General features: G+C 63.6%; 54 protein-coding genes (1 of these 54 only partly in view). 20 read left to right on the top strand and 34 right to left on the bottom strand.

All coding sequences use genetic code 11. From position 1 onward, the window contains the following. Positions 1-23: 23 nt before the first annotated feature. Together QCE73_RS31470 and QCE73_RS31465 are read left to right on the top strand one after the other, a co-directional pair. Complete coding sequence (locus QCE73_RS31470; RefSeq protein WP_035507271.1) at positions 24-644, top strand: TetR/AcrR family transcriptional regulator; 621 nt, start codon at positions 24-26, stop codon at positions 642-644. Between the two features lie 153 nt (positions 645-797). Continuing rightward, entirely contained in the window at positions 798-3,149 is a 2,352-nt protein-coding gene (locus QCE73_RS31465; RefSeq protein WP_309884976.1) for a mechanosensitive ion channel family protein, read from the top strand. Here the strand turns inward: QCE73_RS31465 and QCE73_RS31460 are convergent, their stop codons facing one another. Next, a complete protein-coding gene (locus QCE73_RS31460; protein WP_309884975.1) occupies positions 3,150-5,546 on the bottom strand; it encodes a phosphoketolase family protein in 2,397 nt (798 codons plus the stop codon). A gap of 411 nt (positions 5,547-5,957) precedes the next feature. Between QCE73_RS31460 and QCE73_RS31455 the strand changes: the two genes are divergently transcribed. Beyond that, positions 5,958-6,317 carry a hypothetical protein gene (locus QCE73_RS31455; RefSeq protein WP_309884974.1) on the top strand — a complete coding sequence of 120 codons (360 nt, stop codon included), beginning with the start codon at positions 5,958-5,960 and terminating at the stop codon, positions 6,315-6,317. A 118-nt stretch (positions 6,318-6,435) separates the two neighbouring features. Continuing rightward, on the top strand, positions 6,436-7,614 hold the full coding sequence (locus tag QCE73_RS31450; protein ID WP_309884973.1) for a porin: 1,179 nt from the start codon (positions 6,436-6,438) through the stop codon (positions 7,612-7,614). Between the two features lie 36 nt (positions 7,615-7,650). Here the strand turns inward: QCE73_RS31450 and QCE73_RS31445 are convergent, their stop codons facing one another. The 3 genes from QCE73_RS31445 to QCE73_RS31435 form a co-directional block, all read right to left on the bottom strand. Next, positions 7,651-8,394, bottom strand: a complete 744-nt coding sequence (locus QCE73_RS31445) for a hypothetical protein (RefSeq protein WP_309884972.1) — start codon at positions 8,392-8,394, stop codon at positions 7,651-7,653. Between the two features lie 89 nt (positions 8,395-8,483). Continuing rightward, complete coding sequence (locus QCE73_RS31440; RefSeq protein ID WP_309884971.1) at positions 8,484-9,110, bottom strand: superoxide dismutase; 627 nt, start codon at positions 9,108-9,110, stop codon at positions 8,484-8,486. A 31-nt stretch (positions 9,111-9,141) separates the two neighbouring features. Beyond that, a complete protein-coding gene (locus QCE73_RS31435) occupies positions 9,142-9,633 on the bottom strand; it encodes a hypothetical protein (protein ID WP_309884970.1) in 492 nt (163 codons plus the stop codon). Between the two features lie 168 nt (positions 9,634-9,801). Here QCE73_RS31435 and QCE73_RS31430 point away from each other — a divergent pair, with 168 nt between their 5' ends. After that, positions 9,802-11,379, top strand: coding sequence for an MFS transporter (locus QCE73_RS31430; protein ID WP_309884969.1), 1,578 nt, complete (start codon positions 9,802-9,804; stop codon positions 11,377-11,379). Between the two features lie 64 nt (positions 11,380-11,443). On the opposite strand, the gene QCE73_RS31425 is transcribed toward QCE73_RS31430, so the two are convergent. The 3 genes from QCE73_RS31425 to QCE73_RS31415 form a co-directional block, all read right to left on the bottom strand. Then, positions 11,444-12,370 carry a sterol desaturase family protein gene (locus tag QCE73_RS31425; protein ID WP_309884968.1) on the bottom strand — a complete coding sequence of 309 codons (927 nt, stop codon included), beginning with the start codon at positions 12,368-12,370 and terminating at the stop codon, positions 11,444-11,446. A gap of 202 nt (positions 12,371-12,572) precedes the next feature. Beyond that, complete coding sequence (locus QCE73_RS31420) at positions 12,573-13,352, bottom strand: DUF2145 domain-containing protein (RefSeq protein WP_309884967.1); 780 nt, start codon at positions 13,350-13,352, stop codon at positions 12,573-12,575. A gap of 26 nt (positions 13,353-13,378) precedes the next feature. Continuing rightward, positions 13,379-13,927, bottom strand: coding sequence for a hypothetical protein (locus QCE73_RS31415; protein ID WP_309884966.1), 549 nt, complete (start codon positions 13,925-13,927; stop codon positions 13,379-13,381). 180 nt (positions 13,928-14,107) lie between these two features. Here QCE73_RS31415 and QCE73_RS31410 point away from each other — a divergent pair, with 180 nt between their 5' ends. Then, positions 14,108-15,331: a PepSY-associated TM helix domain-containing protein gene (locus QCE73_RS31410; RefSeq protein ID WP_309884965.1), complete on the top strand. Its 1,224-nt coding sequence runs from the start codon at positions 14,108-14,110 to the stop codon at positions 15,329-15,331. A 253-nt stretch (positions 15,332-15,584) separates the two neighbouring features. Next, complete coding sequence (locus QCE73_RS31405) at positions 15,585-17,795, top strand: TonB-dependent receptor (RefSeq protein ID WP_404989831.1); 2,211 nt, start codon at positions 15,585-15,587, stop codon at positions 17,793-17,795. Positions 17,796-17,872: 77 nt separating this feature from the next. Here QCE73_RS31405 and QCE73_RS31400 read toward each other — a convergent pair whose 3' ends face one another. The 3 genes from QCE73_RS31400 to QCE73_RS31390 form a co-directional block, all read right to left on the bottom strand. Beyond that, the gene (locus tag QCE73_RS31400) at positions 17,873-19,174 is read right to left on the bottom strand and encodes an SUMF1/EgtB/PvdO family nonheme iron enzyme (RefSeq protein ID WP_309884964.1); all 1,302 of its coding nucleotides are present in this window, start codon (positions 19,172-19,174) and stop codon (positions 17,873-17,875) included. Positions 19,175-19,343: 169 nt separating this feature from the next. Continuing rightward, positions 19,344-20,063, bottom strand: a complete 720-nt coding sequence (locus tag QCE73_RS31395; protein ID WP_035507286.1) for a helix-turn-helix domain-containing protein — start codon at positions 20,061-20,063, stop codon at positions 19,344-19,346. 106 nt (positions 20,064-20,169) lie between these two features. Next, entirely contained in the window at positions 20,170-20,643 is a 474-nt protein-coding gene (locus QCE73_RS31390; RefSeq protein ID WP_309884963.1) for a universal stress protein, read from the bottom strand. A 270-nt stretch (positions 20,644-20,913) separates the two neighbouring features. Between QCE73_RS31390 and QCE73_RS31385 the strand changes: the two genes are divergently transcribed. From QCE73_RS31385 to QCE73_RS31375, 3 genes are all read left to right on the top strand, one after another. After that, positions 20,914-22,443: an MFS transporter gene (locus QCE73_RS31385; protein ID WP_035507288.1), complete on the top strand. Its 1,530-nt coding sequence runs from the start codon at positions 20,914-20,916 to the stop codon at positions 22,441-22,443. Positions 22,444-22,612: 169 nt separating this feature from the next. After that, complete coding sequence (locus QCE73_RS31380; RefSeq protein ID WP_309884962.1) at positions 22,613-24,187, top strand: aldehyde dehydrogenase (NADP(+)); 1,575 nt, start codon at positions 22,613-22,615, stop codon at positions 24,185-24,187. 84 nt (positions 24,188-24,271) lie between these two features. Continuing rightward, a complete protein-coding gene (locus tag QCE73_RS31375) occupies positions 24,272-25,210 on the top strand; it encodes an SMP-30/gluconolactonase/LRE family protein (protein ID WP_309884961.1) in 939 nt (312 codons plus the stop codon). On the opposite strand, the gene QCE73_RS31370 is transcribed toward QCE73_RS31375, so the two are convergent. The 3 genes from QCE73_RS31370 to QCE73_RS31360 all read right to left on the bottom strand — a co-directional run bounded on the left by QCE73_RS31370 (position 25,207) and on the right by QCE73_RS31360 (position 26,883). Continuing rightward, positions 25,207-25,632 (bottom strand): GNAT family N-acetyltransferase, encoded by a 426-nt coding sequence (locus tag QCE73_RS31370; protein ID WP_309884960.1) that lies wholly within the window; start codon positions 25,630-25,632, stop codon positions 25,207-25,209. The genes QCE73_RS31375 and QCE73_RS31370 overlap by 4 nt on opposite strands. 83 nt (positions 25,633-25,715) lie before the next feature. Next, on the bottom strand, positions 25,716-26,318 hold the full coding sequence (locus tag QCE73_RS31365; RefSeq protein ID WP_187608066.1) for a short chain dehydrogenase: 603 nt from the start codon (positions 26,316-26,318) through the stop codon (positions 25,716-25,718). 100 nt (positions 26,319-26,418) lie between these two features. Next, positions 26,419-26,883 (bottom strand): hypothetical protein, encoded by a 465-nt coding sequence (locus QCE73_RS31360; protein ID WP_309884959.1) that lies wholly within the window; start codon positions 26,881-26,883, stop codon positions 26,419-26,421. Between the two features lie 169 nt (positions 26,884-27,052). Between QCE73_RS31360 and QCE73_RS31355 the strand changes: the two genes are divergently transcribed. Further along, a complete protein-coding gene (locus tag QCE73_RS31355) occupies positions 27,053-27,214 on the top strand; it encodes a hypothetical protein (protein WP_187607986.1) in 162 nt (53 codons plus the stop codon). A gap of 66 nt (positions 27,215-27,280) precedes the next feature. Here the strand turns inward: QCE73_RS31355 and QCE73_RS31350 are convergent, their stop codons facing one another. Next, positions 27,281-27,904 (bottom strand): DUF3005 domain-containing protein, encoded by a 624-nt coding sequence (locus QCE73_RS31350; RefSeq protein ID WP_309884958.1) that lies wholly within the window; start codon positions 27,902-27,904, stop codon positions 27,281-27,283. Positions 27,905-28,187: 283 nt separating this feature from the next. On the opposite strand from QCE73_RS31350, the gene QCE73_RS31345 reads away from it, so the two are divergent. Together QCE73_RS31345 and epsC are read left to right on the top strand one after the other, a co-directional pair. Then, positions 28,188-28,421, top strand: a complete 234-nt coding sequence (locus tag QCE73_RS31345) for a hypothetical protein (protein ID WP_035507299.1) — start codon at positions 28,188-28,190, stop codon at positions 28,419-28,421. Between the two features lie 126 nt (positions 28,422-28,547). Continuing rightward, positions 28,548-29,549, top strand: coding sequence for a serine O-acetyltransferase EpsC (gene epsC / locus QCE73_RS31340; RefSeq protein ID WP_404989830.1), 1,002 nt, complete (start codon positions 28,548-28,550; stop codon positions 29,547-29,549). A gap of 55 nt (positions 29,550-29,604) precedes the next feature. Here the strand turns inward: epsC and folE are convergent, their stop codons facing one another. The 4 genes from folE to QCE73_RS31320 all read right to left on the bottom strand — a co-directional run bounded on the left by folE (position 29,605) and on the right by QCE73_RS31320 (position 31,509). Further along, positions 29,605-30,255, bottom strand: coding sequence for a GTP cyclohydrolase I FolE (gene folE / locus QCE73_RS31335; protein WP_035507302.1), 651 nt, complete (start codon positions 30,253-30,255; stop codon positions 29,605-29,607). Between the two features lie 82 nt (positions 30,256-30,337). After that, entirely contained in the window at positions 30,338-30,541 is a 204-nt protein-coding gene (locus QCE73_RS31330; RefSeq protein ID WP_035507304.1) for a hypothetical protein, read from the bottom strand. Between the two features lie 77 nt (positions 30,542-30,618). Beyond that, positions 30,619-31,062 (bottom strand): VOC family protein, encoded by a 444-nt coding sequence (locus tag QCE73_RS31325; RefSeq protein ID WP_309884957.1) that lies wholly within the window; start codon positions 31,060-31,062, stop codon positions 30,619-30,621. Positions 31,063-31,077: 15 nt separating this feature from the next. Then, entirely contained in the window at positions 31,078-31,509 is a 432-nt protein-coding gene (locus QCE73_RS31320) for a nuclear transport factor 2 family protein (protein WP_309884956.1), read from the bottom strand. Positions 31,510-31,676: 167 nt separating this feature from the next. On the opposite strand from QCE73_RS31320, the gene QCE73_RS31315 reads away from it, so the two are divergent. Beyond that, complete coding sequence (locus QCE73_RS31315; RefSeq protein WP_309884955.1) at positions 31,677-32,312, top strand: TetR/AcrR family transcriptional regulator; 636 nt, start codon at positions 31,677-31,679, stop codon at positions 32,310-32,312. A 25-nt stretch (positions 32,313-32,337) separates the two neighbouring features. Here QCE73_RS31315 and QCE73_RS31310 read toward each other — a convergent pair whose 3' ends face one another. After that, positions 32,338-32,760: a nuclear transport factor 2 family protein gene (locus tag QCE73_RS31310; RefSeq protein ID WP_309884954.1), complete on the bottom strand. Its 423-nt coding sequence runs from the start codon at positions 32,758-32,760 to the stop codon at positions 32,338-32,340. 133 nt (positions 32,761-32,893) lie between these two features. Continuing rightward, positions 32,894-34,282: an MFS transporter gene (locus QCE73_RS31305; RefSeq protein ID WP_309884953.1), complete on the bottom strand. Its 1,389-nt coding sequence runs from the start codon at positions 34,280-34,282 to the stop codon at positions 32,894-32,896. 307 nt (positions 34,283-34,589) lie between these two features. On the opposite strand from QCE73_RS31305, the gene QCE73_RS31300 reads away from it, so the two are divergent. After that, positions 34,590-35,543: a 2-hydroxyacid dehydrogenase gene (locus QCE73_RS31300; RefSeq protein ID WP_309884952.1), complete on the top strand. Its 954-nt coding sequence runs from the start codon at positions 34,590-34,592 to the stop codon at positions 35,541-35,543. 67 nt (positions 35,544-35,610) lie between these two features. After that, the gene (locus QCE73_RS31295) at positions 35,611-36,507 is read left to right on the top strand and encodes a LysR family transcriptional regulator (RefSeq protein WP_035507319.1); all 897 of its coding nucleotides are present in this window, start codon (positions 35,611-35,613) and stop codon (positions 36,505-36,507) included. On the opposite strand, the gene QCE73_RS31290 is transcribed toward QCE73_RS31295, so the two are convergent. Both QCE73_RS31290 and QCE73_RS31285 read right to left on the bottom strand, forming a co-directional pair. Next, positions 36,491-37,867, bottom strand: coding sequence for an aspartate aminotransferase family protein (locus QCE73_RS31290; RefSeq protein ID WP_309884951.1), 1,377 nt, complete (start codon positions 37,865-37,867; stop codon positions 36,491-36,493). The genes QCE73_RS31295 and QCE73_RS31290 overlap by 17 nt on opposite strands. 14 nt (positions 37,868-37,881) lie before the next feature. Continuing rightward, positions 37,882-39,216 (bottom strand): glutamine synthetase family protein, encoded by a 1,335-nt coding sequence (locus tag QCE73_RS31285; RefSeq protein WP_035507325.1) that lies wholly within the window; start codon positions 39,214-39,216, stop codon positions 37,882-37,884. A 540-nt stretch (positions 39,217-39,756) separates the two neighbouring features. Between QCE73_RS31285 and QCE73_RS31280 the strand changes: the two genes are divergently transcribed. The 4 genes from QCE73_RS31280 to QCE73_RS31265 are packed head-to-tail and all read left to right on the top strand — an operon-like array spanning position 39,757 to position 44,336. Beyond that, positions 39,757-41,637 carry an ABC transporter permease gene (locus QCE73_RS31280; protein ID WP_309885291.1) on the top strand — a complete coding sequence of 627 codons (1,881 nt, stop codon included), beginning with the start codon at positions 39,757-39,759 and terminating at the stop codon, positions 41,635-41,637. Then, on the top strand, positions 41,634-42,407 hold the full coding sequence (locus QCE73_RS31275) for an ABC transporter ATP-binding protein (RefSeq protein WP_309884950.1): 774 nt from the start codon (positions 41,634-41,636) through the stop codon (positions 42,405-42,407). The genes QCE73_RS31280 and QCE73_RS31275 overlap by 4 nt, the downstream gene beginning before the upstream one ends. Continuing rightward, positions 42,398-43,111: an ABC transporter ATP-binding protein gene (locus tag QCE73_RS31270; protein WP_309885289.1), complete on the top strand. Its 714-nt coding sequence runs from the start codon at positions 42,398-42,400 to the stop codon at positions 43,109-43,111. The genes QCE73_RS31275 and QCE73_RS31270 overlap by 10 nt, the downstream gene beginning before the upstream one ends. A 34-nt stretch (positions 43,112-43,145) precedes the next feature. Beyond that, positions 43,146-44,336 (top strand): ABC transporter substrate-binding protein, encoded by a 1,191-nt coding sequence (locus tag QCE73_RS31265; protein ID WP_309884949.1) that lies wholly within the window; start codon positions 43,146-43,148, stop codon positions 44,334-44,336. Positions 44,337-44,340: 4 nt separating this feature from the next. On the opposite strand, the gene QCE73_RS31260 is transcribed toward QCE73_RS31265, so the two are convergent. The 12 genes from QCE73_RS31260 to cpaB all read right to left on the bottom strand — a co-directional run. Further along, positions 44,341-44,913 (bottom strand): DNA-3-methyladenine glycosylase, encoded by a 573-nt coding sequence (locus tag QCE73_RS31260; RefSeq protein WP_250484940.1) that lies wholly within the window; start codon positions 44,911-44,913, stop codon positions 44,341-44,343. Between the two features lie 676 nt (positions 44,914-45,589). Beyond that, positions 45,590-47,398, bottom strand: coding sequence for a VWA domain-containing protein (locus tag QCE73_RS31255; protein ID WP_309884948.1), 1,809 nt, complete (start codon positions 47,396-47,398; stop codon positions 45,590-45,592). A 55-nt stretch (positions 47,399-47,453) separates the two neighbouring features. Continuing rightward, positions 47,454-48,113, bottom strand: coding sequence for a TadE/TadG family type IV pilus assembly protein (locus tag QCE73_RS31250; RefSeq protein ID WP_309884947.1), 660 nt, complete (start codon positions 48,111-48,113; stop codon positions 47,454-47,456). Next, positions 48,110-48,616 carry a TadE/TadG family type IV pilus assembly protein gene (locus QCE73_RS31245; RefSeq protein ID WP_309884946.1) on the bottom strand — a complete coding sequence of 169 codons (507 nt, stop codon included), beginning with the start codon at positions 48,614-48,616 and terminating at the stop codon, positions 48,110-48,112. The genes QCE73_RS31250 and QCE73_RS31245 overlap by 4 nt, the downstream gene beginning before the upstream one ends. Continuing rightward, entirely contained in the window at positions 48,613-49,512 is a 900-nt protein-coding gene (locus QCE73_RS31240) for a tetratricopeptide repeat protein (protein WP_309884945.1), read from the bottom strand. Before QCE73_RS31240 ends, QCE73_RS31245 begins: the two co-directional genes overlap by 4 nt. Continuing rightward, positions 49,509-50,468, bottom strand: a complete 960-nt coding sequence (locus QCE73_RS31235; RefSeq protein ID WP_309884944.1) for a type II secretion system F family protein — start codon at positions 50,466-50,468, stop codon at positions 49,509-49,511. Before QCE73_RS31235 ends, QCE73_RS31240 begins: the two co-directional genes overlap by 4 nt. Beyond that, the gene (locus QCE73_RS31230; RefSeq protein ID WP_309884942.1) at positions 50,465-51,439 is read right to left on the bottom strand and encodes a type II secretion system F family protein; all 975 of its coding nucleotides are present in this window, start codon (positions 51,437-51,439) and stop codon (positions 50,465-50,467) included. Before QCE73_RS31230 ends, QCE73_RS31235 begins: the two co-directional genes overlap by 4 nt. After that, positions 51,436-52,833: a CpaF family protein gene (locus tag QCE73_RS31225; protein ID WP_035510698.1), complete on the bottom strand. Its 1,398-nt coding sequence runs from the start codon at positions 52,831-52,833 to the stop codon at positions 51,436-51,438. Before QCE73_RS31225 ends, QCE73_RS31230 begins: the two co-directional genes overlap by 4 nt. Beyond that, on the bottom strand, positions 52,833-54,050 hold the full coding sequence (locus tag QCE73_RS31220) for an AAA family ATPase (RefSeq protein ID WP_035510696.1): 1,218 nt from the start codon (positions 54,048-54,050) through the stop codon (positions 52,833-52,835). Before QCE73_RS31220 ends, QCE73_RS31225 begins: the two co-directional genes overlap by 1 nt. 37 nt (positions 54,051-54,087) lie before the next feature. After that, positions 54,088-54,462, bottom strand: a complete 375-nt coding sequence (locus QCE73_RS31215) for a CpaD family pilus assembly lipoprotein (protein ID WP_081818351.1) — start codon at positions 54,460-54,462, stop codon at positions 54,088-54,090. Between the two features lie 7 nt (positions 54,463-54,469). Continuing rightward, entirely contained in the window at positions 54,470-55,810 is a 1,341-nt protein-coding gene (locus tag QCE73_RS31210) for a type II and III secretion system protein family protein (RefSeq protein WP_309885288.1), read from the bottom strand. A 229-nt stretch (positions 55,811-56,039) separates the two neighbouring features. Further along, positions 56,040-56,478 carry the 3' end of a Flp pilus assembly protein CpaB gene (gene cpaB, locus QCE73_RS31205; RefSeq protein ID WP_035510692.1) on the bottom strand. 512 nt of this gene lie beyond the right edge of the window, so only the last 439 of its 951 coding nucleotides appear in the window; the start codon falls outside the window, past its right edge; it ends in the stop codon at positions 56,040-56,042.

Genomic DNA, 56,478 nt, shown 5'->3' with positions numbered 1-56,478 from the left:
CCGCGCGATGCTACACTTTGCGCATGAAACCTGTACGTCTCACCCGCGAGCAGAGTCGTGATCAGACGCGTCAGCGCCTGCTCGACGCTGCCCAGGCGGTTTTCACCCAGAAGGGATTCGGCGCATCGAGCGTCGAGGATGTGGCCGCCGACGCGGGCTACACGCGCGGCGCGTTCTATTCGAATTTTTCGAGCAAGGCCGAGTTGCTGCTCGAAGTGCTCAAGCGCGATCACGACACCATCATGCAGCGCCTCTCCACGCTGTTCGAAGATGGCCAGGCTTCGCGCGCCGACATGGAAGCGCGCGTGCTGCAGTATTACAGCGAGTGCTACCAGAACAACGCGTGCTTTCTGCTGTGGGTCGAAGCGAAGCTGCACGCGAGCCGCGACGCGAAATTCCGCGCGAGCTTCAATGCGTTGATGCGCGAGCTGCGGCAGACCACGACCGACTACATCAGGGCATTCTCCGAGCGCGTCGGCACGCCGCTCACGATGCCGCCGGAACAGATGGCGCTCGGCCTCATCGCGCTATGCGACGGCGTGCAGTTCTTCTATTCGTCCGACCCGCAATCTGTGCCCGCGCAATTCGCCGAGGACGTGCTCGCGCAGTTCTTCAGGCGTGTCGTGCTGAGCGCCGCCGACTAAGCGGCGTTTGATCGCCGGCGATCCGCATTGCCGGTGGCACGCATCTGGCCGATAAGCTACTCTTTGCGCGAGAGCCGGCGAGGCCGCGCTCGTGGTGTTTCGAGTTCGTTTGCAATCTCGCGAAACGGGGATGTCACGCCGGAGGGAATCTCCATGGGCGCATTCAGGCGGCGCATCGAAGTGGGGCACGTCCTGACTGACGCTCGCGCGTGGATGATCGCGCTCGGCATCTTCATCGGATGTGCGGCATGGGTGTCGTCCGTGATGGCCGCGCCTCTGCCCGCCGCGATGCAAAAGTTCATCGCGCCTCCGGCCTCCGAAGCGCCGGCCGCTTCCGCGCCTTCGCCCGCGAGTCAGGCGGAAATGGTGCGGTCGCTGAACAGTCTCATCGGCACGCTCGACAACGATGCGCAACGCAGCGCGTTCGTCGCGCAACTGAAGGTGCTGCGCGACGCGACGCAGAAAGCCGTTCCGGCTACGCCCACGCCCAAGCCCGCCAATGCCGATCTGCTCGGCGCGATCGCATCGGGGATAGCATCGGTCGAAACGAATCTCGGCGATAGCCTCACGCCGGTGCGTGTCTGGAGCGCGCGCTCAGCCGCTGCCGCCAGCGAGTTGCAGGCCGTCGTCACGGGCGAACGAGGCGAGTCGTCCGGGCGCATCGTCGCCGGCATGGGCGCGACGCTTGCGGTCTGGGGGCTGTGCGCGTTCGTGCTGATACGCGTTCAGCGGCATGTTTTCGCGCGCTATGGCAAGGCGGTCACGCTCGCGCCGAATCCGTCGTCGGTCCAACTGCTCGCCTTCGCCGTGCGGCAGACCGGGCCCTGGCTTGTCGCATTCATCGCGGTGCTGGTCTTCGTGCGCACGATGCCCGATATGCTCGGCCGCACGCTCGGGCTCGTCATCGCTTATGCGATCGTCGCGGGTTCGATCTTCTCGGCAATCTGCCTGATCGTGTTCTCGGTGTTCAGCACCGCGCATCGCCGGGTCGCCGTGCAGCAACTGCTTGCGCGCACGCCCTGGCCGCTCTTCGCGATCGGTGCATGCGGCGCGCTCGGCGATGCCGCCGCCAACGCCGATGTCACGCGCCAGCTCGGTCCGAATCTCGCGGGCATCGTGTCGATCTTCGCCAGTCTCGCCGCGGCGTTGCTCTCAGGCTATTTCGCGCTCGCTTACCGGCGGCCCATCACGCATCTGATTCGCAATCGTCCGTATTCGCGCAGGCGCGATCATCAGTTCGCGACGGAAGCGCTCGATATCCTCGCGTCGCTATGGCATATCCCGATACTGCTGATCGCGGTGGCGTCGGTCGTCGCGATCATCGACGGGCGCGGCGCGGAAGGCGACGTGCTGCGGCCCTCGCTGCTGAGCGCGGCGCTGCTCGTGCTCACGCTGTTCGCTTCCGCGCTGCTGCTGCATCTGACACGCCGCCGCGACACGCGGGCGCGCCGCCGCGCGCCGCATCTGACGCGGCTCCTGCACTTCGGCTGCACGCTCGTCGTGCTGCTGATCTGGCTCGCCTATCTGCGTTTCGAGCTGGAACTCTGGAGCGGACCGATCGCGCGGCTCATCAAGCACAGCGCGATGACGCCCGGCTTCAGGCACGCGCTGATCGCGGTCGTCGCGACGGTGTTCGGCGCGTGGTTCATCTGGATCGTCATCGACACCATCATTCTCGAAGCGCTCGGCCCGAACAGCTCGCGCAACAAGGCGCTCAGTCCCGGCGTGCGCGCGCGCACGATGCTGCCGCTCGTGCGCAACGCGATCTTCGTGACGGTCGCGAGCCTCGCGGCCATCGTCGCGGCGGCGAGTCTCGGCATCAATCTGACGCCGCTGCTCGCCGGCGCGGGCGTGATCGGTCTCGCGGTCGGTTTCGGCGCGAAGTCGCTCGTCACGGATCTGATCACGGGACTCTTCATCATCGTCGAGGAGACGATCTCGGTCGGCGACTGGATCGATATCGACGGACATGCCGGCACCGTGATGGATCTCACGATCCGCACCGTTCGTCTGCGCGATGGACAAGGCGCGGTTCACACCATTCCGTTCTCGCAGATCAAGATCGTGAAGAACCTGTCGCGCGATTTCGCCAATGCGGTGTTCGAAGTCCGCGTGCCGTTCTCCGCGAAACTGGACGACATCACGCGCATGATCGTGGAAGTCAGCGCCGATCTGAGCAGTGACTTTCGCTTTCGCAACGAGATACTCGCGCCGGTCGAAGTGTTCGGCCTCGATCGCTTCGAAGCGAACTGCATCGTGGTGAAAGGGCAGATCAAGACCCGCCCGTTGCAGCAATGGAGCGTGGCGCGCGCGTTCAACGCGAGGCTCAAGCTCAAGATGGACGAAGCCGGCATCGAGATGATGTTGCCGCAGATGCAGCTTCATGCGTCGCCGCTGGATCGCGACGCACGCGCACGCCCCGACGAGCGCGCGCAGACGGAGGCCCGGCATGCGGCGGACGGCGCCGCGCAGCCGGAACTCCGTGTGCTCAAGGAATCGCCCTGATCAGAACGGCCATACCCATTCCGCGATTTCCGGTTTGTCGGTGCCGTGCGTATGCGCGTATTCGAGGTGACGGATGATCGCGTTCTTCATGTCTTCCCTTAAATGCGCGGTCCTTGCCTGCAATCGGGGCACGCGGTCGAGCACGTCGATCACGAGATTGAAGCGATCGACCTGATTGAGAATCGCGAGTTCGAGCGGCGTGTTGATGTTGCCTTTTTCCTTATAGCCGCGCACGTGCAGATTCTCGTGATTGTGGAAGCGATACGCGAGCTTGTGAATCAGCCACGGATAACCGTGAAAGTTGAAGATCACGGGCTTGTCGAGCGTGAAGAGGCTATCGAATTCACGTGGGCTCGATCCGTGCGGATGCTCGGTGTCGGGCTGCATCTTGAAGAGATCGACCACGTTCACGAAGCGCAGCTTCAGTTCGGGCAGACGCTCGCGCAGAATCGCGGCCGCGGCCAGTGCTTCCTGCGTCGCGACATCGCCGCAGGAAGCGAGGACGACGTCGGGCTCTTCGCCTTCATCGGTGCTCGCGCGCCGCCACACGCCGATGCCTTTGGCGCAATGCACGATCGCTTCGTCGATGGTCGCGAACTGCAGATGCTTCTGCTTGTCCGCGACAATGATGTTGATGCAATCGGTCGAGCGCAGGCATTGATCGGCCACCACGAGCAGCGTGTTGGCATCGGGCGGGAGATACACGCGCGTGACGGAAGGGCTCTTGTTCGTGACGAGATCGATGAAGCCGGGGTCCTGATGCGAAAAGCCGTTGTGGTCCTGCCGCCATACGGTGGATGACAGCAAGATGGTTTCCGAGGAAACCGATGCGCGCCACGGCACATGGTTCTTGCAGATATCGAGCCATTTCGCATGCTGGTTGAACATCGAATCGATGACATGCGCGAAGGCTTCGTAAGTGTGGAAGAAGCCGTGCCGCCCTGACAGCAGATAACCTTCGAGCCAGCCGAGCAGCGTGTGCTCCGAAAGCATTTCCATCACGCGGCCGTCGCGCGACAGCTCGCCGCCGTCCTCGTCTTCGGGAAGAAGATCGGCCATCCAGACTTTCTTGCTGACTTCATAGATGGCCTGAAGGCGGTTCGATGCCGTTTCGTCGGGGCCGAATACGCGGAACGTGTTCATGTTGCAACGCATGACGTCGCGCAGGAAAGCGCCGAGCGGGCGCGTGTTCTCATAGAGAATCTTCCCGGCCTGTCCGACATCGACGGCATAGTCGCGGAAATCGGGCAGCTTCAGTTCCTTGCGCAACACGCCGCCGTTCGCATGCGGATTCGCGCTCATGCGCCGCGTGCCCTTGGGGGCGATCGCCCTGATTTCTTCGCGCAGCCGGCCGGTTTCGTCGAAGAGTTCTTCGGGCTTGTAGCTCTGCATCCAGCGTTCGAGCACGGCGAGATTCGCGGGGTTGCTATGCACGTCCGAGAACGGCACCTGATGCGCGCGCCACGAGCCTTCGACCTTGTGGCCGTTGATCTCCTTGGGACCGGTCCAGCCCTTCGGCGTGCGCAGGACGATCATTGGCCAGCGCGGCCGCTCGACGTGCTTATCCTTGCGCGCTTTCTCTCTTATCGCGTGGATATCGGCGATGGCGGCATCGAGCGTTTCCGCCATCTTCTTGTGCATCTCCTCATGGTCCGATCCTTCCACGAAATACGGCCGATACCCGTAGCCGACGAACAGCGCCTCCAGTTCCTGATGACTGATGCGCGCGAGGATCGTCGGATTGGCGATCTTGTAGCCGTTCAGGTTCAGGATCGGCAGCACGGCGCCATCGCGTGCTGGATTGATGAACTTGTTCGAATGCCACGCCGTCGCGAGCGGGCCGGTTTCGGCTTCGCCGTCGCCGACGACGCACGCGACGATCAAATCGGGGTTGTCGAGCACGGCGCCATACGCATGAGACAGGCTATAGCCCAGTTCGCCGCCTTCGTGAATCGATCCCGGCGTTTCGGGCGTCACATGCGAGCCGATGTGTCCGGGAAAGGAAAACTGCTTGAAGAACTTCTGCATGCCCTCGGCGTCTTCGCTCTTGTCCGGATAGACCTCGGCGTACGTGCCTTCGAGATAGGCGGGGCCGAGCACGCCCGGCGCGCCGTGACCGGGTCCGGCCATGAAGATCACGTCGATGTCTTCGCGCCTGATGACGCGATTCATATGCGCCCACACGAACGACAGCGCCGGACTCGCGCCCCAGTGCCCGAGCAGGCGGTGCTTCACGTGCTCGGATTTCAGCGGCTCGCGCAGCAGCGGATTCTCCGTGAGAAAGATCATGCCCGCCGAGAGATAGTTACACGCGCGCCACCATGCATCGACGAGGCGAAGTTCTTCGCCTTCGAGCGCGGAAGATTGCGACGTGCCATTCCGGGAGTGCTTGCTCATTACAAAGGCTCCTTTCAGTGAAGGTTCATCGTCAATCGCTCATGCGCGCGAATGATGTGATTTTGGAAAACGCGTGCGCGGATCGCGGGACGCTCTTCAAGATAGTTGCTGCGCGAGCACTTGTGAAACGAGTCGTGCAAATCGGACGAAGTTATTTCGATTCCCGGCATGATCGGGCGCGATTCGCAAAAGCTTCGCTTCCGTGTCATCCGCGAGACATTATTTCTCCGATGGCGTCATTGACAGACAATGCGCCGTCAAATGAATTAAAATGATTTAAGAACGCGGGGCTTTCATATCACCGTAGCGTTTCGCGGGCATTCGATGACACGCCATATCCGTAGATATTGGGTCGCCGGCATCGTGGCTTTTCTAGTCGGCAACTTTGCGTCAGCCAGTGAGCAAACTCGTTTGAATCCCATTCAGCGAGTGGCGGCGAGCGTTCTCTTCTTTCCCTATCCGGCCATCATTTCGACCGCGGACGCCCATGCGGCCGCCGGGCCTCGTCATCCGCGATATCTCTTCAAAGGCACGCTCGACGCGCTCGACGCCGTTACGTTGTCGAAATACGACAGAAACGTGCATCCTGATCTGAGTCAACTCGCCCGCGTTTCGCCGCTGCCGCCATCGCCGACTTCGGTCCCCGTTCCGGTGCGTCCGCGCGACGACATCACGCCTGACGACGACTGGCATTTCTCCGCCAATCCGCAACTTGGCGTGAATCACGAGCACGAAAAGGCCATGACTTTTTCGGTGCGCCACGATTTCTGAGCGTCGGCGTGGCTTTACGATCAAGAGCAAAAAATTGAGGTTGCAGGTTGCCGATTCGGTCGCTTAAAGTTGGTGAAGCGGAGGGTGTATTTTCCCGACATCGATGGAGCCTAGGCAAATGAACAAGTTGCTTATAACCGGCGCGACGACGATGCTCACGCTTGCCGGCACGGCCCAGGCGCAAAGCAGCGTCACGCTCTACGGTCTCATCGACGCCGGCATCACCTATTCGAACAGCCAGATCAACACGACCGGCAGCGGGCACAGCAACTGGGAACTGAAAAGCGGCCCGGTCCAGTACAGCCGATGGGGCCTGCGCGGCGCGGAAGATCTGGGCGCCGGATTGAAAGCCATCTTCAATCTGGAAAGCGGCTTCAATCTGAACGACGGCCAGTACACGTCGAGTAACCGGATCTTCAATCGCCAGGCGTATGTCGGTTTGTCGAGCCGCGATTACGGCGTGCTCACGTTCGGCCGTCAGACCGATGACATGGTGGATTTCGTCGCGCCGCTTTCATTGACGGGCACGGAATACGGCGGCACGCACTTCGCGCATCCATTCGATATCGATAACCTCAACGATTCATTCCAGATCAATAACGCCGTGAAGTATCAGAGCCCGGATTTCGCGGGTTTCAAGCTCGGCGCGTTATATGGTTTCTCCAATCAGGCTGCCGGCTTTTCGAACAATCGCGCTTACAGCCTCGGCATTTCGTATCTGTGGGGACCGCTCAACTTCGGCGCCGGATTCCTGCAGCTCAACAGCGACGCCGCGACGCCGGGACAACTCAACGCGAACGGCGCCGTCACCGATACGACGGGTTCATCGCTGCTCGGCGTGCTCACGACTCAGCCGGTCCCGCTTGGCGCGCTGTCGAGCCGTCAGCAGACCTGGGGCGCGGGCGTGAACTATGCGTTCGGGCCAGCGGTGGCGGGCATCGTCTATACGCAAACCAACCTGACGCAGTTGTTCCAGACCGGTTTGAGCACGCACGTTCAGAACTTCGAAGGGAATCTGCGTTACGCGTTGACGCCGGCGGTCGAACTCTCCGCGGCGTACACGTATTCGCGCGCGGGCGGCCTCGCGGGCGCGGGCAATCCGCACTGGAACCAGGTCAGTGCGATGGCCGGCTACAGCTTCTCGCGCCGCACCGATGTCTATGTGCAAGGCGTGTGGCAAGGCGTGAGCGCGGGCAGCAATTCGCCACTGGGTGTCGCATGGATCAACGGCCTCACGGCGCCGTCATCCACGAGCAACCAGGTCGAAGCGACGGTCGGCTTGCGGCATCGCTTCTGAGCGTCGCGCCCGGCTGCGCGGTATCGTCGAGCTTCTTCAGGCTGCGCGAGTCGTTGCCTGAGGGCGCGTGAGCAGACGATCCGGAGTGGGCCGAACGGCTGCGTCGATCGCGTATGAGAGCGGCATCGTCGGCGGTGCGTGTTCGGCCTGAACATCGTGCCGATGCCGGTATTTGCGCCCCCATCCGGTCACCGGCACAGCGCGCTCGTCGGTGCAGAAGTTTTCGAATTCGCGCCACGCCTCTTCGTAGTCGCCTTCGCGTGCGAGCTCGAACTGATTTCCGCCCGTCGCGCACGATGCAAGGTTCATGAATCGCTTCAATATGGGCCGGCATGCATGACTGATGTACGGGTCGGCTTCCTCTCTCGGCCATTCGGTCGCGGCGATGAGCATCTGACGCCATGCCAGAATGGTCTCGTTGCAGGCATTGCATTGCGCGTCGCCCTGAATGAGTGCGCTCGCTTCGAGAACGGCGGTCGCGTGCTCTTCGAATTTCGAAAGCTTGATCCAGGCCGCGCGGGCGAGGGCATCCGGTTTGCCTTCGTCGGAATCGATGAGCGCGCCGTTGCTATCCGACGGCGGCTCCAGCCTCATAACAATGCCTTCTTCGTGCAGCATGACGCGCACGCCGAAATCGGCGACGAGCATCGCGAGGCGGCATCCCCAGCGCATGCTCATGTCGTGGAGCCACGTTTCGTCGGAAGTTCGAAGCGCCGCGGCGATTTCCTCGCGCGCGTCGGCGAGCCATCGGCTTTGCGCAACTCCGTCTGCTGACTTCATGGCGTCATCTCGATGCGAGCGGAAGTGCCTAGCTTAACTCGCTCGACCGAAGTGCGCGTGACTTCAGCCGCCACCGATGAACCTATCGCCTATTCGCCGCGCGCCTCGGCATAGCGGCGCGACACTTCCGCCCAGTCGATCACGTTGTAGAACGCCGCGATGTACTCCGGCCTGCGGTTCTCGTACTTCAGGTAGTACGCGTGTTCCCAGACATCGAGGCCGAGAATCGGCGTATTGCCCGACGCGATGCCTTTCATCAGCGGACTGTCCTGATTGCCGGTGCTTTCGATCGCGAGCTTGCCCTGCCTGTCGACGTTGAGCCACGCCCAGCCGCTGCCGAAGCGCGTGAGCGCGGCTTTGGTGAAGGCTTCCTTGAAGGCGTCGAAGCCGCCGAGGTCCTTGTCGATCGCATCGGCCAGTTCGCCTTCCGGCTTGCCGCCGCCGTCGGGCGACATGATCGTCCAGAAGAGGCTGTGGTTCGCGTGGCCGCCGCCGTTGTTGCGCACGGGCAGGCGCAGCGCTTCGGGCAGCGCGTCGATCTGCGCGATGAGCGTCTCGACGGCCACATCCCGATGATCCGATTTCTCCAGCGCCGCATTCAGGTTGTTCACGTACGTCTGATGATGTTTCGTGTGATGAACTTCCATCGTGCGCGCATCGATGTGCGGTTCCAGCGCGTCGAAAGCATAGGACAGGGGAGGCAGGGTGTAAGGCATCGTGATTCTCCTTTCGGATCGGTGGACGGGATCAGTGCCGTGCGGCGCTCGCGCCATGAAGCGCGGCGTCGGCATCGGCGATTGCGCGCGTAACGAGCGGATGCGGCCCGTGCCGCGAGATGTGGCGGATCAGCGCGACATACGTTTCGCGGCTGTGACGCAGCGCGGTTTGCCTAAGGGACGCGGGCCGAGCGGCGTCGATAGACAGCGCGATCAACGCTTCATGTGCGCGGCAGAGAACCGGGGCGGCCGCGTCCGGATCGCCTAGAGCGACGCGAAGATCGGCGAGATTGAGATGCGAGACGACGAGCGCGGCGAGACAATCGTCGGCGCGTCCGGCGGGCGGCGCGTCGATCAGGCATTGCGCGATCGCGAGCGCCCGTTCGTAGCCGCCGAGCGCCAGCGCGGGTTGTCCGTCACGCTCGGCTTTCACGGCTTGCCGCATCGCGGCTTCCCATAACGGCAGGCTCGGCGTGTCCGAAACCGGCTTGTCCGCGGCAAAGTCCGCAATCTGCTGATGCATGGCGAGGGCTCCTGTTCCTTCGCCCTTTGCGTCGACGGATGCCTGCGTACTCGGGTTGCTTAATGATAACCATTATCATTTGAGCTTGCCAACCACGTCGTCGGCGTGGACATGCGGACGTGATTGGCCTCTACTTAGGCATTTCGTCGATGACAGAGGTAAGCGACATTGGCCAGCCGACATTTCGATAGCCAGCAACGCGCGCACGCCGTCGCCGCGCAGGCGAGTCCCTGCGACGAACTCGTCATCCGCGCGCAGCCCGTCGCGCTCGCCGAGCCGTGCCGGCGCAAGCGCCTCGCCCTGGCGGCGACGATCCTCGGATCGAGCATGGCGTTCATCGACGGCTCGGTGGTCAATGTCGCGCTGCCGTCGATCCAGAGCGAACTCGGCGCGAGCATCGCGGCGATGCAATGGGTCGTCGACGCGTATCTGCTGTTTCTCGGCGCGCTCGTGCTGGTCGGCGGTTCGATGGGCGACAAGCTCGGACGGCGCAAGGTGTTCATCGCGGGGATCGCGCTGTTCACAGTGGCGTCGGCGGCGTGCGGCTTCGCGCCGGACACGAGCTGGCTGATCGCGGCGCGCGCGTGGCAGGGCGTCGGCGCGGCGCTGCTCGTGCCGGGCAGCCTCGCGATCATCGGCGCGGTGTTCGAGGGCGAGGAACGCGGACGCGCGATCGGCACGTGGGCGGGTGTCGGCGCGATCACATCGTCGGTCGGGCCGGCGGCGGGCGGCTGGCTCGTCGATGCGTTTTCCTGGCGCGCGATCTTCTTCCTCAATCTGCCGCTCGCCGCCGCGACGATCGCGCTGGCGGTCGCGTCCGTGCCCGACAGCCACAACGCCGACGCGCCGCAGACGCTCGACTGGGCGGGCGCCGCGAGCGCGGCGTCCGGACTCGCGGCGCTGACCTACGGCCTCACCGAAGCGCCGTCGCGCGGTTTCGCCGATCCGCTCGTGCTCGGCATGATCGTCGCGGGCGTGGCGCTGCTCGCCGCATTCGTCGCGATCGAAGCGAAATCCCGCGATCCGATGGTCCCGCTCGATATCTTCCGCTCACGCGATTTCAGCGGCGCGAATCTCGTCACGTTGCTGCTGTACTTCGGCCTTGGCGGCGTGCTGTTCTTTCTGCCGTTCACGTTGATACGCGCGTATGGTTTCAGCGCGACCGAAGCGGGCGCGGCGGTGTTGCCGATGCCGCTCATCATCGGCTTGCTGTCGCGTTTCACGGGCGGTCTGACGAGCCGCTTCGGCGCGCGCGCGTTGCTGATCGTCGGGCCGTGCGTCGCCGGTCTCGGCTTTGCGATGCTCGCGCTGCCGTTCGTCGCGGGCAGCTATTGGGCGGGCTTTCTGCCCGCGCTCGTCGTGCTCGGTCTCGGCATGACGATCACCGTCGCGCCGCTGACGACGACCGTGATGGCGTCGGTGGGAAGCGATCGCGCGGGCATCGCGTCCGGCATCAACAACGCGGTCGCGCGCGTGGCGAGCCTGCTGGCGATCGCGGTGCTGGGCATCGTGTTCGTGTGGTCGCACGACGCGGCGTTGTCGGCGCGGCTCGATCGATTGCACTTGCCGCATCAGAGCATGCGCGTGCTCGATGCCGATGCCACCGCCATCGCGCCATCGACGCCGCTCGCCCGCGCACAAGCCGATTCGATTGCCGATGCCCTGCGCGCCGTCGCCGCGCTGTCCGCCGCGTGTGCGCTTGCGGCGGCGGGCATCGCGGCGGCGACCATCCGTCGCAAGAAATAAAAAAATCCCGATGCCGGCGTGAGCCAGACATCGGGATTCGAAGGTGCGTCTTTCGCTGCGCTTTTTAGTGGCCGACGTGGGCCGGTTGTTGTTGTTCGATCGACTTGGCGCGCTTTTGCAGCGCTTCGGTCGTCTGGCCTTCGCCGTCCGGCAGCCAGCCCGGAGGACGCAGCAGGAAGCCCACCGCATCCGACACGCTCTTCGCGTAGAACATGTCCTTGGCGAGACTGACCCAGTGCTGCATTTCGACGACGATCGGGTTATGCGAGGTCACCGGCGTCGTCAGGCCGTAGACACAGGGCTCATCGGCGCGCTCTTCCACGTAGGTGCCGAACAGGCGATCGAAGATGACCAGCACGCCGCCGAAGTTCGCATCCAGATACGTTGCGTTCGATGCATGGTGCACACGATGCGCCGACGGCGTGTTGAACACATATTCGAGCCAGCCGAGCTTGGGAATCCACGTTGCGTGCAGCCAGAACTGGTAGAGCAGGTTGATCGACACGACTGCGAGCACCACATCCGGCTTCACGCCGAACCACACGAGCGGCGTGAAGAAGATGGCCGATCCTGCGATCTTTGTCAGCCAGCCGAGACGGAACGCGGACGACAGCGTCAACTGGTTCGGCGAGTGATGGACCGCGTGATTCGCCCAGAAGAAGCGGATCGTGTGCGACGCGCGGTGATACCAGTAGTAGCAGAACTCCTGTCCGATGAAGAGCAGGAAGAGCGTGAGCGCGGTGTTCGTCGTGACCGTGTGGATGCGATGCTCCCACGCGAAGTTGAAGACCGGCGTCGCGAGCGAGATCGGCACGAACGCGAGCAGCTTGCGGCCGATGAGATCGACGAGCGAGATCCAGGTCTCGTGCCAGTCGAAGGCACGGTCGGTGCCTTTGTGCTTGAAGTGCAGGACGATGGCTTCGATCAGCGACGCGGTGAGAACGATGCCCATCGCGTACAGCGAGATTTTCCCGAGCAGTTCCAGTTCCATGATGGTTCGCCTTGGTGGGTGGTTGCGAATGAACCCATTGTGGCGATCGGCCCTGTTAAAAACCACGCACAAACTATTTCATGGAATGTCATGGACCGCCCGCAAAGCCTTGTGGCGTAAGGGGCGGGGGGTGTGCGAGTTGTTTCAGGGGATGTCGGCGGGCGGTGGCGGTTTAGTGCCCGACGCCGGTCGCAGAGCGCGGCTACGGCTTGGCGGGAATCTCGAAAATTTCCCAGCCTTCACCGCGCGCCGCCAGGAACCGCCTGATGGAATCGACGGTGACCGTACGAATGTGCCCGGCGTATCGCAGCTCGTTCGGATGATCGTCGAACGCGACGTTGACTTTGAACATCCTGCCGCCAAGCCGCGTGAACGTGCCGAGTTCCATCTCCGAGGGCTGGTAGCCGGCCATCTTGAGCCACGCCTGTGCCTGTTCACGGTTATTGAGCGTCGCATCGCGAGCGCTTGCCGCCGCCAGCGTTTCGAGAACCCATGCATTCGAGTTCTGATAGCGGGTCGAAAATGGGTAGGCGACGAGGCTGTAGTCCGCGTCGTGCACCGATCGCAGCGCCTTCCCGCGCGGCAGGCGGGCCAGCAGCGCCTGCGCCGTGGCGGGCGGAGGCACCATGACGAGCGCGTCGTAGGCGAACAGGTCGTCCAGAAAGAAGTTTCCGACACCCTCGTACCAGAGGTCCGACTTGCTGGTGCCACACGTGTTCAGCAGATGCACGATGCGCCATGGCGTCGCCGGGCCTTCGCGATAAACGAACGCTGCATGGCTGTACTTCAGCCCGTACTTGCTCAGATCCTGGCCGATGCGGCCGAGCACGGCGACCTGGATGCCGCGTCGGTCCAGTTCGGCCGTGACGCGCTGCGCGGCGGACATCGCGTTTTGCAGCGTTGCTGGTGTGAGCGTCGATTCTTCGCAACGCTGTCCAGCTTGAACGTACGGCGCGGCAAACAGGGTGAGCGCCGCCAGCATCCAGCCGACCCAAGCCTGACGCCGCCTCATTGCGCGGCTTGCGCTTGCGGCGCGGGACTTTCGCCCGGCACGCGCGAGTGGTGGAGCAAGGCTTCGCCGGCGGCGTTCGGAATAAACGCCAGTACCTTGCCGGATGCAACCAGCGCGGTGCCGGTGGACTGAGCGACGACGTTCACCGTCTGTCCGACCGACAGTCCGGCTTTTTCCAGCGCCGCCCGCGACATTCTCAGCGAAGCTTTGCCGGTCGTCGTCGACGCATCCAGAAGCACGTCCACCGCGTCTTTGCCCGCTTCGACGATAGCGGTGACGACCAAGAGGCTGCCCATGCCCACGAGCGCAAGACCGACGGAATGACGGTCCTGCCCCGTACTGGCCGCAACGCTGGCTACCGGCGCCGCAACTATGGATACGGCGCCTACCGAAAGCGCCTCGGACGTCGCCTCGAGGGATTGTGCGAGGCAAAGCCCTGGCGACAGGGTAATCATCAATGCCAGAAAAACGGATTTAAGCGACATCAGAGGAATGATTCCGAGATAAGGGGCCGTCATTCTTTGAAAGTTGACGGGGTCGATCAATCGGAATCGGCTGATAACGCCTTGGATCGTTGGTTCTGCGCCGTGAAGCTTCGGTAAGCAGCTTACGAGAACCTTGTGCACCCAATCGAGCATCGATATAATTGCGAACAATTCCTATTTACATCGCATCTAAAAGATGATTGCCGTCGCGCACGACCGCCGCTCCGGGTACTCGCGGGCATGAGACCGATTCTGGTTCGCCTGCATCGCTGGCTCGGCGTCGCGACCGCGCTCTTTCTGTTCGTCTCGGGTCTCACCGGCGCGATCATCGCGTGGGATCACGAAATCGATGCGCTCCTCAATCCGGCTTTCTTCCACGCCCGCACCGATGGTCCCGCGCTGCCGCCGCTCGAACTCGCGCGACGCGTCGAGGCCGCCGATCCGCGCGTCGAAGTGACGTACATGCCGCTCGGCTTCGAGCCGGGACACACCGCGCAGATGATGGTGATGCCGCGCACGAACCCGGCGACCAACGCGCTCTACGACGTGGCGTACAACCAGATCGCGGTCGATCCCGCGACCGGCCGGGTGCAGGCGCAGCGCATGTGGGGCGCGGTGTCGCTCGCGCGCATCGACCTGATGCCGTTCCTCTACAAGTTGCACTACACGCTGCATCTGCCGATCGTCGGCGGCTTCGATATCGGCACATGGCTGATCGGCATCGTCGGGATCCTGTGGTTCTTCGACAGCGGCATCGCGCTGATCCTGTCGTTCCCAAGCGTGAAGGCATGGCGCAAGTCCTTCGCGTTTCGCGTGAAGCGCGGCGGCTACGCGCTCACGTTCGATCTGCATCGCTCCGGCGGCGTGTGGATCTGGGGCTTGCTGCTCGTGATGGCGCTCACATCGATTTCGATGAATCTCGCCGAGCCCGTGATGCGCCCGGTCGTTTCGATATTCTCGAAGCTCTCGCCATCGTTCCTCGATAACGCGGACCTCGTGCGCGCCGGGCCGCCGGGCAAGGCGCCAGCCGCGCGCGAACAGATTCTGGCGATGGCCGCGCGCGACGCGAAGCGCGAAAACCTGACCGAGCCGATGGGCGCGCTCTACTACGCGCCGATGTTCAAGGCCTACGGCGTCGGCTTCTTCGCGCCCGGCCGCGATCACGGCGATGTGGGTCTCGGCAACGCCTGGCTCTACTACAACGCCCAGACGGGCGCGCTCGCGGGCTCGTCGATTCCTGGCCGCGGCTCAGCCGGCGACATCTTCATGCAGGCTCAGTTTCCGTTGCACTCCGGGCGGATCGCCGGGCTTGGCGGGCGCGTTCTCGTGAGCGCGGTGGGCGTCGCGGTCGCGATGCTCAGCGCGACGGGCCTCATCATCTGGTTCAGGAAGCGTTCCGCGCGTCGTCATTCCGCGGCCGTCGCGAGTGCGCGTGCGGCGCGCGGAAGCTCGTTATCGTCCTGACGATACCATCGGCATCCAGGTCGTTCGCTGGAATAAAACTCGACAAAAATCATTGCAATGGGCCGTATGTTGCGTTCACGCAAATCCGACGCTTATTGAATGATAACGACTCTTATTTACACTATAATCCGCACATAAATCGTCTCGCCCGTCACGCGTTCTCTCGCGACCGGTCTTCGACTCAGAACAATGCCGCCCGGATTCCCATCGCGCCCCGGGACGGAAGACCGACCAACTCGTCGTTTCCGAATCCATGTCCGTTTCTCGTATTCAAATCTCGCGGCCCGCGCCTGCGAAGACTCTGACGCATCGCGCTGCCATCGTCGCGGCCGTCGCGATGGTCTTTTCCCTGTCGGCTCACGCGCAATCGGCCGATACCGGCAACGACAACGCCGCTGCCGCGCCGCAGGACAGCGCGCTGCCGGCCGTCAAGGTGCAGGCGTCGAAAGAGCCATTGCCGGGCGATCTCGCGCCGACCTTCGCGGGCGGCCAGGTCGCGCGCGGCGCCGATTTCGGCGTGCTCGGCCAGCAGAAGATGCTCGACGTGCCGTTCAGCATGACGACCTACACGTCGAAGCTGATCGAAGACCAGCAGGCGCGCACCATCGCCGACGTGCTCGCGAACGATCCATCCGTTCGGACTGCGTACGCTTTCGGCAACTTCGCGGAGACCTACATCATCCGCGGCTTCCAGTTGCAGGGCGACGACGTTTCGCTGAACGGACTTTATGGCATCACGCCGCGCCAGCTCGTCGCAACCGATGCGATCGAGCGCGTCGATCTGTTCAAGGGCGCGAATGCGTTTCTGAACGGCGCGTCGCCGAACGGCTCGGCGGTGGGCGGCGGCCTGAACCTGCAACTGAAACGCGCGGACGACAAGCCGCTCACGCGCGTGACGCTGGAAGGCACGGCATCGGGCGAGATCGGCGCGCATATCGATATCGGCCGGCGTTTCGGTAGCGAAGGGCAGTTCGGCATCCGCGTGAATCAGGCGAATCACGACGGCGAAACGAGCGTCGATGGCGAACACCGCCGCGACAACACGACGGCCGTCTCGCTCGACTGGCGCGGCGACAAGCTGCGTCTCTACGGCGATTTCCTCTATCAGCGTCAGCGCATCAACGGCGGCCGCCCGACCGTCAACGACTTCGCGAGCTTCATTCCGGAACCGCCGTCGGCGACCTATAACTACGCGCAGACCTGGAGCTTCAGTTCGATCGAGGACACCGTCGGCATCCTGCGCGCCGAGTACGATTTTCTGCCGGGCTGGACGGCCTACATCACCGGCGGCGCGCGCCACACCGACGAGCACGGCGAATATTCGTCGCCGAGCATTCAGGCGAACGGCACGACCACCGCGACGCGCCTCGGCGTGCCGCACAAGGAAGACGGCACCTCCGCCGAAGCGGGCGTGCGCGGCCACTTCAACACCGGGCCGGTGTCGCATTTCGTGACGGCGGGCGCGTCGATCGTGCGCGTCGATTCGAAGTCGGCGTTCACGTTCAGCAGCTCGTTCCCGACGAGCATCTACGACACGCCGCAAGTGCCTTTCCCGGCGACGGTCCTGACGGGCGGCAACTTGTCCGATCCGCAGACGGTGACGCTCAACCTGATGCGCAGCGTGTCGATCTCGGACACGCTCGGCTTCCTGAACGATCGCGTGCTGTTCACGATCGGCGCGCGTCATCAGGAACTGCTGACGAACGGCTACAGCTACGCCGGCGTGCAGACGCAGGCGTACAACGATTCGATCACGACGCCGGTCTTCGGTCTCGTCGTCAAGCCGATGCAGGACGTCGCGCTCTTCGCGAATCACAGCGAGGCGCTGACCATCGGCGATTCGGCGCCCAACACGGCGGCGAACTTCGGCCAGCAGCTTCCGCCGGCGAAGTCGAAGCAATGGGAAGTCGGCGCGAAGTACGACAACGGCCAGTACGGCGCGTCGTTCGCGGCGTTCCAGATCGAGAAGCCGCTGACCTTCGTGAACAGCTCGAACATTTTCGTCGCGGACGGCACGCAGCGGCATCGTGGCCTGGAAGCGTCGATCTACGGCGAGCCGGTGCACGGCGTGCGCCTGATCGCGGGCGCGACCTATATTCACGCGACGCAGTACGACACAGGCACGGGCTCGACCGATGGCAACAAGCCGATCGGCGTGCCGACGATGATGTTCAACGTCAACGCCGAATACGACGTGCCGGTGCTGAACGGCCTCACGCTGACCGCGCGCTGGATCCATACGGGCTCGCAGTATCTGAACGTGACGAACACGCTGTCGATTCCCGCATGGGACCGCTTCGATCTCGGCGCGCGCTACGCGACCGTGCTGTTCGGCAAGCCGACGACGTTCCGCGCGAGCGTGCTGAACGTGGCGAACAAGTCGTACTGGGCATCGACGATCGGCGGTTATCTGACGCAGGGCGCGCCGCGCACGGTGCTGCTCTCGATGACGACGGACTTCTGACCGTTTTCGTCAACGCGATAAAAAACGCCGCGCGTTCGCGAGAACGCGCGGCGTTTGTTTTTGGGGCGATCGGCCGCTCAGTTCTTCACGCAGCGGAAGCCGGCATAAACGTACTGATAATGCGCCTGAAACCAGTTGCGGAAACTCGGCCGCAACATGCACGCGGCGGTGCGCGGCGAGCCGCCTTTGATCACGAAGTGCTTGCCGTCGAAGAAATTCGCCGAGTAGCCGAGATAGAACGGAAACGGCTCGAAGCCTTGCAGCGGCCCGAACTCGGTCGAGGTCCATTCCCATCCGTTGCCGAATTGCCCTTCGACGCCGAACTCGCTTCGATTCTCCGGATGCGCCTGCACCGGCGACGGGTCCCATCGGCGGAAATCGAAATTGCCCTTGACGACGGGAGGCGTGCCGAGCGCCGCGCGCTGCCACTGCGCTTCTGTCGGCAATGATTTGCCGGACCAGCGCGCATACGCCTTCGCTTCGGCGTGGCTCACGTACACCGGCCAGTCGGGCGGCAACGCGATTTCATCGAACATCGTGCGCAGCTTCCATGCGTCCTGCGCGTCGTCGGTATCGGCGGGAATCCAGAAGGCCGGATGCGCAATGCGCTGCTCTTCCTTCCACGCCCAGTCGGCGGCATCCCAGTAATCGCGATTCCAGTAGCCGCCCGCATCGATGAAACGCAGATAGTCGCCGTTGGTCACCATATGGCGGTCGATCTCGAACGCGGGCACGTCGATGCGTTCTTCGCCGAACTCATTGTCCCAGCCGAACCGGCCGCTTTCGCGCGTCAGGCCGAGCGTCACGCTGCCGGCCGGCACGCTCACGGTTTCGTGCGTCAGTTCGAGATCGGAGGTCCGCTCCGAGCGTGCGTTGGATGGTGCAATTTTTCTATCGACCGGCAATTGATGCAGCATGTACGCGAGCGTTTCGGCATGCATCAGCCGATGTTCGATCGCGACTTCGAGCAACTGCGTGGGCGATTCGCCGGCGGAAATCGGCTCGGCTGCGATCTTGATCGGGTCGAAATGCGCGTCGATCTCGCCGCGGACCGTGTCGCGGTACTCGCGCACTTGGTCGAGCGTCGGCCAGTCGGACGGCTGATCGGTCGGCAATCCGCCGTCCACCGGATCGATGCCGAACGCGAAAAGCTGGTCGTAGGCGGGATTCGGGCTCGGCAGATCGAAGAGCCGCTGATCGAGCAGATTGCGGTCGAAGGCTTCGAGATGCCCGATATAGAAAACGATGCGATGGCGCTCGGCGATCGGCCTGTCGTAGAGATGCTCCGGCCTGACGACGTCGAAGAGTTCGTCGGTCACGCGGCGCGCCTCGGCGAGGCGCTCGAGCAGCGGATGACGCAGGGAAGGTTCGCGGTTCATGTCGCCCAATCTCCGTGGCTGGCCAGTTGGCTTCGCATTCGACCGAAAAAGGCGCCGGAGCGCCCGCATCTGGCCGAACAAAAGAGACTAAACCGTAGCGAACCGCGTGCCAACCGAAATATGAATGGCGATTATTTCCGCCCGCGCAATAATGCCGGGCGATGTTCTGTCAGACGGCGCGCAGGGCGTCGAAGTCGCGGATGCGGATGAACTTGCCCTGCGTCTCGATGAAGCCCGCCTTGTCGAAGCGCGACAGCGTGCGGCTGACCGTTTCGAGCGTCATGCCGAGATAGCTGCCCATGTCGTCGCGCGTCATGCGCAGCGTGAATTCCGACGACGCATATCCGCGTTTCGACAACCGCGACGACAGGTCGAGCAAGAGCCGCGCGACACGCTCGTCCGCCCGCAACATGCCGAGCCGCACGACGTGATTCGCCTCGCGGTTCACCGCGTGGCTCATCATGCGATGCAGGCGCCGTTGCAGCGCGTCGGTTTCGCGGCACATGCGCTCGAAGAGCGAATAGGGCACGACGCAGACCGAACTGTCCTCCAGCGCGATCGCGGCGCACGTATGCTCGCCTTCCTCGATGCCTTCGAAGCCGAGCGCATCGCCCGCGAGCAGCAGTCCCGTGACCTGTTCGCGGCCGCCGTCGTGCGTGATGACTGTCTTGATCGACCCGGAACGCACGGCGAACAGGGAATCGAAGCGGTCGCCGGCGCGAAAGAGCGCGTCGCCGCGCCTGACCTTGCGCGTCACGGAGATGATGTTCTCCAGCTTGGCGATGTCGTTGGCGCCCAGGCCTTCGGGCATGCAGAGATGCCGCATCGCACAGGTCGAGCATTGCGCCGAATTGCGCCGCGCGCGGGAAGTGTCGGACAAGGCGGTCATTTGGGCTTCGTTTTGTTGATGAATGACAAAACGATTGTCCCATAGGCCTCCAACCCGGCTACGTGAAAAATTGACGCGGCCGGGATATCGATCAAACTTTTTTACCTTATGCGGTTGCTTTTTCGGGTAGCTCGCTCGCCGCCGACGGAATCAGCAAGACCGGCAATGTGGCCTGACGAAGACATCGCTCCGCGACGCTGCCGAGAATCAGGCGCTGAAAGCCTTTGCGGCCATGCGTGCCCATGATGAGCAGATCGGCGTTGAAGGCGTTTGCCGCGTGGATGATGAGCGTCGCGACATCGTCGCTTGCGGTCGCCTCGACCGTCACGACTTCGCCGGTCACGCCGCGCGCCTTCATCTGATCGGCGGCGTCGCGCGCGAGCGACGCGCCTTGCTCCATCAGACTCGTATGCAGCGAGGACGGATCGTAGCCGGGCACGTCGAAATACATCGGTCCGGCTTCGACGACGTAATACGGCTGCACGACCGCCTGATGCGTGACGGCGAGATCGAGCGCGGCCGTGAAGGCGCGCTCGGAAGTCCGGCTGCCGTCGATGGCGACGAAAATGCGTTTGAACATGACGGTTTTCCCCATGGAACGATCGGTTGGCGCACGGCACGCGCTGACTTTCATGCCTTTGCATCATAGAGCGCGGGCTTCGAACCGCCGCGCCGCTTTTTTGCGATAAGTCGATATCGCGCAAGGCAGGCCGTACAATTCGTGATTCTTCGACATCAGCGCCTGCTTAAAAATCCGCGGGCGCGATCTCTTTTCAGCACTTCGCAAGCCGCCCGCCCGACCGTGACTCAAACGCCATCCGCATTACCGTTCAGAACCGCGCTCTACGCGATGCTTGGCATCGGCCTCGTCAACATGCTCGTCGCACTCGATCAGACGGTGGTCAGCACGGCGCTGCCGTCGATCGTCGCGGAACTGCACGGCTTCGAGTTCTACGCGTGGATTGCTAGCGCCTATCTGCTCGCGTCGGTCGTCACGGTGCCGGTGTTCGGGCGGCTCGGCGATTACTTCGGGCGCAAGCGCTTCGTGCTCGCGGCGGTGATCACGTTCACGATTGCGTCGGTGCTGTGCGGGCTCGCGCCCAGCATGCTGTTCCTCGTGCTCGCGCGCGGGCTGCAAGGCATCGGCGGCGGGATGATGGTCGGCACCGCGTTCGCGTCGATTCCCGATCTGTTCCCCGATCCGCGCACCCGCGTGCGCTGGCAGGTGGTGCTCGCGGCGGCCTATGGCATCGGCACGGCGGCGGGTCCGTCGCTCGGCGGCTGGATGAGCCAGCACTGGGGCTGGCGCTCGACCTTTCTCGTGAATCTGCCGGTCGGCGCGGCGGCGCTGTACTTCATCTGGGCGCATCTGCCGAATCTGCACCGGCCGCGCGCCGGCGACGTGAAGATCGACTGGACGGGCGCGGCGCTCGTCGCGCTGGTGCTCGGCGGCTTCCAGGCGCTGATCGAGGCGTTGCCGAAGGATGGCCTCACGACGGCCAATATCGCGCTCGGCGCCGGCGTGGCGGTGTGCGCCGTGGCGCTCCTGATCTGCGAGCGGCGCGCGACGCACCCGATCATCCCGCTCGACATCTTCCGCGACGCGCAACTCAACACGCTGTTCACGCTGTCATTCCTGGCGGGCTTCGTGATGTTCTCGCTGATCTTCTTCGCGCCGCTCCTGCTGCAAGGCGGCTTCGGCCTTTCGCCGCAGGTCGCGGGTCTGCTCGCGACGCCGATCGCCGCGTGCATCGCGCTCGGCAGCTTCATCAATACGCGCATCGTCATTCATATGCGCAAGCCGGTGAATATTCTGTCGATCGGTTTCACGCTGCTGCTGTTCGCGTCGGTCGCGCTGGCGTTTGCGCGCGAATCGACGCCGCATCTGTGGATCGAGCTGCCGATGGCCGCGACCGGCATCGGCCTCGGATTCATCCTGAACAACATGAACATCTTCGGGCAGGAGATCGCGGGCCGCGAGCGCTTCGGCATCACGACGGCGCTGCTGCAATCGACGCGCATGGTCGGCGGGATGATGGGCACGAGCATCGTCGGGACGATCGTCGCGCATCACTACGCGAGCGTCGTGGAGCGCACGGTCAGCGTGCTGGGCGCGTCGGCGTCGGAGCAATGGCTGCCGCGCCTCGCCGACCCGCGCATTCTCGTCGACGAAGCGTTGCGCGAGCGCATCCTCGCCGGACTGAGCGCCGCCGGCCTCGATGCGCCCGCGCTCCTCGACGCCGCCCGCGACGCGCTCGTGCAGTCGATTCACATCGGCGTGATGCTGACGGCCGTCGCGGCGCTCGTGGCCGCGCTTCTGGTGCGGCGCATCGCGCACATCACGTTCAAAAAGCACGCAACGCCGGTGCCGAAGTCCTGAAGCGCAATCTTTGATATGTGGTTGGTCGCGCCTATAGTTTCTGCGTCGCCGGACGGACCGGTTTTCAATGCCTCGCGCGGAACGCTTGCGCGGGCCGCGGGTCACTCGCTTTAGCGGGCGGCCGCGCGACGCGTCTGCCGCCCACCGCCAACAGAGATGAGGAGCTGACATGAAGATCACCGGAGAGATGCTGATCGGCGCATCGGCCGTGCGGGGCACCGACGCCACGCTCCGCGCGTTCGACCCCGCGCGCAATGCCGATCTCGAGCCCGCGTTCGGCGGCGGCGGCGCGGCGGAAGTCGCGCGCGCGTGCGAGCTTGCCGAAGCCGCTTTCGACGACTATCGCCACGCGCCGCTCGAAACGCGCGCGCAGTTTCTCGAAGCGATCGCGGACAACATCATCGCGCTCGGCGACACGCTGATCGAGCGCGCGATGGCCGAATCCGCGCTGCCGAAGGCGCGGCTCGAAGGCGAGCGCGCCCGCACGGTCGGGCAATTGCGCCTGTTCGCGTCGCTCGTGCGCGAGGGCCGATGGCTCGCGGCCACGCTCGATTCCGCGCAGCCGGACAGAAAGCCGCTGCCGCGTTCCGATCTGCGTTTGCAAAAGATTCCGGTCGGGCCGGTCGCGGTGTTCGGCGCGAGCAACTTTCCGCTGGCGTTTTCGGTGGCGGGCGGCGATGCCGCGTCGGCCTTCGCGGCGGGCTGTCCCGTCGTCGTGAAATCGCATCCGGCGCATCTGGGCACCTCCGAGCTCGTCGGACGCGCGGTGCAGAAGGCGGTCGCGGACAGCGGCTTGCCCGAGGGCACGTTTTCGCTCGTCGTCGGCGCGGGCAATGCGATCGGCGAGGCGCTCGTCGCGCATCCGGCGATCCAGGCGGTCGGCTTCACCGGCTCGCGGCGCGGCGGGCTGGCGCTCGTCGATATCGCGGCGAAGCGGCCCGTGCCGATTCCGGTTTTCGCCGAGATGAGCAGCATCAATCCGGTGTTCGCGCTGCCGGGCGCGCTGGCGGCGCGCGGCGACACGCTGGCGGCGGCGTATATCGATTCGGTCACGCTGGGCGTCGGCCAGTTCTGCACGAATCCGGGCCTCGTGATCGGCCTCGCGGATTCGGATCTCGATGACTTCATCGACAACGCCGCGGCGGCGCTCGAAAAGAAGGGCACGCAGACGATGCTGACGGCGGGCATCGCGGCGGCGTATCAGGACGGCGTCAAGCATCGCGATGCGGCCGCGAAGCGCATCGCGACGGGCGAGAAGAGCGAGGCGTCGAGCGGCGCGCTGCCGGCGCTGTATCGCGTGAGCGCGGAGGAATTTCTCGCGAAGCCGCAACTGGCGGAAGAGATTTTCGGGCCGGCTTCGGTGATCGTCGTGTGCGGCGACGAGGACGAGATGATTCTCGTCGCGCGCAGTCTGGAAGGCCAGTTGACCGCGACGCTCCTGATGGAGAAGGACGACGTCGAACTCGCGCGGCGGCTCTTGCCGGTGCTCGAACGCAAGGCCGGGCGGATTCTCGCGAACGGCTTTCCGACGGGCGTCGAGGTTGCTTACGCGATGGTGCACGGCGGGCCTTATCCGGCGACCTCCGACAGCCGCTCGACGTCGGTCGGCGCGATGGCGATCGAACGTTTCCTGCGGCCGGTGTGTTATCAGGATCTGCCGGCGGCGCTCTTGCCGCAGGCGCTCGCGGACGACAATCCGCTGTTGCTCTGGCGATTGCGGGATGGGCAACTTGGGCCGAATTGAGGCTGCGGGTTATCTCTGTGGCGAATAAAAGCGTTTTATTCGTTACAGAGATATCTTGACCAATAACCCTGGAGACAGAAAAGCATGACGAACACCGAGCGCCGTTACCCCGACCCCGCCGTGCGTGTGCTGGACCCGCGTTTCAACGCATTGCGCATCGCATCGGCGTCGGTGGAATGTCTCTACCAAGGCGCGCGCTGGTCCGAAGGGCCGGTCTGGTTCGGCGACGGCCGCTATCTGCTCTGGAGCGATATCCCGAACAACCGCATCCTGCGATGGGACGAGGAGAGCGGTCAGGTCGGCGTGTTTCGCAAGCCGTCGAACAACGCGAACGGCAACACGCGCGACCGCGAAGGGCGGCTCGTCACCTGCGAGCATCTGGCGCGGCGCGTGACGCGCACCGAATACGACGGCTCCATCACCGTGATCGCGGACAGCTATGACGGCAAGCCATTCAATTCGCCGAACGATGTCGTCGTGAAGTCGGACGGCTCGATCTGGTTCACCGATCCGACCTTCGGCATCGACGGCTTCTACGAAGGCGAGAAGAACGAAGCGCAACTCAAGCCGTGCGTGTATCGCGTCGATGGCCAGAGCGGCGAAATCACGATGATGATCGACGCTTTCATCGGCCCGAACGGCCTCGCGTTCTCGCCGGATGAATCGGTGCTGTACGTGGTCGAATCGCGTGCGATACCGCGCAAGATCTACGCGTTCGACGTGCTCGACGGCGGCCGCAGACTCGGCGAGCCGCGTGCTCTGATCGACGCGGGAGCGGGCACGCCCGATGGCTTTCGCGTCGACGTTCACGGCAACCTGTGGTGCGGCTGGGGCATGGGCGACCCCGAACTCGACGGCGTGCGCGTGTTCACCGCGCAAGGCGAGGCGATCGGTCATATCGATTTGCCGGAGCGCTGCGCGAACGTGTGCTTCGGCGGGCGGCATCGGAATCGCCTGTTCATGGCTGCGAGCCACGGGCTTTATTCGCTCTACGTCAACACGCAGGGCGTGAAGGGCGGCTAGGCCTTCGCGATCTTTTCCATGATGCGCTCGGGATGCCTGCTCGCGGCGAAACCGTGCCGCGCGTAGAGTCCGTGCGCATCGGATGTGACGAGCATCATGCGGCGCAACCCTTGCAGGTCGGGATGCGCCATCACGCATTGCATCATCCATTTGCCGAGGCCCGCGCCCTGATGTTCGGGCAGCACGAAGACATCGGCGAGATAGGCGAAGGTCGCGGTGTCGGTGATCATGCGCGCATAGCCGATCTGCGCGCTGCCGCGAAAGAGACCGAACGCGAGCGAATGGCGCGCGGCGCGCTCGACCTTCTCGCGCGCAATGCCCGGCGACCAATACGCCACTTCGCTCAGATAGCGGTGCACGACATCGAAATCGAATTCATCGATGTCCGTGCTGAGCCGATACTCGTCCCGGGTCCACTGCATCGCATCGCTCCGTGGTCGTCATGAAGCGCCGAGCATAAGCGATCGATGCGCCGTGCTCCATGCACACTTCGCGCCTGTCAGTGTCAGTGCACGTTGTAGATGCGTCCGGTCTCCGCGCCCTCGACGCTGCGGCTGTACGCCAGCGCCACGCGCGCGCCGCTCGCCGCCTCGAAGCCGCGGAAATACGGACCGAAGCTTTCGCGGGCTTCTTCGAGCATCGTCGGGCTCACGACGTTGATGCGCAGGCCGCGCGGCAGCTCGATCGCCGCGCCGCGCACGAAGCCTTCGATCGCGCCATTCACGGCCGCCGCACTCGCGCCTTCGCGGATCGGCGCCGCGCCGACGATGCCGCTCGTCAGCGTGAACGAGCCGCCATCGTTCAGATAATCGCGCGCGGTGAGCACGAGATTGACCTGGCCCATCAGCTTGTCGTTGAGACCGAGGCGAAACTGCTCGGGCGTCATCTTCACCAGCGGGCCGAAATGCACGTGACCGGCTGCCGCGACGATCGCATCGACACGGCCGATTTCATCGAAGAGCCGCTTGATGCTGGCGACATCGAGCAGATCGACGCGATGCGCACCGCGCGTCGCACCGATTTCGAAGACTTCGTGACGGGCTTTGAGTTCGGCGGCGACCGCCCGGCCGACCGTGCCGGTTGCACCGATGACAGCGATTTTCATGATTGGGCTCGCAACGGTTGATGAACTTTGCATTGTGCGAGCGAGCGGACGCGCGAAAAAGGCGCGTCTGCTTCTAGGATTGCAAAGCCGTGGTTTCGAATGCTTATCGAGTGGCGAGTCGCGCGGGCATCGGCGAAAGCAGATAGAGCGATGCCGCGAACTTGCAGACGAGTCCCGCGCCGCTGACGAACGCAGCCGCCGGAAACACGTGCCATTGCAGCGCGAGCGTGGGCGCGACGAGCGCGACCGAAGCGAAACCTAGCGCCACGGCGAGCCAGCGCGCCCATTGCAGCCGCGACGCGACGCACACGTACAGCAGGCCGACCAGCACGCGCGAAGCGACCGATGCCGCGAGCGGATGGGCCGACGCATCGCCGGGAAGGCCGATCGCGAGCGTCAGCGCGAACTCCGCCCAGGAGAGCGCATAGGCCGCGCCGAGACACGCGATCGCGGACGTGAAGCGCTGCTCGGGCGTGACGGTATGGCGGGTATGGCGGGTCGTCGTCTGAAGCTGCGCCGTTTCGTCGGCTTCCGGCGGACAGGCGTCGTAGGCGTGGATCGTCGTCATCTGGTCTTTCCCCTTTGTCGATTCCGGGCGGTCGTCTTGTTGGCCGGGATCGCATTTGCTGCGATGCGGCGCTTCATTGGCCGTCACACTGCGCATACGCCGTGCCTGCTCCGGGGAACACGTATTGCTTCCCATCATATTGACAAGCCAACGACCACAGGAGAGCGCGATGAACAACGTAAAGGAACAACGTCCTCATTCGGAACGTGACGAAGACGATCTGGACAAGGCCGTCGAAGACACTTTTCCCGCAAGCGATCCGCCCGCGACGGGCGGCGTGACGCGCATCGAATCCGATGATGAAGAGAAAAACAAAAAGCAGGAACGCTGAACGCAACTGAAAGCATAAAGAGCCGCATATTCCATGCGGCTCTTTGCTTATGAACGAACGAAGTCTTCAGCCACGTTCGAGTTCGAAGAGCCGCGAAGGCCGCATGTGATTGAGCGCATAGTGCTTGCGCCCGCGCAAGGTATGGCCATGCGGATCGCGGCCTTCGAAGCGGAACTTGTCTTCGACCTCGGGCACCGTCGGCGCGACCATGCCGCGATCGATCAGGCGATATCCACGTTCGAGCGCAAGCAGGACGCCATTGCGTCCAGGACGGCTGTCGAAGCCGCCGAGGCCGTCGCCCGGTTCGGGCACGAAATTCACCGGCGTCGCATTCGAGTTGATGACCGAGTCCGGCTCGCGTGCGAGCATCTCGGCTTCGCGCCTTGCGTGGATGCTCTTTGCGTCGGCATCGACGGTGTCGTCGGGTCCGTCGTCGTTGGCGACATCGACACCGCGCGGCGGCTTTTCATAAAGCCCTTGCGGACCGACATGCATGCCTTCCTTCGTCGTCTCCGCTTTCACGGCCGCCCCTGCGCCCGCATGCGCTTCGCCGCCCGATGCGGCCTTCATCGCGTCGCTCATCTTCACGTGAGCCGTTTCCGCGGCGGGCGTTTTGATCGGGCTATCGGCGATCTGATCCTTCTGCTTGTCCTGCGTCTGCTGCGTCTGGTTCGATTCATCGTTGCTCATCGCATTGCTCCGTTGGACCTGAATTGACCAAGCCCGCACGCAAGACTCGTTCCGGCTATTTGGCGACGGAACCGCGAGCCTTGCCGGAGGGCGCCTTATCGGATACCCAAAATTTCAGGCTTTTTTTTCGACCCCAAGCCGATTTCCTGCAAGTATTATTTGGAACCTGTCGGCGGCAAAGCGCAACAGAAAGAGATGCGAGCAATCAGGAGGGCGCGTCTCGTTGCCGTCGAAGAAGAGCAATGCGATTCGAACGAGCAGGGCACTTTCACACAGGTGACTCATGCAACACGATGCAGCCTTCTCACATCGAGGCTACCTTCTAAACTGCGCGCCCGCCCGGGCCGGAGATGGCAGCTATCAGCCGTATGTGGTGATCTCGCGATCGAGCGATGGCGAACTCGTCGCGAACCGCTTCTTCCCATCGGACTTGCGATTTCGCAGCGAGGGCGATGCCATCGCGCACGCGCGCGACTGGGCCGTGCGCTGGATCGACGCAAGCAACGTGACAGTGTGAGCGATGTCCGGATGAAACAGCGGGAACACCGGCGCGCGAGCCGCCGGGCGGCAGGCTTCTCCAAAACCGGTTACCCTTGACGTTTCATCCGTCGTGCACGAGCGCGGCGGCCGCTTCTCTTGCTTCATGGCCGACATGCAGAACACGCCCACGCCCGGCACCGTACCGCCCATCGAAACATCCCGCGACACCGCACGCGACACGCCTCACGAGTGGGGCCTCGCGCAGATCGTCGCGGACTTGCGCCAGTCGCGCGAAGAACTGCATCGCACACGGCATCCGCTCGGCATACGTGAGCTGCCTTCACGCGACGCGATCGTCAAGATCGTCAATGGCTTGCGCTCGGCGCTCTTTCCCACGCATTACGGCGCGCCCGATCTGACCGACGAAAGCGTCGATTACTACGTCGGCCAGACGCTCGAAAGCAACTTGCGTCTGCTGCATGAGCAGATTCGCCGCGCGCTGCGCTTCCTGCCCGAACATCGCGATACGAGCGATGCCGAGCTTTCCGCGCATGCCTTCGCGATCGCGCGTGAATTCGGCTCGCAGTTGCCGCAGATTCGCGCGCTGCTGGTCAGCGATATTCAGGCCGCCTTCACGGGCGATCCGGCCGCGCAGCACATCACCGAGATTCTGCTGTGCTATCCCGGCATCTGGGCGATGACGCATCATCGTCTCGCGCACGCGTTGCACAAGCTCGGCGTGCCGCTGCTCGCGCGCTTCATCAACGAGATCGCGCATTCCTTGACGGGCATCGACATTCATCCGGGCGCGACCATCGGGCCGAGTTTCTTCATCGATCACGGCACGGGCGTGGTGATCGGCGAGACCGCGGTGATCGGCCAGCATGTGCGCGTCTATCAGGCGGTGACGCTCGGCGCGAAGAGCTTTCCTTCGATGAGCGATGGCTCGCTCGTCAAAGGCAACGCGCGGCATCCGGTCGTCGAGGACGATGTCGTGATTTACGCGGGCGCGACCATTCTGGGCCGCGTGACCATCGGCAAAGGTTCGGTCATCGGCGGCAATGTGTGGCTCACGCATAGCGTGCCGCCGGGCAGCAACGTGTCGCAGGGCAAGATACGCGAGGGCAGCGGCCCCGATGCGCCGGGCAACGGATTCGGCGCATGAAACGACGAAAGGGCCGCGAGGCCCTTTCTTTTTGCGTGCGCGTTGGCGATAGCCGTTACGTGTTCGACACGCTGAACGCGTTCTGATCGCTGACGATGGAAAGAAATTCGCGGCGCGTCGATGGATCGTCGCGGAACGAGCCGAGCATCCGCGATGTGACCATCGAGACGCCCGCCTTGTGCACGCCGCGCGTCGACATGCATTGATGCGCGGCTTCGAGAATGACGCCGACGCCGAGCGGTTGCAGCACCTCGTTCAGCGTATCCGCGATCTGCGCGGTCATCTTCTCCTGAATCTGCAGACGCTTGGCGAAGGCGTCGACGAGACGAGCGAGCTTCGAAATGCCGACGACGCGCTTGTTCGGAAGATAGGCGACATGCGCGCGGCCGATGATCGGCACCATATGATGTTCGCAATAGCTTTCGAAACGAATGTCCTTGAGGACGATCATCTCGTCATAGCCTTGCACTTCGGAAAACGTGCGCGCGAGAATTTCATGCGGATTTTGCGTATAGCCCGCAAAGAACTCTTCATATGCACGCACGACACGGCCCGGTGTATCGAGCAGACCTTCGCGCTTCGGGTCGTCGCCGGCCCAGCGCAACAGAACACGCACGGCGGCTTCGGCTTCCTCGCGGGTCGGACGATCGGCTGTGTCAGCGGGCATGTCCGAGCCTGAAAGATGGTTTTTGCGCGGGGCGCTCATCGAAAGCTCCTGTCAGTCAAGATGCAATTAGTGCATATGGCACCCCGCCATTGTTCCACGTTTCCGAAGATCGATATGCGTGTCAGGTCTTTCCGCCGCCATCGATGCCCGAACCCGTGCGCCACGCCTGCTTGCCTTCCTCTGACAACTGGCCGCTGCTGTGATCCTTGTCGGGTTGCGTGCCGGGCTCGGCCATAGGCCCGCCCGGCTGTTCCTGCGAGGTTTGCTGCTTGCCCTTGCGCTGCGCGATGCGGTCTTCCTGAGAACGTCCGGCGTAATTGCTCATGTCGCGGCTCCTTTCGAATTGATGCGATGAAAGGCGCGCAAGACGCGTTCCAGGCGGCTAACGGACGTACTGGACGGTCACGCCGGCTTGCCTTCGACGCCGCCGAGCACCATCCACGAAATGCCGAACTTGTCGGCCACCATGCCGAAGCGCTTGGCGAAGAACGTTTGCGTCAGCGGCATCTGCACCTGCCCGCCGTTGGAGAGCGCGTTGAAGTATTTTTCGGCCTGCTGTTCGTCGTCCACCGTGAGCGAGAGCGATACGCCCTTGAACTCCGGCTTGCCGCTGCACATGCCGTCGGAACCCATCAGCATGGAATCGCCGACGGTGAAGGCCGAGTGCATGATCTTGTTTTCCGATCCCGGCGGAATGCCGCAGCCGCTGGCCGTTTCGGCCTTGCCGGCTTCCGGGTTTTCGCTGTAGCGCATCATCATGACGACTTGCGCGCCCAGATTCTCGCGATAGAACGTGATCGCTTCTTCGCAGCGGCCTTCGAAAAACAAATAGGGTTGCACTTGCATGTCTGCTCCTTGGGTTTATGACTTCTCGTCAGGGTCCATATCCATCACGAGCGGCACCGATGCGTGTTCATGCACGACACGCCAGTCGCCGTCGATCTTCCTGAAGCACACGGTGGCGCGCACGATGTCTTCCTGCTCGCCCACGGCGACGCGGTTGACGGTGTGCGCATATGCCAGATCGCCGCTCGCGGCGACTTCCACTTCCCGCATCTCGAACGCGAGCGGACCCTTCATGCTGTCGAACCAGCGACGCCAGTTCTCGCGATAGTGCTCGACGCCACGAATCGACGCGGGCGGCACGACATCGAACACGACGACATTCGGCGCGTAATGGCTGACGAGTGCATCGACGTCTTTAGCGAGCACGGCCTGCCGCCACGCTTCGATCAGTTCGCGAATACGCGCGACATCTTCATTCGCATGCGTACGATCGTTCTGGTTTGTCATGGCTGCCTCCTTCGTATGACGGTCCGCATTGCACACGATGCCGCCGCGTCGTGACAAAGCAACGGCAAGTATCGACACGGAATTATTTTTTGCGTTGTGTACACCGTCCACAAAAAGTAGCAGAGATAATGGACAGTGTCCACATATGGAAAGCCCGACGAATCAAAATGACAAATGGCAAGCCGCGCAGCACCTACCGGCATGGGGATTTGCGACGCGCGCTGATCGATGCGGGCATCGAACTGGCGCGCGAGGGCGGGCCCGATGCAATCGTGTTACGCGAGGCGACACGTCGCGCGGGCGTCGTTCCGAATGCGGCCTATCGTCATTTCGAGAGCCGTCAGGAATTGCTATCGGCGGTGCGTTCGGCGGCGCTGTCGTTCGTCGCGCAGGCTATGGAAGAGGAACTGGCGGCGCGCCCCAGAAAGCGTCGCCGTGCGGATGCGGCGCGTGCGGGATTGCGGGCGATTGGAGCGGGCTATTTGCGCTTTGCGCAGACGGAAACGGGGCTGTTCCGCACGGCCTTCACTGCGCCGCAGGCCGAATGGGCCGAACATGAAGAGCCGTATGGCGCAGGACCGAGCGGACTCGATCCGTTTCAACTGCTGAGCCGCGCGCTGGACGAGATGGTGGACGCGGGTGCGCTCGAAGCAAGGCGCAGGCCCGAAGCGGAATATCTCGCGTGGAGCGCCGTGCATGGCTTCGCGCTGCTCGTGATCGAAGGCCCGTTGCAGGCGTTGACGCACACGCAGATCGAGCCGCTTGCCGGACGTCTGCTCGATATGGTCGAGAGCGGGCTTTGAAGGGTCGGTCGCATGCAGCGTGGCTTCAGTGCGTTACCGAAGGCACCAGCTCCACGGGAAGCGGCACCGAAGTATGTACGTGGCAGATCAGCCAGTCTTCGTCGATCTTCGACATGACGAGCGTAGTTCTGACGAGATCATGCGCTTGCCCGGTATTGATCCGGGTGACGCAGAACACCGTGCCGAGATCGCCGTTCACCTGCATGACGGCGTTCTGAATCTCGAATGAAATCGGTCCGTCGAGCTTGTCGAACCAGCCTTGCCAGACGGCGCAATGGCCATCGGCGCCTTGGTGCGCGAGAGGCGGAAAGATATCGAACACGACGACGTCATCCGCGTAGAAACGCCTCATGTTGCGCGCGTCTTTCGTTGCCGCGGCTTCGGCCCATGCCTTCAGCACGGCCTCGATATGTTGTGCCGACTGTACGGCTTCGTTTAATCTGGTCACGCTGACCTCCCGGATCGATGATGCCGTCACTATGCCGGGGTCGGGCGCGAATGAGGAGAGGCTTTCGTGAAACGATGAATTTTGCGTTCGCTGAAAAGGAAACGCGCCGCATCGGGCGGCGCGTTACACAGGCTTACTTCGATTTCGCCGGGCGGGTTTCATCGGCTATCGGTTCGACCACGCTGAAGAGCAGCAACAGGCACAGCGCCGCCGTTCCGACCATGTACAGGAACACCGCGGTCCAGCTATAGCTGTCGAGCAACATGCCGACCGCCAGCGGCGCGCATGCACCGCCGATCTGCCCCAGCGAGTTGACGATGCCGAACGCCGTCGGATACGTGGCTTTGGTCGCGAGGCCCATCGGATATGCGGAGTAACCCGCGAAGCCGATGCCGAGCATGAGGCCCGCCAGCATCAGCGCTGCGCCGAGGTACGCGACGCTGTCGGGCGCATCGATGAGCAGGAAGGTCATGATCATCGTGCCGAGTGCGCCGAGCATCATCATCGGCTTGCGGCGGCCGCCGAGCAGGCGGTCCGAGATGATGCCGCCGAGCATGTTACCCGTCACCGCGCCGATGAACGGCGCCGACGCGAGAAAGCCCATCTTCACCGAAGCAAAGCCCTTCACCGTGACGAGATAAGTGGGAATCCACGAGATGAAGATATTGCTGATGCCAATCATGCAGCCATAACCGAGCGCGATGCCGAAGATATTCCACGAGCCGAACACCTGGCGAATCGTTTCGAGCTGCGGCACGCGCTTCGTGCGATTGATCGCGTCGAGCCGGGGCATCGGCGTCATCTGCGCGCGCGACAGCGACTTGCCGTCGTTGCCGCCGATAGTCGTCTCATCGGCGATATAGCGGCGTTCGGCGGGCGAGCAAAAGCGGTTCTCGCCCGGCGAGTTGGTGACGAAGAACATCCACACCACGGCGAGCAGAATGCCCGGTACCGCGAACACATAGAAGATCTCGCGCCATCCCCACAACTGAATCACGATGATGCATACCGAAGGCACGATCAGCGGTCCGAGTTTCGATGCCGCGATCCACAAACCCGTGGCCGTGCCTTTTTCCTTCGCGGGAAACCAGCGATTGATGACGTTCGTGCAGCCGATGCCGAGCGGCCCTTCCGATAACCCGAGCCCCACGCGATACGTCATCAGCAGAATGACCGACGACGTGGTGCCCATCAATCCCGTGAACACGGAAGTGAGGATCATGAAGACCGAGAACAGCAAGCCGGTGGTCCTGTCGCTGAGCCGCTTATACAGCAGTCCGACGGGAATCTGCACGAAGCCGTATGCGAACGAGAATAGGCTCACGATCAGACCGGCCTGCGTGTTGGTGATGTGATATTCCTTCTTCAGATACGGCAACGCGATGCCGAAGTTGGCGCGATCCGCACACGCGATCGCCCAGATGCAGAAGATCAGTCCCATCACGACCCAGCGGTGCTTCGTGCGCTTCTCCGCGACAGGTTCGGCCTTCGAAGGAGCAATGATGCCGTCGGCGTTATTCATCGCGATGCCTCCCTTCCTGCTTGCGCTGCGACTTGAAGGAGGCGAATCGATGCAATGCGGGTAGGGCGCAGGCTCACGCTGTTGTCTCCGATTTCATTTTCAAGGCTTTATTGTCGATATGCCTTCTGATGCTTCGAATTGTGGAGAGGGTGCGCAATAGCGTCCAATCTTTTATTGCTATTACTTGATTCCCGGATTGAATCGATCGATTCGTGGATCAATTGATAGCCTTTTGGGATTGGACGTCTCCGGCAAAAGCAGACATCATCCGCTCCACATCGGAAACGAACACCACGGAGCACGCGAATTGAAGCCGAGCATTCTGCAACTGAACCCGATCCTCGTACCCGCCATCAACGACAAGCTGGATGCGCTCTACACGATGCATCGCCTCTTCGAGCAAGAGGATAAGGACGCGTATATCCGTGAGCACGGCGCATCGATTCGCGGCGTGATCACCGGCGGCCATACGGGCATCTCGAACGATCTCATCGAGCGCTTGCCCGCGTTGCAGGTTATCGCGGTGAACGGCGTCGGCACCGATGCCGTCGATCTCGAATTCGCACGCTCGCGCGGCTTGCCGGTGACGGGCACATTCGGCGCGTTGACCGAGGATGTCGCCGATCTCGCGATCGGTTTGATCCTCACCGCGTTGCGCGAGATTTGCCCCGGCAACGATTTCGTGAAGACGGGCAAATGGGTAAAGAACCCGAGCCCGAGCGCGATTCCGCTATCGCGCCGTTTCAGCGGCAAGCGCGTGGGGATCGTGGGTCTCGGCAAGGTGGGCCGCGCGATCGCGCAGCGCGCAGCCGCATTCAACTGCCCGATTGCTTATACCGATATGCGACAGATGGACGATGTCGCTTATCGCTTCGTACCGGATCTGCTGTCGCTCGCGCGCGAAAGCGACATTCTCGTGCTCGCCGCCGCGGCCGATAAGGCCAAAGGCATCGTGAATGCCGCCGTGCTCGATGCATTGGGCAAGGACGGTTATCTCATCAACATCGCGCGGGGCAAGCTCGTGGTGGAAAGCGATCTCGTCGAAGCGCTGTCGCGTGGCGCGATCGCGGGCGCGGGCCTCGACGTGTTCGTCGATGAACCGAACGTGCCGGCCGAATTGTTCGATATGGATCGCGTCGTGCTGCAGGCGCATCGCGCGAGCGCGACAGTGGAATCGCGTACGGCGATGGGCGAGATGGTGCTTGCGAGTCTCGCGCAGGGTCTCGCGGGTCAGCGTCCGGAAGGCAGCCTCACGACCTGATACACGCGCATGAATCCGTCCGGGGCGAACATATAATGATCGGCTATCACTTCAACGTCGATTACGAATGCTCGATCTCGGACAAGTGCGTTGCTTCGTTGCGGCCGCGACGGAGCTGAACTTCAGGCGCGCGGCCGCTTTGCTCAACATGACGCAGCCGCCGCTTTCCAGACAGATTCATCTGCTCGAAGAGAATCTGGGCGTGAAGCTGTTCGAGCGCGTCGGCCGCACGGTCAGGCTGACCACCGAAGGGCGCGTGTTTCTCGCGGATGCGGCGCGCCTGCTCAATCTGGCCGAGCAGGCCGAAAGCACGGTGCGGCGCGCGAACAAGGGCAAGACCGGGCGCGTGCGCATCGGCTTCACGGGCGCCGCGGGTTATGAGCTGATACCCGAATTGCTCGTCGCGGCGAAGCGCGATTTGCCGGATATCGATGTCGTTCTGCTCGAAATGATTTCCGTCGCGCAGATCGAAGCTTTCGAGGCAAATGCTATCGATCTCGGCTTCATGCGGCCGCTGCCGTCGCGGCAGAAAGTGGAGTTCCTTCTCGTCGATCGCGAACCGATGATCGTCGCGCTCCCGGCAGGACACGCGCTGTGCCGCTTCGATCGAATCGAACTTGCGCAGTTGCACGAGCAGGCGTTCATCATGCACTCGCCGACGCACGGCAAATACTTCCACGATCGCATCGTCAGCATGCTCGTCGCCGATGAAGTGAAGCCGCACTTCACGCAATACATCGATCAGACGCCGACCATTCTCTCGCTCGTTCGCGCGGGACTCGGCGTTTCGATCCTGCCGGCGTCATCGCGGCGATTTCATTACGACAATGTCGAGTTCCGGGATATCGCCGGCAATACCGTGCAGGCCGAAATGAGCATGGCATGGCGTTCCGATCAGGACAATCCCGCCGTCACGGCCTTCAGGCACATGGCGGCGGAATACTTCGCTAAGCGGCGTTCCTGATCTGATGCGCGGTCGCGTCGATGGCCGCTTTGGCCTTGTCGACGATCTCGTCTATCTCGTCATGCGTGACGACGAGCGGCGGCGATAACAACATGCGATCGTGACTCGCGCGCATCACGAGATTGCCCGAGAAACAAAAGTCGCGGCATATCGTGCCGATATCGTCGCCGTTCGGGAAGCGCTTCCTCGTCGCGCGATCTTCGGCAAGCTGAATGCCCGCGACGAGCCCCGCGCCCGCAATCTCGCCGACGATCGGCTGATCGCCCAGCGCATCGCGCAAACGCTTCTGGAAATAGGGCCCTGCGTCCTGCTTCACGCGCGCGACGATGCCTTCATCCCTCAGCAGCTTCAGATTGGCCACCGCAACCGCGGCCGCTACCGGATGCCCCGAGTACGTGAATCCGTGATTGAACTCGCCGCTATTCACGATCGCATCCGCGATGCGATCCGACAGCGCGACCGCGCCCATCGGCACATAGCCGCTTGTCAGGCCCTTGGCCATCGCGATGACATCGGGCTCGAAACCGAAGTGCTCGTGCGCGAACCATTCGCCCGTGCGCCCGAATCCGCCGATCACTTCATCGGCGATGAGCAGCACATCATGCTTGCGGCAGATGCGTTCGATTTCCGGCCAATAGCTCGATGGCGGAAAGATGACGCCGCCCGCGCCCTGGAACGGCTCGCCGATGAACGCCGCGACGTTTTCAGCGCCCAGCTCGACGATCTTTTCTTCGAGCTGATGCGCACGTGCGAGCCCGAATGCTTCTGCATCCATCGCGCCGCCTTCGCCGAACCAGTAAGGCTGATCGATATGCACGACATGCTCCATCTTCGATGGCATCTGCTCATGCATGTAGCTCATGCCGCCGAGCGTTGCGCCCGCAATGGTCGAGCCGTGATACGCATTCGTTCGGGCGATGACATAGCGCTTCGCCGGTTGGCCTTGCACGGCCCAATAACGATGCACCGCACGCAGCGCCGTATCGTTGGCTTCCGAGCCGCTGTTGCAATAGAGAAAGCGATTGAACTTTGCGGGCGCGATCTCCGCGAGCAGCGCGGACAACTCGATCACCGGCGGATGCGTCGTCTTGAAGAAGGTGTTGTAAAAGGGCAGCTCGTGCATCTGCTTCAACGCGGCATCGGCGAGTTCTCGGCGTCCATAACCGACGTTCACACACCACAATCCCGCCATGCCATCGATGATGCGATTGCCTTCCGAGTCCTGGAGATAAACGCCCTCGGCCTTCACGATCACGCGGCTGCCCGCGCGATTGAGCGCGCCCATATCGGAGAAAGGGTGCAGATGATGCGCGGCATCGAGCGCGCGGTAATGCGCCGTCGAATCGATTCGATCGTTCATGTCGTCGTCTCCTTTTAAACGTGCAGCAGAAGATGTTTGCGTTCCCATGAGCTGATCACGCGGAAGAACGCCTCGTATTCGGTTTCCTTCAGCGCGAGATAGGCGCGCACGAACTTCTCGCCGAACATGTCGGCAAGCGGCTCGCACGCACCCATCAGCGTGAGACCTTCATCGAGATTGCGCGGCAACTGATAGGGCTGACGATAGCCATCGCTCGCGAGCGGCTCGGTCGGTTCCAAATGCTGCGTCATGCCGAGATAACCCGCGGCCAGTGTCGCCGCGATCGCGAGATAGGGATTGCAGTCCACGCCCGGTATGCGATTCTCGATGCGCCGAGCCTGCGGCGACGCATGCGGCACGCGAAAGCCCACGGTGCGGTTGTCATAGCCCCATTGCACGTTGATCGGCGCGGCCATGAAGCGTGATAGCCGGCGATAAGAATTGATGTACGGCGCGAAGATCGGCATCAACGCGGGCGTATATTTCTGCAGGCCAGCAATGTAGCTATGGAAGAGGCCCGTAGGTTCGCCGTCGCGATTCGTGAAGAGATTGCGGCCGGTCTCTTCATCGATGACGCTCTGATGAACGTGCATCGCCGAGCCCGGCTCGTTCTCCATCGGCTTCGCCATGAAAGTCGCGTACATCTTGTGGCGCAGCGCCGCCTCGCGCACCGTGCGCTTGAAGAGAAACACGCGGTCCGCGAGATTGAGCGCGTCGCCGTGCATGAAGTTGATTTCCATCTGCGCAGCGCCGACTTCGTGAATCAGCGTGTCCACTTCGAGTTCCTGCACCTCGCAATACTCGTAGATGTCTTCGAAGAGCGGATCGAACTCGTTCACTGCATCGATCGAATACGCCTGACGTCCCGTTTCCGCGCGCCCGGTTCTGCCGACGGGTGGCTGCAAGGGCAGATCGGGATCGCGATTCATATCGACGAGAAAGAACTCCAGCTCCGGCCCGACGACAGGACGCCAGCCTTTCGCGGCGAACTTCTGCAGCACTTGCCGCAACACGCGTCGCGGCGAAATCGCGACGGGCGTGCCGTCGAAATGCACGCAATCGTGGATGACCTGCGCCGTGGGATCGGTGGCCCACGGAATCAGGCGGATCGTCGCGGGATCGGGGACGCAGACCATGTCGGGATCGGTGACGCCGGTGAAGCTGCCATCGACGGGATAGTCGCCCGTGACCGTCTGAATCATCACGGCTTGCGGCAGGCGCATCGATTCGCCCGACTCGAACTTGCTGCGCGGAATGATCTTGCCGCGCGCGGTGCCCGCCATGTCGGGAATGATTGCTTCAACTTCGGTGATGTGATGTTTGCGAAGGAATTCGTCGATGCGTTCCATTTTCGTTCTCGTGTTTTGAAGGCGCGCATGCTTCCACGGCCGTCGCGATGCATCGCAAAGGCGCAAGCAAGGAAGGCGCGCGCATTCACGCGTGCGGACGCACGCGCGCGGACCAGTCAGTCAGGAAAGGGAAAGCGGAAGAGGCGCTACGGCAGCAATGAAGCCGCGCCGACGCAATGCACGGCGATGAACGCGCGCGCGGAAATGGCGTTGCGACGCCGCACGCAGCGGCGGGAGAGGACGGTCAGAACCGAATGGAAGCGGCGATCGGGAAGCTTGCCGCAGCGATCGGCGCAGGAGCCGCGGCTCCGACGTGCCAGAGGGCTTTGGACTCTCACGATAAGACTCGTTTGGCGAGTGGATTGGCAGAGCGATTGCCGATGCCGACAATTGCCCTTCAATGAGCATATACGAGACATAAACGCCGTCAATACGTTTTTTCCAGTGACCGCGTGCCATATTCATTTCGTCGGGCAGGGAGCGTGTTGCTCAATTCATCGATAATGTCGGCTCTTTCAGCCGATACGTTCATTGAGCCCGATGCTCGCCAACCTGCTCGTCCAACTCGTCAACGGCCTCGCCGACGCCTGCGCGCTCTTTCTTGTCGCGTCGGGTCTGTCGCTGATCTTCGGCGTCACGCGCATCGTCAACTTCGCGCACGGCTCGCTCTATATGCTCGGCGTGTATGTCGCGTACAGCCTCACGAGCCGCTTCGGCGATAGCGTCGCGGGCTTCTGGGCATCGATGATCGGCGCGGCGCTCGTCGTCGGCGCAATCGGCGCGGCGATCGAAGTGAGCGTGCTGAGGCGCATCTATCGCGCGCCCGAGCTGTTTCATCTGCTGGCCACGTTCGCGCTGGTCCTGATCATTCGCGATGCCGCGCTCTATGTGTGGGGACCGGAGGATCTGTTCGGCCCGCGCGCGCCGCATCTGGAAGGCGCCGTGCAGATGCTCGGCCATGCGTTGCCCGCTTACGATCTCGCGCTGATCGTCATCGGGCCGCTCGTGCTGCTCGCGCTCTGGTATGCGCTCACGCGCACGCGCTGGGGCACGCTCGTGCGCGCCGCGAGCGCGGATCGCGAGATGCTCGGCGCGCTCGGCGTCAATCAGGCGTGGCTCTTCACCGGCGTGTTCTTCGTGGGCGCATTGCTCGCGGGACTCGGCGGCGCACTTCAGGTGCCGCGCATGTCGGCGAATCTGTCGCTGGATATCGACACCATCGGCAATGCGTTCGTCGTCGTCGTGGTCGGCGGCATGGGTTCGATTCCCGGCGCGTTCGTCGCGGCGCTATTGATCGCGGAGATCAAGGCGATGTGCATCGGCATCGGGCATGTGTCGATCGCGGGCATCGACTTTTCCTTGTCGAAGTTCACGCTCGTCGCGGAGTTCGTCGTGATGGCCGTCGTGCTCGTGCTGCGTCCGTGGGGACTCTTCGGCCGCGCACAGACGATTGCCCGTTCCGCCGCGCCCGCCGACCGGCCCTTGCGTCCCGCCACGCGCAACATGAAGATCGCCGCGGCGGTCGCGGGAATCGCGCTTGCGCTCGCGCCGCTCGCCGCCGATGCCTTCCCGTACATGCCGGTGCTGTTCGTCGAGATCATGATCGCGGTGCTGTTCGCGGCAAGCCTGCACTTCATCATGGGACTGGGCGGCATGCATTCCTTCGGCCACGCGGCTTACTTCGGGCTCGGCGCATACGGCGCGGCGTTGTTCCTCAAGGTATTCGCGTTGCCGATGGAGGCCGCGCTCGTGCTCGGTCCGCTCATCGCGGGCATCGGCGCAATCGTGTTCGGCTGGTTCTGCGTGCGGCTGTCGGGCGTCTATCTGGCGATGCTCACGCTCGCGTTCGCGCAGATCGTCTGGTCCGTCGTCTTTCAATGGGATGCCGTGACGGGCGGCAGCAACGGCATACTGGGCATCTGGCCGTCGCCGTGGCTTGCATCGCCTGTCGCGTTCTACTACCTCACGCTCGTGTTCGCGGTGATCGGCGTCTGGCTGCTGCGTCGCATGATCTTCTCGCCGCTCGGCCTCGCGATGCGCGCGGGTCGCGATTCGCCCTTGCGCGCCGAAGCGATCGGCATCGATGTCGCACGCGTGCAATGGGCCGCGTTCGTCGTCGCCGCGCTCGTATGCGGACTCGCGGGCTCGCTGTATGCGTTCTCGAAGGGCAACATATCGCCTGAAGCGATCAGCGTGGGCCGTTCCGTCGATGGCCTCGTGATGGTCCTGCTCGGCGGCATTCAGACGCTCGCCGGTCCTATCGTCGGCGCGAGCGTGTTCACGTGGTTGCAGGATACGGTCGCGCGTCAGACCGACTACTGGCAGGCGCTGCTCGGCGCCGCGATCCTCGTGCTCGTCATCGCTTTTCCGCAAGGCATCGCGGGCTTCGTGCGCGATCGCTTCTTCCGGGAGGCGCAATGACGCTGCTCTCGATTGCACATCTGTCGAAGTCATTCGATGGCGTGCAGGCCGTCGACGACGTGTCGTTCGATCTCGAACGAGGGCAGTTGCTCGCGCTGATCGGCCCGAACGGCGCGGGCAAATCGACGTGCTTCAACATGATCAACGGCCAGCTCAAACCGGGCGCGGGCGCGATCCGCTTCGACGGCCACGACATCGCGGGCATGCGTCCACGCGATATCTGGCGTCGCGGCGTGGGCCGCACGTTCCAGATTGCCGCGACCTTCAACTCGATGACCGTGCTCGAAAACGTGCAGATGGCGTTGCTCTCGCGCGAACGACGCATCTACAGTCCTTTCGGGCGCGCCGCGTCTTTCAGGGAAGATGAAGCGATGGCCTTGCTCGATCTCGTCGGCATGAGGGCGCATGCGCGGCGTAGTTGCGCAGTGCTCGCATACGGCGACGTGAAGCGCGTCGAACTGGCTATCGCGCTGGCGAATCATCCAAAGCTTTTATTGATGGACGAACCGACCGCGGGCATGGCGCCGCAGGAACGCAATGAACTGATGGCGCTTACCGCGCGTCTCGCGAAAGAGCGCGACATCGGCGTGCTGTTCACGGAGCACAGCATGGACGTGGTGTTCTCGCACGCGGACAAGCTCATCGTGCTTGCGCGGGGCCGCCTTATCGCACAGGGCGACGCCGAAGCCATTCGCAACGATGCACGCGTGCGCGAGGTCTATCTCGGCACGGGCGCATCGTTCGCCCCGCGCGCGGGAGCATCGACATGACGCTTCTTAAAGTCGAAGCGCTGAATGCGTTCTATGGCCGCGCGCAGATCCTGTTCGACGTTAGCTTCGAAGTCGGCCGCGGTGAAGTGGTCGCGTTGATGGGCCGCAACGGCGCGGGTAAATCCACGACGATGAAAGCGGTGATGGGACTCTTGCCGCGCACATCGGGCACAGTGTCGTTCATGGGCGAGAACATCGCGGGCATGGCGCCGTATCGCATCGCGCGCAGGGGTTTGGGTTACGTGCCGGAAGATCGCCGCGTATTCGGCGATCTCACCGTGATGGAGAATCTCGACACGGGCCGACAGCCGCCGCGCGAGAACGCGCCGCTATGGACGCCCGACAAGCTCTTTCGCGTGTTCCCGAATCTCGGCGAAATGCGCGAGCGCCGCGCAAGCCGCATGAGCGGCGGCGAGCAGCAGATGCTCACCGTATCGCGCACATTGATGGGCAATCCGCGCCTCGTGCTGCTCGATGAGCCATCGGAAGGTGTCGCGCCCGTGATCGTCGAACAGATGGCCGATATGATTCTCGAACTGAAGCGCGAAGGACTCGCGATTCTTTTGTCGGAACAGAACCTGCACTTCGCGGAACTCGTCAGCGACCGCGTATATGTGCTGGAGAAAGGCCAGATACGCCATGAAGGCGCGATGAACGCATTCGCACGCGACAATGCCGCGCGCCGCGAATTCCTTGGCGTATGAACGAATCGAATCCAAACAGAGAGGACAGAACCCGATGACGTCACTGCGCTTTACCATCGCCGCCATTGCGGCGAGTCTCGCATTCGCCGCGCACGCCGATACCATCAAGATCGGCGAGATCAATAGCTATAAGGCACAGCCTGCATTTCTTCTGCCGTACAAGAACGGCTGGAATCTAGCGCTCGACGAGATCAACGCGGCGGGCGGCATCGATGGCAACAAGCTCGAAGTCGTCTCGCGCGACGACAACGGCAATCCCGGCGATACCGTTCGCGTCGCGCAGGAACTCGTCGCACGCGAGCAGGTGAAGCTGTTGTTCGGCGGCTATCTGTCGAATACGGGCCTGGCGCTTGCGGACTATGCGAAGCAAAGGCGCATCTTCTTCCTGGCTGCCGAGCCGCTCACCGACAAGATCGTCTGGCAGGACGGCAACAAGTACACGTATCGTCTGCGCCCATCGACGTACATGCAGGTCGCGATGCTCGTGCCCGAGGCCGCGAAGCTCAAAAAGAAGCGCTGGGCGCTCGTCTATCCGAACTACGAGTACGGCCAGTCGGCGGTGGCCACGTTCAAGCGCTTGCTGAAGGCGGCGCAACCGGATGTCGAATTCGTCGCGGAGCAGGCGACGCCGCTCGGTAACGTCGATGCGGGCGCGGTGACGCAGGCGCTCGCCGATGCGAAGCCCGACGCCATCTTCAACGTGCTGTTCAGCGCGGACCTGGGCAAGTTCGTGCGCGAAGGCAACACGCGCGGCCTCTTCAAGGATCGCGCGGTCGTGTCGCTTCTGACGGGCGAGCCGGATTATCTCGATCCGCTCGGCAAGGAAGCGCCGGTCGGCTGGATCGTCACGGGCTATCCGTGGTATTCGATCGATACGCCGGCGAACAAGAAATTCGTCGCCGCCTATGAGGCGAAGTATCACGACTATCCGCGCCTGGGCTCGGTGGTCGGCTATACGGCGATGATGTCGATCGCCAACGGCCTGAAGAAAGCCGGTTCACCCGATGCCGACAAGCTCGCCGCCGCATTCAAGGGCTTGCCCGTCGATACGCCTTTCGGCCCGATCACCTACCGCAAGCAGGACAATCAATCGACGATGGGCGCGTATGTCGGCGTGACGGGCCAGAAGGACGGCAAGGGCGTGATGACATCGTTCCGTTATGTCGATGGCGCGAGCGTGCAGCCATCGGATGAGGAAGTGAAGAAGCTGCGTCCGGCGGAGTGACGCATCACGCTTTGGGGAAGGGCTTGCTGACGAACTTCGAACCGGCAAGCCCGAAGCGCCAGGGCACGTCGATCGCCTTGGTGATGCCGATGCGCGGGCCGTGCACGATAGGGAAGTCTTCCTCGGGCGGCTCGATATGAAACGGCGCTTCTAGCAGCGACATGCCGTTGTTCCTGTGCGTGATGCCGAGCGCCTGCGCGGCGCGGCCCGGTCCGGAGCATAGGAGTCTGATCGGCTCCAGTCCACGACGCTCGCGCATCACGTCGATGCCGACGAGCGGCTCGATCGCGCGAATCAGCACACCGGCGCCGTGGCCGGCCTCGCGGCATACGAAGTTGAGGCACCAGTGAATGCCGTAGGAACGGTAGACATAGGCGTAGGCGGGCGGCCCGAACATGACCGCGTTGCGCGGCGTCGGTCCGGAGAAGCTGTGCGAGGCGGGGTCCACGCGGTCATAGGCCTCCGTTTCGACGATACGGCCGCCGACACCGTCGACGGTCACGATCGCGCCGATGAGGCGTTGCGCGACGATCTCGGAGGAGGCTCTGAAGTCGATGGGTTTGGGCTTCTTGTTCACAAGGGGTATTTTAGCTGCGGGTAGAGGGTGGCCTTGTTTTGTTGCCGGATCCCGGTTTCTTAGTGGTTTATTAGCACTGCCCCTGTGCGGGGCGGCAGTCACTTTCTTTGCTGCTGCAAAGAAAGTAACCAAAGAAACAGCTCGTTCAGGCCCGCGGTCACACGCACGTTGGCCATGCTTGCCAGCCGCTGGTGGCACTCGCCTAAGTGTCGCCCTCGAAGGACTAACCGGGCTTGGCTCGCACACGGTCTGATACATCGCACCACAGAACAAACTGGTTCAGCACCAAACAGCTCCGGCCCGCTTCGCGGCCGATGGGTCAATCGGGTCTGCGCGTGCTTCTTCTTCGATGGTTTCCCTCGCATACCCAACGGCAGCGCGTAGCGCTGTGCCGAAGCTATTTGGTGCTGAACCAGCGCCCTAAAACAGCTGGCGCGACAGACCGTGCGCGATCCAAGCCCGATTGGGCCTACGAGGGCGACACTTAGGCGAGTGCCATCGCGGGCTGGCAAGCATGGCCAACGTGCGTGTGACCGCGGGCCTTAACGAGCTGTTTCTTTGGTTACTTTCTTTGCAGCAGCAAAGAAAGTGACTGCCGCCCCGCACAGGGGCAGTGCCAATAGACCGACACGATACCGGGATCCAGCGAAACAAAAAAGCCCCAAGCGCCAGCGCGTCACTTAGTAAGCCGCAACACCCCCAAATTCCCAGCGATCTGCTGAAAGATATTATCGAGCGTGGTGTTATCGGGCGCGTGATAATAGTTCCCCGGACTCGCGCAGTTCTGCATGGTGGTCTGCGCGGTGGAACTCGATGCGGACGCGCCGAACGTGATCGAATAGATCGTAATGCCCGCCGCCTTGATCGCCGAGCAGATGGCCAACTGGTAGGTGTTGGCATCGTCCGGATAGCCCGCATTGTTGCCGCTCGAAGTATCGATGGGACTGCCGCCATGCAGCTCCGACGAATCCGTGAGCCCGTCCGTCATCTGGCTGCCATTGGCCCGGATCACCGTCGGCGCCGACAGGCTGTTGGTCCCCACGCCCGACAGGCCGTTGAAATACAGCGTGTTGGGAATGGAGCCCGCCGCGCCGATCTGATTCAGGCCATCGGTGAGCACGATCATCACGCGTTGCAGGTTCTGCACGGTGCCGTCGGTGGGCTTGGGCAGGCTCGGGTCGGTCGAAGTCCAGCCGTTCTTCGTGCCCGCGAGGTTCTGCGACCACGTCGGCTCCAGCATGCGCCAGCCCCACAGGAGACCGACCGGAATGATCGTCGAGCCCGATGGCGTCATCTTGTTGACGGCCGTGGTGAGCGTGGTGGCGTTCTGCGAGAGGAAGGTCATCGAAGTGGCGAGACAGCCCGAATTCTGCGTCAGGTTCTGCCCCGTCGTGTTGGTCTCGTCGAACTGGGTGCCGATGCCGGTGCCCGTGCCGCCGCTCGGGCTGTTGCACTTGTTCGCCGAGCCCGACGAGCCGATCGTGAACGGCACGTTCGACACAGTCGACGACGAACTGCCCGACGTATTGCACGAGTTATACCGGCTCGACGAGCTATACGTGACCACCTTCAGCTTGCTCGGCGGCACGTTGTAGTAGTAGCGCTGGAACTTGCGCGGGTCGCCCGGCGAGTAGGCTTCGGGCGAGAGATTGTTGTTGGTGCGCGGCTCGATCACGCAGCCGCTCCACGCGCCCGTCGTCACATTGCTGGTGTTGTAGGTCGGCAGCGTCGCGCTGAGCCAGCTTCCGCCGGATGGCAGCGCGCCCGTCGTGTTGACGGTGCTCGCGAACGGCACCAGCCCGATGAAGTTCTTGCTGGCGGAGGTGCTTCCGCTCGGCAGCAGATCGCCGATCAGCGAGTTGGCCGCGGCCTGCAGGCCGCTCATCTTGGTCGGACCGGACACGCCGTTCGCGGGGTCTTTCATCGAACCCGTATTGTCGAGGACCATCACGAGTTCGAGCGTGCTCTGCGGCAGCCGCAGGGCGGTGTTGTTTGCCGATACGGTCGACGTATCCGGCGATAGCCCGCCGCCGCCGGAACCCGTGCCGGAGCCGCTACCCGACGTGTTGCTGAAAACCTTCGGCGCGAGCAGGGGCAGCGATCCCGACGCCGACAGGTGAATGGTCTGCCCGGTGGCGGGCGCGCCCGATACGCTCGCGCTGAAGCTCGCGTCAGGCATGGTGAAGCCCAGTACGCCGGAAGGACTGTTCGCGTCGTAGTACGCGCGCGCATCCTTCTGCCAGTTCGAGAGGCTGGTGCCGGTCGGCGTGTTGCCGTAGCGCTGGAGATCGACGCCCGCCGACAAAGTGGCGGCATCGAGCGCCATCTGCATCCGGCCCTGCGTCATCACATAGTCGATCGAATCCAGCGACACGCACATGGAACCGATCATGATGCTCGCGCACATCGCGAACATCATCGCGACGCTGCCCTCTGCGCGTTTCGGCAACCGGCGGTATGCGCGGAGCGTCGACGTAATCGTCATGAGCCTGAACCCTTTCCGTTTGATCTGCATGTGGGCGTCGGTGATCCCGCGAGCGTCAGTAGAACGCTCTCGGCGCACGCGGCCGCACATACACGCGGCGGTACACGGTCTGCTGACCCGGCAGCCCCGAGATCAAATTGGAGGTCATGGTGAACGGGTTGTACGACAGAAATACTTCCACGATGATCGCCGAATCCCCCGTGCGAAAAGGCCACGAAGCGGGCAGCGGACTCGTGCTCGAAATCCTCGACGCCATCCCCGAACTCTTGCTGTTGGTCCATGAAGTCGGAGACGCTGTCCAGCGAATCTTCGGGGTGACCGCCGTCATGGAGTTATCCATGTCCTTGCATTTGCTGCTGGAATCCGGATCGCACAGGAAGGTCACGTACACCATGCCGTTCGCCTGCAACTGATACGGTGCGGCGAGCAGCGCGGCGTCCCGCCAGAGCGACGCATAGCTGTTCGCATCGGTGGTGTCGTTGTTGTCGGCGATGATCGAGGTCATCTGACCGATGGTGTTGGCGAGCGTGAATGCCGTGCGATCGACCGCGCTGACCGCGCGCATGTACAGGTAGACCTCGGTGAAGCCAAGCAGCACGATCAGCATCATCGGCACGATGAGGACGAACTCGATCGACACGCTGCCGCGATCCGAGCGCAGCATGCGGCCGAGCTTTCGGCGGATGGATCGCACCGTTTGGCTGTTCGTCATCATTTCTCGTTCTGCACGATGAAGTTGCGCTCGAAGGTCAGCTCGCTGACGCCGAACAGCTTCGGGATACCGGTGATGCCGGGCATCTTGAGCTGTATGTTGTAAGCGACCACGTCGCCGTATCCGCCCATGTCCTGCGTCGGCGTGTAGGTCGAGCTGGCGACATTGCCGTACCCGTAATTGCCATAGTTCAGTTCGGTGACCGTGATGGTCCCGCTCACGTTCTTCCATCCGCTGAGGATCGATTGCACGATCGCCTGCGCCTCCTGCACCCGGTTGCCCGTGCTCGGCGCGGTCGTCGTCAGGCCCACGCGCGACGCCGCCTGCGCGGCGGCCTGCACCGATGCATCGGCGATCATCTCCAGCGCAAGCTCGACCGTGCCGAGGAAGAGGATGATCGCGAAGACCGCGACGAACGCGAATTCGATCGACGCGATGCCGCGCTCGTCGCGCAGGATTCGCGTGGCGACGACTGGCAGTCGTAGGCGGCGCGCGGAGGCTTTCATTTGAGGCGCGTCGTCTGCACCAGGGCGGTCGGAATCGCGGCCGGCGACGCGGGCTGCGCCGAAGAAACGGCCGATGCCGGTGTCGTGCGCCTCGACATCAGTTCGCGCTGAATGTCGTAGTAACGGAGATTGTCTTCGACCGATGCCTTCGGCAGATCGCGCGACAGGATTTCGGCGGCCGCCTCGCGGTTGCCGAGCAGCCCGTAGGCGAGGGCGAGATCCTGGCGCGCCTGCGGCGGCGCGGCGGGAAAGCGCGTCACGTCGAGCAGCACGTTCGCGCCTTCGCGCGGATCGCCGGAGAGCGTGAGCGACAGCCCGAGATTCACGGAGAGCAGCGGATCGCCGACATTCTTCCTGAGCGCTTCGCGCAGGACGGCCTGCGCGCCCTTGTGATCGCCGTTCATGTCGAGTGCGGCGCCAAGCCCGGCCGAGGCGAGCGGCTCGTCGGGCGTCAGCGCGAGCAGACGCCGGTAGGTCGCGATGGCGTCGTCGAAGCGGCGCTGGCGCATGGCGACGCGCGCGAGTCCGATGAGCGGTGCGGTCGCGCTCGCGTCGGTCTTGCTGGCGCGCGCGTAGTAGACCCCCGCGCGCGTGAAGTCGCCGACGGCGTAGAGCGTGTTGCCGAGTCCCGTCAGGCCCGCGACCGATTGCGGGTCGGCCTGCACGGCTTTTTCGTAGAGCGAGGTGGCGAGTTCGACATTGCCCGAATCGAGCGCCGTGTCGGCGATGCGCAGCTCGCTCATCGTGCTGGGCGCGGAATTGCGCATGACGGGGCGGCTGTCGACGCTCTGGCGGGTGGTCGTCGTGCATGCGCCGAGTGCGACCACGAGCGTCGCACAACAGGCCGCGAGGCCGAGACGGCGCATGCCGGGAAGCGGGATCTGTGTGGTCTTCATTTTTTTGCAAAGACGCTGATGAGTTGAATGACGGCCGGGCCTGCGGCGATCAGCATCACCGCGGGAAGAATGAAGAGCATCATCGGCACGGCCATCTTGGGTGCGAGCTTGGCCGCCTTTTCTTCGAGCGACACGATGTGTGCAAGCCGTTCGGTGTGCGACAGCGTGCGCAGCGCCTGCGTGATCGGCGTGCCGTAGCGCATCGATTGCGTGAGCGTGGCGATCAGCGCGCGGATCGACGGCAGGTCGATGCGATCGGCGAGCGCCTGTAGCGCGCGCGTGCTGTCGCCGGACAGCTTCAGTTCGTCGGCGGTCAGCGAGAACTCGCCGGAAAGCGGCGGGCAGATGGTCTTCAGTTCGTCGGCCACGCGCCGGATCGACACGCCGAGGCTGTTGCCCGCGTTCGTGCAGATGACGAGCAGATCGAGCGCATCGGGCAGGCACGACGCCATGGCCTTGCGCCGCCGTGCCGCGAAGAAGGCGAGCACGTATTCCGGCAGGATCATGCCGACCACGAAGACCAGCAGCATCATGGCGCCGCGCACCGCCGGATAGCCGCCGACCATGGGAATGTGCGAGCCGAGCATCACGGCGAACGCGGCGCAGATGAGGCCGACGACGAACTTGATCGCGAGCAGCACGGACACCGCCGATTGGCTGCGATAACCGCTGCGGACCATCTGTGTGCGCAGCTTCGCGCGGTATTTGGCATCGAAGAGCGGCAACCGGTCGCCCAGGCGCGCGAGACGGTGCGTGAAGCGCGCCATGGAGCCTTCGTCGTCGTCTTCTTCGGCGAGCGCGGTTTCATTGCGCTGCACGACGGCAGCCTGGCGGGTGCGCTCGGCGATGCGTCCGCGGACCCCGCCATGCTTGGTCGCCCACCAGATGAAGATCGCGACGACGAGCGCGAGCAGCATCAGCAGGTTGATGAGTGTTTCGATGTTGTCCTGACTCATCGCGCGGTATCCAGTTTCGACATCTTGTGAACGATGAACAGTCCCATCGAGAGCGAAATCGCGGCGCAGGTCAGCACTTTCTGGCCGCCCGACGTGTTGAACAGCACCATCAGATACGCGCGGTTGAGCATGAACATGCTGCCCAGAATGAAGAAGGGCACCGACGCGAGAATCTTGGTCGTGATGCGCGCCTCGCCCGTGAGCGCCTTGGTTTTCTGACGGATCTCGCGGCGTCTGCGCACGATGCCCGCGAGATTTTCCAGCGTCTCGCCGAGCTGCCCGCCGGTCTCGCGCTGCAGCAGCAGGCACACGCAGAAGAAGGAGAAATCCGCGATGCCGATGCGCGTGACCGCCGTGGCGAGCACCTCTTCCAGATCGAGACCCACCTTGAGCCCGTCGCCCATCAACTGGAATTCGCTCTTGAGCGGCTCGGCGCATTCGGCTGACGCGACGCCCATCACGTGCGTCACCGGAACACCCGCGCGCACGGCGCGCACGATCAGGTCGATGAGATCGGGAAAGCCATCCAGAAAGCGGCGCTTGAAACGTTCGACGAGGAACCGGTACGCCTGCATGGCGCCGAGCACCGGCAGGCCGACGAGGAGCGCCGGCGTCGCGAACGCGGGCAGCGGCAGCAGCTTCGACATCGCGAGCGCGAGGACCTCGGCGAGCACCGCCGCGATGATCACCGCGCGCATTCCGCTCGCGCCGGCCACCGTCTTGAGGCGGGCGATCTTCGGCGCGAACCAGCGGCTGAAGATGTTGTCGTTGCGGCTGAAGGTGAAGAGGTCGGAGTCTTCGTGGCGCGTCTCGCGCCCACTCGAACCGGCCGCGGGGAAGGCGGCCTGCACGCGCGCCTGGATGCGCGCGTCGGGGCGCTGGCGGCGCATGTCCTGCACCACGAGCAGCATGACGCCGAGCAGCAGGGCGACTGCGAAGGTGCCGAACGTGATGAGGTCGACGTTACTCATGGCCGCATCGCCTCCAGCAGCGCGTCTTCGAGACCGTAATACGCGGCGCGCGCGGCGAAGGCCGGCCGCACGGCGCCCGTCTCGAACACGCCTTTCACTTCCTCGCTGTACGCGCTCGCGTCGTAGCGGAACGTGAACAGGTCCTGCGTGATGATGACTTCGCCTTCCATGCCCACCAGTTCGGTGATGCGCGTGACGCGCCGCATGCCGTCGCGCATGCGCTCGATCTGCACGATCATGTGCACCGCGCTCGCGATCTGCCGGCGTATCGACAGGAGCGGCAGGTTGCCGTTCGCCATCATCACCATCGACTCCAGACGCGTGATGCCGTCGCGCGGCGTGTTCGCGTGGATGGTGGTCATCGAGCCATCGTGGCCCGTGTTCATCGCCTGAAGCACGTCGAAGGCTTCGGAGCCGCGCGTTTCGCCGAGAATGATGCGGTCCGGGCGCATCCGCAGCGCGTTGCGCACGAGATCGCGCTGCGTGACGGCGCCGAGCCCTTCGGCGTTCTCGGGGCGCGTCTCCAGACTGACGACGTGCGGCTGCACGAGCTGCAGTTCGGCCGCATCCTCGATCGTCACGGTGCGCTCGCCGTGCCCGATGAAGTGCGACAGCGCATTGAGCAGCGTCGTCTTGCCCGAGCCCGTGCCGCCCGAGACGATCACGTTCAGCCGGCACGTGCTCGCGAGCTTGAGGACGGTGGCCATCGCGCCCGACAGGTTGCCCTGCTGCGACATGCGATGCAGCGTGATGTTGCGCTTCGAGAATTTACGAATCGAGATCGATGCGCCGTGAATCGCGAGCGGCGGCAGCACGACGTTCACGCGGCTGCCGTCGGCGAGACGCGCATCGACCATCGGACTGCTTTCGTCGACACGCCGCCCGACGCCCGCCGCGATACGCTGCGCGACGTTGGTCACGTGCGTGTTGTCGCGGAACTTGCAGTTGGTGAGCTCGAGCCGGCCGTGGCGCTCGACCCATACCTGGTCGGGACCGTTGACGAGCACGTCGGTGATGGTGTCGTCGGCGAGCAGCGGTTCGATCGGACCGAGCCCGAACATGTCGTTCAGCAACTCGCCGACGATCTGCCCCTGCTCCGCGAGCGTGATGTTCAGCCGCTCGCGCTCCGCCACGTCGAGCACGAGTTGCTCGACGCCCGGCTTCATCTGTTCGCGTGTCTTGCCGACGGCGGCCGACGCGTTCATCGCCGCGAACACGCCGTTGCGGATCACCCGGAAGAGGTCCGAGCGCACCAGCACTTCACCGCCTTCCGACGCGTGCGCGCGCGCGAGCGGCGCGACCGGAGGCGGCGCCTCTGCGACCTGCGCGGCTTCGGCGCCGGGCGGCGCGTCCGGATCGGGCTCGGGGCGGGGAACCTGCTTCTGTCCGAACATCAGCCTCTCCTGAGCCGGAGCTTCTGGAAGAACGAGCGCTCGGCGTTCATCTGCTGACCGGTGAGGTCACCGCCGATGCGCGTGATCATCTGATTGAAGCCGTTCGCGCCTTTTTCCCGGGGTGCTTCGCCGAGGTTCTCGGCCGTCGCGAGCGACTTCGCCTCGAACGGAATTTCGTACAGCACGTTGCGGCCGATCGCCGTCATGAAGTCGTTCGCCTGCACCTTGCCGCCCGTCACGGCGTTCGGGTTGTTCAGCAGCAGCGAGGTCGGCGGATTGTTGTCGCGGTCCTCGATATGACGCAGAAGGCGGATCGTCTCGCGCGTCGAATGCACCGAGCGGTCCGCGACCACATAGACGCGCGCGGCGTGATCGAAGGCTTCCTGCGCGAGCGGGTCCGTCACCGTGCCGATGTCCAGGATCACGTAGTGGAAGCTGTCGCACAGCAGTTCGAGCACGCGCGGCAATGCGCCCGGGCCGAACGGACGCGCGGCGCCGTAGTCGTGTTCCGCCGACAGCATATAGAGCCGGGTGCCCTTGGCGACGAGCGTGCGCTCCACGTATTGCGGATCGAGGCGATGCACGTTCTGCAGCACGTCGATGAGCCCGTTGTTGCTCTGCAGACCGAGCATGGAATTGGCCGCGCCGCCGTGCAGGTTCAGATCGACATAGGCGACGCGCCGGTGCGTGTCTTCCGACAGATGGCGGGCGACGTTGAGCGCGAGCGTGGTCACCCCGACGCCGCCGCGCGAGCCCGTGAACGCAATCGTCTTGCCGGCGCGCGCGAGCATCACCGGGCTCACCTTGCCCTCGGAGACATTGACCGTGCGCTTGAGCAGTTCGACCGTGATCGGCTTGACGAGGTAATCGCGCACGCCGATCTTGAGCAGGCTGCGGAACAGGCCGACGTCGTTACGCTCGCCGAGCGCCACCACCTGCACCGACGGCTCGCACACTTCGGCGAGGCGGCCGAGGTCGGACAGCGGCATCACCGAGTCCTGCAGATCGACCAGCAGGAAGAGCGGCGAGCGGTCGACGCGGGCGAGATACGCGATCGCGTCGTCGACGTTGCCCACGACGATATGCGCGTGCGGCATCGCCTGTTCGAGCACGAAGCTCTTCACGATCTGCTCGGTCTTGCGATCGGAGACGAAGGCGATGAAATCCGCGTTGCGCGTGCCGGACTTGGTCTTCGAGAAGGAGAACTCTGTGCTCATGGCTGGCCTTGTGTGCTTCTGGCTGTAGTGCGTCGGATCACTTGCTGTCGCGCGAGGTCGATTTGTCGAGCGGAATCACGCGGCCGGTCTCGTAGCGCCGCACCGCGCTCGCCGCCACCGCCGCGTTCGCCGGCCCGAGCGTCTGCGGATGCACGGCGTCTTCCGGGCGCGCGAGCTGGGCCGCCAGATTCGTGTAGGTCGCGCAGCCCCATTGCATGCTCGGGCGGCGGATGCCGGCGTCCGTCAGCAGCGATGGCCGGGCGAGGCTGTCGCAATCGGGCGGCACGGCCGAAGCGCCGTCGTAGCCGATCACCGTTTCGTTCGGCATGTTGCGCGGCGGCTTGAAGCAGCCGGCGGCGGCGACGGCGAACGTGCCGGCGAGAAGAAGCGAAAGCAGTCGTGTGTGTTTCATGACGGGCTCAATAGACATAGCCGGCCGCGCCGACGAGACGCGGTTGTCCGGCCTGCGCCGGCGCTCCGCCGTTCTGGCGCCGGAAGCTGTATTCGACATCGCTCGACGGCGAGATCAGCGAATCGAGCGGCGTGCGCAGTTTCGACGGATCGGTCGGTTCGACGAGATACGGCGTGACCATGATCACGAGTTCCGTCTTGTTGTTCTGATAGTTCGTCGACGAGAACAGCTTGCCGAGCACGGGAATCGAGCCCAGGCCCGGCACCTGCGAAACGACGTCGCTGGTATTGCTCTGCAGCAGCCCGCCGATCGCGAAGCTCTGGCCGCTCGCGAGCTCGACGGTCGTGTCCGCGCGGCGAACGGAGAGTCCCGGCACGGTGACGCCGCCGGTGGTCACGCTCGCGGTCGTGTCGATCTGGCTGACTTCCGGGCGCACCTTCAGGCTGATGCGCCGGTCCGTGAGCACGGTCGGCGTGAAATCGAGCTTGACGCCGAACTGCTTGAACTCGACCGTGATCGCGCCGTTGGTCTGCGAGACGGGAATCGGGAACTCGCCGCCCGCGAGAAAGCTCGCCGTCTGGCCCGACAGCGCGACGAGATTCGGCTCGGCGAGCACCGTCAGCAGGCCTTCCTGATTCAGCGCGTCGACGAGCGCGCGGATGTCCACGTTGTTCGTCTTGAAGGCGCCGAGGATCGAGTAGGCGTTGTTGGTCGGCAGATTGACCGGATAGGTCACGGCCCCGTTGGCGCCGGTGAGCGGCTGGCTCAGGTTGTAGATCGGACGGCCGCTGAAGATGCCGCCATAGAAGTTGCCGACCGCGTTGCCCATCGCCTGCCAGTTGATGCCGAGCTGCTGCGTGATGTTGCGATCCACCTCGGTGATGCGCACGCGCAACTGCACCTGCAGCGGGCGGTCGATCGTCATGCGGTTCACGAGCACTTCCTTGTCGGCGAGAAAGGGCGTCACCGCCTGGACGATGGCGTCGGCATCCGCCGAGTTCGATACCTGCCCGCTCAGCATCAGCGAGCCCTGTCCCGTTGCGACCTTCACGTTCGTGGTCGGAAAGCGCGCGGCGAGCATCGCGCGCAAGGTGATCATGTCGCGGGAGACGACGATCGTGCGCTGCACGAGCGGCCGGTTGTTGGCGCCGAGCACGTAGAGCGTCGTCGTGCCGGTTTTCTTGCCGAGCACGAAAACCGCCTTGGGCGACGGCACATGCACGTCGGCAATGGCGGGATCGGCGACGAACACCGACACCACGTTTTCATTCAGTTGCAACATCGTGCCCTTGCCCGCGTCGAGCACGAGCGCGCCTTGCGCACTGGCCGGCGCCATCTCGTCCGTCATGCCGGGACGAGCCACGTTCGCGGTGCGCACAGGCGAGGGCGCGCCGGCATTGTGCGGCATCTTCGCTGGCTGCGCGCCATGCGCGGCGGCGCACACGAGCAGCGCCGCGCATGCCAGAACCGGGGCGACTGGCGCTCTATCCGCACGACCCGTCATGCGACTCGAACTGAACTGCGTTTTCATGAATGTGAATCCTGGCGATGGCACGCTTTCGAACGGGGGCACGGTGTCAACGCTCCGCGGGCACGGAGGGCAGCGGCGGGACGCCCTGGCCCGAACCGCCCGCCTGGGCAACGCTCGACGTATCCGACTTCTCGGAGCCGCGGTAGATGGTCACGGTGCGCGGCATGGCCGGCGCGGCGCTCGGCGCGCCCGACTGAGCGGGGCGCGTGCGCGGCAGATCGCGCACGGCGCGGGAGATGTCGCCAGCCCAGATGGGCTTGCGTTCGGGCGCCGACGCGCCCGCGGGCGCCGCCGGATCGCGGCTGACCGTCGCGAAGCTGCGCAGCGCAAGCGACAGGCTGCCGAGCCGCGCCGCGACCGCGACGACCTCGCTCATGCGCGGCGTGACTTCGAGCGTCACGGTGCGGGCGCGGGCCACGGCGACTTCGTTGTCGCCATCGTTTTTCGGCCGCTTGATTTCCGAGCCGACGGCGAGCACGCGCACA

Origin of the sequence: Caballeronia sp. LZ029, assembly GCF_031451275.1 — a bacterium.
Taxonomy (GTDB): Bacteria; Pseudomonadota; Gammaproteobacteria; order Burkholderiales; family Burkholderiaceae; genus Caballeronia; species Caballeronia jiangsuensis.
The sequence above is the reverse complement of the archived record's forward strand: the minus strand, read 5'-3'. Positions and strand labels throughout refer to the sequence as shown.

Coding starts and splice junctions, on each gene's coding strand:
- QCE73_RS31350 (WP_309884958.1), bottom strand. CDS start 27,904: ATGAGCAACGATGAATCGAACCAGACGCAGCAGACGCAGGACAAGCAG.
- QCE73_RS31375 (WP_309884961.1), top strand. CDS start 24,272: ATGACGAACACCGAGCGCCGTTACCCCGACCCCGCCGTGCGTGTGCTG.
- QCE73_RS31280 (WP_309885291.1), top strand. CDS start 39,757: ATGCTCGCCAACCTGCTCGTCCAACTCGTCAACGGCCTCGCCGACGCC.
- QCE73_RS31290 (WP_309884951.1), bottom strand. CDS start 37,867: ATGAACGATCGAATCGATTCGACGGCGCATTACCGCGCGCTCGATGCC.
- QCE73_RS31395 (WP_035507286.1), bottom strand. CDS start 20,063: ATGACCGCCTTGTCCGACACTTCCCGCGCGCGGCGCAATTCGGCGCAA.
- QCE73_RS31425 (WP_309884968.1), bottom strand. CDS start 12,370: ATGGAACTGGAACTGCTCGGGAAAATCTCGCTGTACGCGATGGGCATC.
- QCE73_RS31435 (WP_309884970.1), bottom strand. CDS start 9,633: ATGCATCAGCAGATTGCGGACTTTGCCGCGGACAAGCCGGTTTCGGAC.
- QCE73_RS31295 (WP_035507319.1), top strand. CDS start 35,611: ATGCTCGATCTCGGACAAGTGCGTTGCTTCGTTGCGGCCGCGACGGAG.
- QCE73_RS31215 (WP_081818351.1), bottom strand. CDS start 54,462: ATGAAACACACACGACTGCTTTCGCTTCTTCTCGCCGGCACGTTCGCC.
- QCE73_RS31460 (WP_309884975.1), bottom strand. CDS start 5,546: ATGAGCAAGCACTCCCGGAATGGCACGTCGCAATCTTCCGCGCTCGAA.
- QCE73_RS31385 (WP_035507288.1), top strand. CDS start 20,914: ATGCTTGGCATCGGCCTCGTCAACATGCTCGTCGCACTCGATCAGACG.
- QCE73_RS31325 (WP_309884957.1), bottom strand. CDS start 31,062: ATGCAAGTGCAACCCTATTTGTTTTTCGAAGGCCGCTGCGAAGAAGCG.
- QCE73_RS31440 (WP_309884971.1), bottom strand. CDS start 9,110: ATGCCTTACACCCTGCCTCCCCTGTCCTATGCTTTCGACGCGCTGGAA.
- QCE73_RS31305 (WP_309884953.1), bottom strand. CDS start 34,282: ATGAATAACGCCGACGGCATCATTGCTCCTTCGAAGGCCGAACCTGTC.
- QCE73_RS31390 (WP_309884963.1), bottom strand. CDS start 20,643: ATGTTCAAACGCATTTTCGTCGCCATCGACGGCAGCCGGACTTCCGAG.
- QCE73_RS31470 (WP_035507271.1), top strand. CDS start 24: ATGAAACCTGTACGTCTCACCCGCGAGCAGAGTCGTGATCAGACGCGT.
- QCE73_RS31220 (WP_035510696.1), bottom strand. CDS start 54,050: ATGAGCACAGAGTTCTCCTTCTCGAAGACCAAGTCCGGCACGCGCAAC.
- QCE73_RS31240 (WP_309884945.1), bottom strand. CDS start 49,512: ATGAAGACCACACAGATCCCGCTTCCCGGCATGCGCCGTCTCGGCCTC.
- QCE73_RS31400 (WP_309884964.1), bottom strand. CDS start 19,174: ATGAACCGCGAACCTTCCCTGCGTCATCCGCTGCTCGAGCGCCTCGCC.
- QCE73_RS31370 (WP_309884960.1), bottom strand. CDS start 25,632: ATGCAGTGGACCCGGGACGAGTATCGGCTCAGCACGGACATCGATGAA.
- QCE73_RS31355 (WP_187607986.1), top strand. CDS start 27,053: ATGAACAACGTAAAGGAACAACGTCCTCATTCGGAACGTGACGAAGAC.
- epsC (WP_404989830.1), top strand. CDS start 28,548: ATGGCCGACATGCAGAACACGCCCACGCCCGGCACCGTACCGCCCATC.
- QCE73_RS31330 (WP_035507304.1), bottom strand. CDS start 30,541: ATGAGCAATTACGCCGGACGTTCTCAGGAAGACCGCATCGCGCAGCGC.
- QCE73_RS31265 (WP_309884949.1), top strand. CDS start 43,146: ATGACGTCACTGCGCTTTACCATCGCCGCCATTGCGGCGAGTCTCGCA.
- QCE73_RS31230 (WP_309884942.1), bottom strand. CDS start 51,439: ATGAGTAACGTCGACCTCATCACGTTCGGCACCTTCGCAGTCGCCCTG.
- QCE73_RS31410 (WP_309884965.1), top strand. CDS start 14,108: ATGAGACCGATTCTGGTTCGCCTGCATCGCTGGCTCGGCGTCGCGACC.
- QCE73_RS31255 (WP_309884948.1), bottom strand. CDS start 47,398: ATGACGATTACGTCGACGCTCCGCGCATACCGCCGGTTGCCGAAACGC.
- QCE73_RS31285 (WP_035507325.1), bottom strand. CDS start 39,216: ATGGAACGCATCGACGAATTCCTTCGCAAACATCACATCACCGAAGTT.
- QCE73_RS31360 (WP_309884959.1), bottom strand. CDS start 26,883: ATGACGACGATCCACGCCTACGACGCCTGTCCGCCGGAAGCCGACGAA.
- QCE73_RS31420 (WP_309884967.1), bottom strand. CDS start 13,352: ATGCTGGCGGCGCTCACCCTGTTTGCCGCGCCGTACGTTCAAGCTGGA.
- QCE73_RS31405 (WP_404989831.1), top strand. CDS start 15,585: ATGTCCGTTTCTCGTATTCAAATCTCGCGGCCCGCGCCTGCGAAGACT.
- QCE73_RS31315 (WP_309884955.1), top strand. CDS start 31,677: ATGACAAATGGCAAGCCGCGCAGCACCTACCGGCATGGGGATTTGCGA.
- QCE73_RS31465 (WP_309884976.1), top strand. CDS start 798: ATGGGCGCATTCAGGCGGCGCATCGAAGTGGGGCACGTCCTGACTGAC.
- QCE73_RS31345 (WP_035507299.1), top strand. CDS start 28,188: ATGCAACACGATGCAGCCTTCTCACATCGAGGCTACCTTCTAAACTGC.
- QCE73_RS31445 (WP_309884972.1), bottom strand. CDS start 8,394: ATGAAGTCAGCAGACGGAGTTGCGCAAAGCCGATGGCTCGCCGACGCG.
- QCE73_RS31250 (WP_309884947.1), bottom strand. CDS start 48,113: ATGATGACGAACAGCCAAACGGTGCGATCCATCCGCCGAAAGCTCGGC.
- QCE73_RS31320 (WP_309884956.1), bottom strand. CDS start 31,509: ATGACAAACCAGAACGATCGTACGCATGCGAATGAAGATGTCGCGCGT.
- folE (WP_035507302.1), bottom strand. CDS start 30,255: ATGAGCGCCCCGCGCAAAAACCATCTTTCAGGCTCGGACATGCCCGCT.
- QCE73_RS31380 (WP_309884962.1), top strand. CDS start 22,613: ATGAAGATCACCGGAGAGATGCTGATCGGCGCATCGGCCGTGCGGGGC.
- QCE73_RS31225 (WP_035510698.1), bottom strand. CDS start 52,833: ATGTTCGGACAGAAGCAGGTTCCCCGCCCCGAGCCCGATCCGGACGCG.
- QCE73_RS31450 (WP_309884973.1), top strand. CDS start 6,436: ATGAACAAGTTGCTTATAACCGGCGCGACGACGATGCTCACGCTTGCC.
- QCE73_RS31245 (WP_309884946.1), bottom strand. CDS start 48,616: ATGAAAGCCTCCGCGCGCCGCCTACGACTGCCAGTCGTCGCCACGCGA.
- QCE73_RS31235 (WP_309884944.1), bottom strand. CDS start 50,468: ATGAGTCAGGACAACATCGAAACACTCATCAACCTGCTGATGCTGCTC.
- QCE73_RS31275 (WP_309884950.1), top strand. CDS start 41,634: ATGACGCTGCTCTCGATTGCACATCTGTCGAAGTCATTCGATGGCGTG.
- QCE73_RS31210 (WP_309885288.1), bottom strand. CDS start 55,810: ATGACGGACGAGATGGCGCCGGCCAGTGCGCAAGGCGCGCTCGTGCTC.